Origin of the sequence: Pseudoduganella sp. R-34 (assembly GCF_049904655.1) — a bacterium.
GTDB lineage: Bacteria > Pseudomonadota > Gammaproteobacteria > Burkholderiales > Burkholderiaceae_D > Rugamonas.
In genome coordinates, this window is record NZ_CP184572.1 from 4868199 (window position 1) to 4923724 (window position 55526).

Below are 55526 nucleotides of genomic sequence, written 5' to 3' on the forward strand. Positions count from 1 at the left end.
CCTTCCACCACGTCGAACGGGTGGCGGTTACATTCAGCCAGGCCGGACACCAGGTACACGACGAAGATCGGCAGCAGCGGCAGCCAGTTCCAGGAGAACAGGTTCAGGCCCATGGCAGCCATGGTGCCCTTCTGCTGGCCGGCCACGATCTCGGACAGGTTCAGCGAACCGGAAACCATCAGCACGATCACCAGGGCGAAGCCCATGGCGATTTCGTAGGACACCATCTGTGCCGATGCACGCATCGCGCCCATGAAGGAGTACTTCGAGTTGGCGGACCAGCCGGCGATGATGATGCCGTACACCTCCATCGAGGCGATCGCCATGATCAGCAGCAGGCCGGCGTTCACGTCGGCCAGGGCGGCGCCCGGGGCGAACGGCACCACGGACCAGCAAGCCAGTGCCGGCATGATGGTCATCACAGGACCGATGAAGAACAGGGACTTGTTCGACTTGGTCGGGACGATGATCTCTTTGAAGAGCAGTTTCAGTGCGTCGGCGATCGGCTGCAGCAGGCCGTTCGGGCCCACGCGGTTCGGGCCGATACGGATCTGGATCCAGCCCAGCAGCTTACGCTCCCACAGGGTCAGGTAGGCCACCAGGCCCATCAGAGGCAGGGTCACGCACAGGATCTTGGCCATGGTCCAGACGAACGGCCAGAAGGTGCCGAGGTTGGCCTCGCCCATCACTTTAATCGAATCAATCATTTCTGGCAGAGCCATTACTTGCCCTCCCCTGCTTTAGCAACGGTGATGTCACCGAACATCGCGCCCAGCATCGCGGTCGATGCGTGTGCGGCGGACACGCGCACCACGTTCGCTGGCAGGCCGGCGTCGATGGTCGCTTCCAGGATCGCAAAGCCGGAGCCCTGCTTCACTTCAACCTTGTCGCCGGCCTTCACGCCGATCTGCTGCGCAGCGGCAGTAGACAGGTGCGCTTTCGGAGCGGCAGCATCGGTGGTCGCCAGCAGCGGGCCGGAACGGCGCGCCAGGGCGTCGGCGAAGTAGATCGGCACGTCGGCGAGGCGCTGCAAGCCGGTCGCGGTGAACGGCACGCCGGCAACGGCAGCCTTGCGCGACACGTTCGACAGCTTGGCCGACAGGTCGGACGCGCCTTTTTCGAACAGTTCGTCGCGGATCGATTCCGAGGTCTCGTAGTCGAAGCCGCCCAGGCCGAGGATGTTGCCCAGTACGCGCAGCACTTTCCAGGCCGGACGGGCGTCGCCCATTGGCTTGACGGTGCCGTTGAAGGACTGCAGGCGGCCTTCGGCGTTGACGAAGGAGCCGGAAGTCTCGGCGAACGGCGCCACTGGCAGCAGCACGTCGGCGTACTCCATGCCGTGCTTGAAGGCCGACATCACGACCACCATGTCGGCGGCGTTCAGCGCGGTCTTGGCAGCTTGCGGGTTGGCAGCGTCCAGTTCCGGTTCGGCGTTCAGCAGCACGTAGGCTTTCTTCTGCACGGAGAAGGCTGGAGCAGCGTTCTTCGCGGTGGCGCCAACCAGGTAGCCGCCAACGGTGTTGGCTGCTTCGGTCAGGTAGCCCAGCTTGGCGCCGGTTTGTTCAGCGATCCACTGTGCAGCAGCGTGCAGCTTCGACGCTTCCGGATGCGCCACGGCGGCGTTACCCATGAAGATCGCTTTGCGCTCGCCGCCTACCAGCGATTCAGCGATGGCTTCTGCTTCAGCCGAAGCGACCACGCCTTCGAAGCCGGCAGGAGCGGCAACGCCCTTGGCCTTGGCCACAGCAGCCACCACGCCGGACAGCGCGGCCAGCCAGTCGGTCGGCGCAGCGATGATCTTGTTGGCGGTGGTGATCAGGTTTTCGGTGTCGGCAGCGTGCAGCACGGACAGCTTGCCGCCGGCTTTCACGGCCGCGCGGATGCGGGTCGCGAACAGCGGGTGATCCTTGCGCAGGAAGGAACCGATCACGAACACGCGTTGCAGCGAGCTCAGTTCAGCAATCGGCATGCCCAGCCATGGCTTCACTTCGCCGTCCAGCGCGAAGTCGGACTGGCGCAGGCGGAAGTCGACGTTCTCGGAACCCACGCCGTGCATCAGCTTCTTCAGCAGGGCCAGTTCTTCCACGGTGGAGTGCGCGGTGCCGTAGGCAGCCAGCGAGTCCGCGCCGTGTTCGTGCTTGATGTTCTTCAGGCCGTGCGCCACGTATTCCAGCGCGACTTGCCATTCCACTTCTTTCCACTCGCCGCCCTGCTTCAGCATCGGCTTGGTCAGGCGCTCGGCGCTTTCCAGCGCTTCGTAGGAGTAGCGGTCCTTGTCGGAAATCCAGCACTCGTTGACTGCTTCGTTCTCGAACGGCAGCACGCGCTTCACGGAGCCCTGCTTCACTTGCACGATCAGGTTCGCGCCGGTGGAGTCGTGCGGGGAGACCGATTTGCGGCGCGACAGTTCCCAGGTACGGGCGCTGTAGCGGAATGGACGCGAGGTCAGCGCGCCGACCGGGCACAGGTCGATCATGTTGCCCGACATTTCGGAGCTCACTGCTTCGCCGACGAAGGTGGTGATCTCGGAATGCTCGCCGCGGCCCAGCATGCCCAGTTCCATCACGCCGGCCACTTCCTGGCCAAAGCGCACGCAACGGGTGCAGTGGATGCAGCGCGACATTTCTTCCATCGCCACCAGCGAGCTGCCGGCCTTCGGCGGCACAACGCGCTTCTCTTCTTCGTAGCGGGACTCCATCTTGCCGTAACCTACGGCCAAGTCCTGCAGCTGGCACTCACCGCCCTGGTCGCAGATCGGGCAATCCAGCGGGTGGTTAATCAGCAGGAATTCCATCACCGACTTCTGTGCTTGCACAGCCTTGTCGGAGGCGGATTTCACGACCATGCCAGCCGATACCGGCGTGGCGCATGCTGGCAAAGGCTTAGGCGCCTTCTCAACTTCGACCAGGCACATACGGCAGTTCGCAGCGATCGACAATTTCTTGTGATAGCAGAAGTGCGGGATGTAGGTACCCAGCTTGTTGGCGGCGTCCATCACCATGCTACCCGCAGGGACTTCTACCTTTTTGCCGTCAATTTCGATTTCAACCATGATAATCGCAGCTTAGTAAGCCGAAACAGGCACCAGGCAGTGCTTGTGTTCGACGTGATATTCAAATTCTTCGCGGAACTGCTTGACGAAGGCGCGTACCGGCATGGCGGCAGCATCGCCCAGCGCGCAGATGGTGCGGCCCTGGATGTTGTCGGCGATGGAGTTCAGCATGTCCAGGTCCGAAGGACGGCCCTGGCCGTTCTCGATACGGTGGATCATGCGGTACATCCAGCCGGTGCCTTCACGGCACGGGGTGCACTGGCCGCACGACTCTTCAAAGTAGAAGTAGGACAGGCGTTCCAGGGCCTTCACCATGCAGCGCGTCTCGTCCATCACGATCACGGCGCCCGAACCCAGCATGGAGCCGGCTTTGGCGATCGAATCGTAATCGAGGTCAGTCTGCATCATGATCTCGCCGCGGATCACCGGAGCGGACGAACCGCCAGGGATCACGGCCTTGATCTTCTTGCCGCCGCGCATGCCGCCAGCCAGCTCCATCAGCTTGGCGAACGGAGTGCCCAGCGGGACTTCGTAGTTGCCCGGACGCTCAACGTCGCCCGAGATCGAGAAGATCTTGGTGCCGCCGTTGTTAGGCTTGCCCAGGCCGAGGTAGTTTTCAGCGCCGATGTTCAGGATGAACGGCACGGCCGCGAAAGTCTCGGTGTTGTTGATGGTGGTCGGCTTGCCGTACAGGCCGAACGAGGCCGGGAAAGGCGGCTTGAAACGCGGCTGGCCTTTTTTGCCTTCCAGCGATTCCAGTAGCGCGGTTTCTTCGCCGCAAATGTAGGCGCCGTAGCCATGGTGGGCGTGCAGCTGGAAGCTGAACTCCGAACCCATGATCTTGTCGCCCAGGAAGCCGGCGGCACGCGCCTCTTCCAGCGCTTCTTCAAAGCGCAGGTATTCCTGGAAGATCTCGCCGTGGATGTAGTTGTAGCCCACGGTGATGCCCATCGCGTACGCACCGATGGCCATGCCTTCGATCAGCGAATGCGGGTTGTAGCGGATGATGTCGCGGTCCTTGAACGTGCCCGGTTCGCCTTCGTCGGTGTTGCAGACGAGGTATTTCTGGCCAGGGAACTGGCGCGGCATGAAGGACCATTTCAGGCCGGTCGGGAAACCCGCACCGCCGCGGCCGCGCAGGCCGGAGGTCTTCAGGTCGGCGATGATCTGCTCTGGAGGAATCTTCTCTTCCAGGATGCGGCGCAGCGCCGAGTAGCCGCCGCGCTTGACATAGTCGGCCAGGCGCCAGTTGTCGCCGTTCAGATCCTTCAGGATCAGGGGGTTGATGTGACGGTCGTGCAGGGAAGTCATTTCTTGAGCTCCTCCACGAGGGCGTCCAGTTTGTCGTTGCTCATGTGGGAACACATGCGGTGGTTGTTGACCAGGATGACCGGTGCGTCGCCGCAGGCGCCCATGCACTCCCCTTCCATCAGCGTGAACGCACCGTCTTCGGTGGTGCCGCGGAAGTCGATGCCCAGCTTGGCCTTCAGGTGCTCGGCAGCTTTCACGCCGCCCGACAGTGCGCATGGCAGGTTGGTGCACACGGTGATCTTGTGCTTGCCGACCGGCTTCAGGTTGTACATATTGTAGAAAGTCGCGACTTCCTGCACGGCGATGGCCGGCATGCGGATGTAGTCCGCGATTTCCTTCATGGTTTCTGGCGACAGCCAGCCCAGTTCAACCTGGGCGTGGGCCAGCGCGGCCATCACGGCCGACTGGCGCTGGTCGGCCGGATACTTGGCCAACTCGCGGTCGATTTTTTTATAGCATTCTTGGGATAACAGCATTTCTTGCCCTTAGCGGTCGATTTCACCGAAAACGATGTCCTGGGTACCGATGATGGTCACGGCGTCGGCGATCATGTGGCCGCGCGACATTTCGTCCAGACCCTGCAGGTGGGCGAAGCCCGGTGCGCGGATCTTCATACGGTATGGCTTGTTGGCGCCATCGGAGATCAGGTAGATGCCGAATTCGCCTTTCGGGTGTTCCACCGCGCTGTACGCTTCGCCCGGCGGCACGTGGAAGCCTTCGGTAAACAGCTTGAAGTGGTGGATCAGCGATTCCATATTGGTCTTCATGTCCACGCGGTTAGGCGGAGCGACCTTGCGGTTGCTGGTCATGACAGGACCCGGGTTGGCTTTCAGCCATGCCACGCACTGCTTGATGATCTTGTTCGACTGGCGCATCTCTTCCACGCGCACCAGGTAGCGGTCGTAGCAATCGCCGTTGGTACCGACCGGGATGTCGAAGTCCATCTTGTCATAGACTTCGTACGGCTGCTTCTTGCGCACGTCCCAGGCGATGCCCGAGCCGCGCAGCATGGCGCCGGTGAAGCCCATGGCCATTGCGTCTTCAGGAGACACCACGCCCACGCCGACGGTACGCTGTTTCCAGATACGGTTGTCGGTCAGCAGGGTTTCGTATTCATCGACATAGGTCGGGAAACGCTTGGTGAAGTCTTCGATGAAGTCGAGCAGCGAACCCTGGCGGTTCTCGTTACGCTCTGCCAGCGCTTTCGCGTTGCGGATCAGCGATGCCTTGTACTGCGGCATGGCGTCCGGCAGGTCGCGGTACACGCCGCCCGGACGGTAGTAAGCCGCGTGCATGCGCGCGCCCGACACTGCTTCGTAGCAGTCCATCAGGTCTTCGCGGTCGCGGAATGCGTACAGGAACGGGCCCATGGCGCCCACGTCCAGCGCGTGCGCGCCCAGCCACAGCAGGTGGTTCAGCAGGCGGGTGATTTCGTCGAACATCACGCGGATGTACTGCGCGCGCACCGGCACATCCAGGCCCAGCAGCTTCTCGATCGCCATCACGTAGGCGTGCTCGTTGGACATCATGGACACATAGTCCAGGCGGTCCATGTACGGCACGGATTGCAGGTAGGTCTTCTGCTCGGCCAGCTTCTCGGTGGCGCGGTGCAGCAGGCCGATATGCGGGTCGGCGCGCTGGATCACTTCACCGTCCAGCTCCAGCACCAGGCGCAGCACGCCGTGCGCCGCAGGGTGCTGCGGACCAAAGTTCAGGGTGTAATTCTTAATTTCAGCCATTTCTTACTTCCCGTAGTTTTCTTCGCGGATCACGCGCGGCACGTTTTCGCGCGGCTCGATGGTCACAGGCTGGTAGACAACGCGCTTCTGCTCCTGGTCATAGCGCATTTCAACGTAGCCCGACACTGGGAAGTCCTTGCGGAATGGATGGCCGATGAAACCGTAGTCGGTCAGGATGCGGCGCAGGTCGTTGTGGCCTTCGAAGATGATGCCGAACAGGTCGAACGCTTCGCGCTCGAACCAGTTGGCGGAGCGCCAGATCGAGGTCACGGAAGCCAGGATAGGCATGTCGTCGTCCGAAGCGAACACGCGCACGCGCAGGCGCCAGTTCTTGGTGACGGACAGCAGGTGGGTCACGGCTGCGAAGCGCAGGCCGTCCCAGGTGCCTTCACCGTAGGTCGAGTAGTCAACGCCGCACAAGTCGATCAGGGTATCAAAACGCAAAGCTGCGTCGTCGCGCAGCTCTTGCATTACCTGGTAGTAGTCCCCAGATTTGACTGTAATCGTCACTTCGCCCAGCGCGACGACGATGGAGGCCCGCTCGCCCAGCTTTTGCTCGAGGGCGGAGACCAGTGTTTGCAGATGTGTGTTCATAAGGTCTTACCGCGCGATCGTGTTGGTCTTCTTGATCTTGTTGTGCAGCTGCAGGATGCCGTACAGCAGTGCTTCTGCAGTCGGCGGGCATCCCGGCACGTACACGTCGACCGGCACGATACGGTCGCAACCGCGCACTACGGAGTACGAGTAGTGGTAGTAGCCGCCGCCGTTGGCGCAGGAACCCATGGAGATCACCCAACGCGGGTCAGGCATCTGGTCATAGACCTTGCGCAGCGCAGGGGCCATCTTGTTGCACAGGGTGCCTGCCACGATCATCACGTCGGACTGACGTGGCGACGGACGGAACATGAAACCGAAACGCTCCAGGTCGTAACGGGCAGCACCAGCATGCATCATCTCCACTGCACAGCAAGCCAGACCGAACGTCATCGGGTACATCGAACCCGTACGCGCCCAGTTGATTACCGTATCAAAGGTAGTGGTGATGAAGCCTTCGTTAAATACGCCTTCAATAGACATGGCTTATTCCCAATCAAGGGCACCTTTCTTCCAGATATACCAAAAACCGACCACGAATTCGGCGATGAACACCATCATCGTCACGTAACCCTGCCAGCCCAGTTCACGCATGGAGACGCCCCATGGGAAGAAGAATGCAGTTTCAAGGTCGAACAGAATGAACAGAATTGCGACGAGGTAGTAACGCACGTCGAATTTCATGCGCGCGTCTTCGAAAGCTTCGAAGCCGCACTCGAATGGGGAGAGCTTGGCCGCATCGGGCTTGTTCGGGCCAAGGATATGGCCGAGCACTTGCGGGACTACGCCGACGCCAAGGCCGACGATCAGGAACAACAGGACGGGGAAGTAATTTTCGAGGTTCACGATGGGTAAGCAGCTTAGTTGAATTACGCTCGACCCCAATCACCTACTACTGAGACCAGGATCAAACGACACATCCTCGTAAAAAAACCAGCTAAGCCACTGAATCTACGATTCAAACGACCTGCTGGCTTTTGATCTTTTTTGGTGCCGACGACGAGACTCGAACTCGTACAGCTTGCGCCACTACCCCCTCAAGATAGCGTGTCTACCAATTTCACCACGTCGGCAATAGGCCGCTATTCTACACTGTGATCATCGCTTTGTTAATGCAAATTGCGCATAATCAAGAAGAAAAACGGCAAAAAGTTCAAAGTTGCCAGTTTTACTTCGCTGGCGAAGCAGCTGGAGCGGCCGCAGCAGGCGCCGAAGCAGCTGGCGCGGAAGCAGCCGGCGCCTCGACAGGAGCCGGAGTCGCAGCCACTGGAGCAGCAGGAGCGGCAGGAGCAGCCGAAGGAATCGCCGCAGCACCACCCACCGGCGCAGGAGCCGCCGCCGGGGCCTTGACGTTATCCATCACACCGGCGCCGGCCGAAATATTGCCTTTGCTAGCCAGGACCGACAGGCCGAGGGTGGCGCCGAAGAAAATGGCTGCCGCCAGTGCGGTCGACTTAGACAGGAAGTTGGAGGAGCCAGAAGCACCAAACAAGCTGCCCGAAGCACCAGAGCCGAAGGCGGCACCCATATCGGCGCCCTTGCCATGCTGCAGCAGTACCAGGCCAATGATCGCCACGGCGGAGATGACCTGCACTACGATAACCAGATTGAACAAAGTGTTCATGCTATTCCTTAAATAATAAAATTGCCCCGCTTATGCAGCAGCGATGATGGCAAGAAAATCCACCGCCTTCAGTGCTGCACCGCCAATCAGGCCGCCGTCGATATCAGGCTGGGCCAGCAACTCCTTGGCGTTTTCCGGCTTCATGCTGCCGCCATACAGGATCTGCATGCCGGCGGCAGATGCCGCATCCTTCTTTGCCACCCGGGCGCGCAGCAGCGCATGCACTTCCTGCGCCATTTCCGGAGTGGCGGTCTTGCCGGTGCCGATTGCCCAGACAGGCTCGTACGCCAGCACAATCTTTGCCAGCTGTTCAGCGCCCAGCACCTCCAGCACCGCATCCAGTTGCTCGCCCACCACGTCGGCGGTCTTGCCGGCCTCGCGCTCTTCCAGCGTCTCGCCTACGCAAACCACCGGCACCAGGCCGGCATTCACGGCAGCCAACGCCTTCTGGGCCACCAGGGCACTGCTCTCCTGATGGTAGGAGCGGCGCTCGGAGTGGCCGACGATGGCGAATTTGCTGCCGAAATCCAGCAACATGGCTGCCGAGATTTCACCTGTGTAGGCGCCCGAAGCGTGGGCGGACACATCCTGGGAACCCCAGGCAATCGCGCTGCCCGTGAGTTCAGCCTGACATTGTGCCAGATACGGGGCTGGGACGCAGACCGCGGTATCGGCCTTTGCATCACCCAGGCCAGCCTTGATGCCTGCCAACAGGGTAGTGTTGGCGGCACGGCTGCCGTTCATTTTCCAGTTACCGATGACGAGTTTGCGGCGCATAGTAGCTTAATTTTTAATAACCCGTTATTGTAGCGTGCGCCCCAAAGTCGGGTCAAACGCTAGACTTCGCGCCCCATGAAAAATAATATTCTTGACATCTTTTTCGGGTTCGCGCTGGCGTTACCCACCGCTCTCATCATCGGCAGCGTGCCAACGTTATTCAACAATCAACCTCATGGCGGTTTGACGGCGATGACGTTCTGGATCTTTGTCATCGGCTTTCCTTCCTTGTCCTGGCGCTGCGTCGAGATCCGCAGGCTGCGCAAGCGCGAGCTCGACAACATGTTAATCACCCTCATGTCCCTGCTGCCGCTGGCGGCGATTGCCGCGATCCACGGCCTGGCCGCAGATCGCGGCGGGCTTGTCGGCACTTTTGATGCCATGTTCAGGCAGGTGCTTGGGGCCATGACTGTTGCCTGCGGCTGGCTTGGCGCTACGCTTGCCTTCGCGACCAGAAGCAAGGCGGTCGCGCCATGAAAAAGCTCCTGGCTATTATCTGGGGCATCGTGCTGGGCTTCATCCAGGTCACGCTCCTGCTCATCCTGTTCAGGCTCGTATCCAGCAACGACGAGATCAGCGCGCTGATCTTCCTGCTCGGGTGGCCAGCCCTGGCCTGGCGCAACTTGCGTAAGCCACCGGCAGAGACGAAATCGCGCCCTTCCCTGCTGAAACGCTCGGTGTGGGCCCTGGTCGCGCTGCCGATCATCGTCGCGGTCCCACTGTTTGCCTTTCTCGGAAGCCTCAAGGGCCAGGGCTCGGAGATTGTGGTCCTCGTGTTCATCGCCCTACTGCTCGTCGTCACTGCGGTGAGCTGGGGCGCTGCAATGATCACCTATATTGTCGGCCACTACCGCAAGAAACCTTAAAGCACCTGCAGCATGATCTTGCCCACATGGCTGCTGCTCTCCATCAGCGCGTGGGCCTTGGCTGCCTGCTCCAGCGGGAAGCTCTCGTAGATCACGGGCTTGATGTCTCCCGCCTCGATCAGCGGCCATACCTTTTCGCGCAGTTGGCGCGCGATGGCCCCCTTGAACGCGACCGAGCGCGGACGCAGGGTCGAACCCGTGATGGTCAGGCGGCGCTTCAGCACCTGCCCCATGTCCAGCGTACCCTTGGCGCCGCCCAGCAGCGCGATGATGGCGATGCGGCCATCGTCGGCCAGGCAACTGATTTCGCGTGGCAGGTAATCGCCGCCCACCATGTCGAGGATCACGTCGACGCCGGTATCGCCGGTCAGTTCCCGCACCACGGCTGCGAAGTCTTCGGTGCGGTAGTTGATGCCGCGCGCCGCGCCCAAGGCCTCGCAGGCCCGCGCTTTCTCGTCGCTGCCCGCCGTGGCAAACACGCGATGGCCGAGTGCGCGGGCGAGCTGGATCGCCGTCACGCCGATGCCCGAGGTGCCGCCCTGCACCAGCAAGGTCTCGCCCTTGCCCAGCCCTGCGCGGTCGAATACATTGCTCCAGACGGTGAAGAAAGTCTCCGGCAACGAGGCCGCCTCCAGCGGCGACAGGCCGTGCGGCACGGGCAGCACCTGCTGCACCGGCGCCGTCACGTACTCGGCATAGCCGCCCCCCTGCACCAGCGCACATACCATGTCGCCGATCCTGAAGCCGCTGGCTGCCAGGTCGCCATCGACGATCTCGCCCGCCACCTCCAGGCCCGGGATATCGGTGGCGCCCGGCGGCGGCGCGTAGCTGCCCATGCGCTGAAACACGTCCGGCCGGTTGATGCCGGCCGCGTGCACGCGGATGCGCAACTCGCCCTCCTTCGCCACCGGCAGCGGACGCTCGCACAGGCGCAGCACATCGGCGCCACCCGGTTTCTGGATTTCAATCGCACGCATCATGGCATCACCTCTCCTGGAAAGAGGCGATTGTAGCGCTTACAGCCCGAAGCGAGCGCCCATGCCGAGCAAGGTGGCCAGGCCCAGTCCCGCGAACATGGCGGCGGCAATGCCGTGCACCAGCTTGAGCGGGATTTTCGCGGCCAGCTTGTCGCCCGCAAAGACGGCAGGCACGTCGGCGATCAGCATGCCGAGGGTGGTGCCGGCCACCACCATCAGCGGGGCCGGATAGTGGGCGGCCATCGCCACGGTGGCGACCTGGGTCTTGTCGCCCATCTCGGCCAGGAAGAAGGTCACCAGGGTGGCGCCGAAGACGCCGAAGCGGCTGGCGATCGTGGTTTCGTCGTCCTCGATCCTGTCCGGCACCAGGGTCCAGGCAGCCATGCCGAGGAAGGACAGGCCCAGCACCCAGCGCAACACTTCCGGCGTGAGCAAGGAGGTGATCCAGGCGCCCAGTGCACCGGCCAGGCCGTGGTTGAAGATGGTGGCGACGAGGATGCCGGCGATGATCGGCAGCGGTTTCTTGAAGCGGGCGGCAAGCAGGAAGGCCAGCAGCTGGGTCTTGTCGCCGATTTCGGCCAGGGCGATGACGCCGGTTGAGACGAGGAGCGATTCCATATTGTGTTTCCAGGCCGGGCACGGACGAATGACCACAACTCGCCCCCGGCCTACATCGGCGGCGCTGTGGTCAAAGGTCTTGCCAAGTGTGGGACCGCATATGCCATGGCCTGTGGGCCAAGTGTGTTGGCATATGCCTCCTCCTTGGGTGGAGGAGAGGCTACTCCCCAATGACGGGCGGGATTTTACCTCAAAACCGGTAAACCAGGGTCAGACCCAAGGGTCTGACCCTGTACGGGCTTCGGGCCTGGGGTTGCGGTTGTGCGATGCCCGAACCAACACCGTTGGCCGCGCCGCAGGCGGCTTTTCAGCCGCCGCCAGTCCGCGACGACCTTGGCAACGGCGTATTCCGTTTCCACGCCGACGACAACGCCTGCCCTTCCTCAATCTGCTCCTGCGTCATGCCCCTCGCCACGGCCGCCCGCTGCTCCGCCGCATTGGCCGAACCGCCCGCCGCTGCCAGGTTCCACAGCATATAAGCAATCACATTATCCTGCGGCATCCCGCCAATGTGATACCGGTACATCAGCCCAAGAACCTGCTGCGCATCCGCATGCCCCTGCTCCGCCGCCTTGCGGAACCAGGTCACCGCTTCCTTATGGTCCTGCAACACCGCATTGCCCGTGTAATACATGGCCCCCACCACATACTGCGCATCGGCCTTGCCCTTGAGCGCGGCCTTGCGGTGCCAGGTCAGCGCCAGCTTGTAGTCCTGCGGCACGCCACGGCCCATGTAGTACATCAAGCCAAGCAAATGCTCGGCTTCCGTATTGCCCGCCTTGGCCAACGGCAGGATCTCCTTGTAGGCCAGCGCATAATTCTTGTTGTTATACGCCGTGGCCCCTTCCGCGAACCCGGCATGCGCACTGGCCTGCAGCCCTAGTGCGATGCCGAGCGCGATTAACACGCCTCGTAGTTTTTTCATGGTGCTTTAGATTTATCTCTTTTTATGCACTGCAGAATGTCTCTTACTTCCAGCTCACCTTGCCCAGCCCATCCACGCTGACGTTGCGGGTGGTGGGCTTGCCGTACACGGTCACGGAACCCAGTCCGCTCAGATTCAGGTTGGCGTTGTTGGACGCATTGATGGTTGCATTACCCAGGCCGCTCAAATCCAGGCTCACGTCTTCCGCCTTGAATTGCTGCGCATTCAAGCCGCCCAGGCCGCCCAGCGTCGCCTTCAGGTTCTTGCTGCGGCCACCGATGGTGATGTAGCCCGCGCCCTGCAGGTCGAGGTCGACATTCTCGTTCTCCGTCACCCACACATGCATGCTGCCCACGCCGCCCAGGTTGGCCTTCAGCTTCTTGTAGTCGCAAACCACCTTCATGCTGCCCGCCCCATCCAGGGTCAGGTCGATATTGTCGCCACTGAAGCCGCTGACTTCCGTGCTGCCCACGCCCTCCGATACCAGTTCACGCAACTGCGGCAGCACCAGCTCCACCTTCACCGCCGAGGACTTCAGCTTGACGCCGCGGCTCTCGGTATCGAGATAAAGCGTATCGCCGGTCTGTACTGCCGTTACCTTGTTGACGTAACGCTTGTCGGTGGTGATGTTGAGCGCCGGGGTGTCGCCGCGGCGCAGCTTGAGGTCGATTACGCCGTCGAGCTTGACGCGCACCACGCGCGCATCGATGGCCCGCGTCTCCGTCGTCGTATCGTCGGCCCGGGCCAGCCCCAGGAACATACACAGCGCGGTCAACAGCAAGCCAAACTGGAATGGTTTCTTCATTTTCTATCCTTGGTAAGTCATCAGCGCGCTATCACAGGTTGGCTGCCGCGAGGACAAAAGGCAGTTCGGGGATCGCACTGGTGGCAACGATGGTTGCCATATTAATACCACCAAGGACCAAAAGGGCGGCCAGGAAGATGGCTTCCATGTTTTTGGCGATTTTCATTTTGCGCTCCCCATCATGACTGTTTTTCGATGGTTTCATCATATCGGCGGGCTCGCCCAGCGTCCCGCCATATGCGACGAAATGCAAAAAACAGGGAACAGGCGGATAATCCGCCTGCCATTTCGACATTCCAGAGGGAAATAAGATGATGAAAAAAATCCTGGTCCTGGCCGCCCCTGCCCTGGCCGCTGCCCTGCTCTCCTCCCTTGCATCGGCAGCGCCCGACCTGACCGCCGCCCACAAGCTCTACCAGGCAAACTGCGCCCAATGCCACGGCAAGGACCTGGAAGGCGCCGCCGGCCCCAACCTGGCCGACGCTACCTGGCTGCACGGCCAGCCGACCAGGGCCAACCTGCTGCGCGTGATCGGCAAAGGCGTCGTCGACAAAGGCATGCCGGCCTGGGACCAGCAACTGAACGGCGTCCAGCTCAATCAGTTGGCCGAATACCTGCTGCCGGCCAACGCTGCCGCCCGCAAGGCCGTCGCCGGAAAAGTCGCTGCTCCCCCCGCAGCCCCGGCTGCCGCGGCAAACACCAGCCTGGCCGCGCTCAAACTGCCCAAGGGCTTCCAGATTGCGGTCTATGCCGACAATGTACAGGGCGCACGCGAACTGGCCGTGACCGATAGCGGCCTGGTCTTCGTTGGTTCGAACAAGGCCGGCAAGGTCTACGCCCTGATCGATGCCAACAAGGACGGCGTGGCCGAGAAAGTGGTCACCGTTGCTGAAGGGCTGGACCATCCCAACGGTGTCGCGTTGCTGAACGGTGCGCTGTATGTCGGTGAGATCTCGCGCATCATCAGGTTCGACGACATCGAGAAAAACTACGTCGGCAAGCCGGCCTACAAAGTCATCAAGAATGACCTGCCGAAGGAGACCTGGCACGGCGCCAAATACATCAAGGCTGGCCCGGACGGCAAGCTGTACGTCCCGATCGGCGCACCCTGCAATATCTGCGACAAGGAAGACGAGGCCTATTCGAAGATCTGGCGCATGAACCCGGACGGCAGCAACTGGGAGCTGTACGCGCGCGGCGTGCGCAACACGGTCGGCTTCACCTGGCACCCGGTCACGAAGGAATTGTGGTTTACCGATAACGGCCGCGACGAAATGGGCGAGAACATGCCGTCCTGCGAATTGAATGTGGCCCCGAAAGCCGGCATGCATTTCGGCTTCCCTTACTGCCACGGCGGCGTGCTGCCCGATCCGCAGTTCGGCAAAGGCAAAAGCTGCGACGCCTACGTTCCGCCAGTAGCGGCACTGGGCCCGCACGTGGCGCCGCTTGGCCTGGCCTTCTATACCGGCACCCAGTTCCCCGAGCAGTACCGCAACCAGTTGCTGATTGCGGAGCACGGCTCATGGAACCGGGCCAACAAGATCGGCTACCAGGTGCGCCTGGTCACCCTGCATGGCAATAAGCTGGTCAGCGATACCGCCTTCATCGACGGCTTCCTGCAAGACGAAGCAGTGAGCGGCCGTCCGGTCGATATCGCGGTGATGCCGGATGGTTCGATACTGGTTTCCGACGACCATGCGCACAAGGTGTATCGCGTTACCTACCAACGCTGATGGGGCATATGCGCAAGGTATCGCCACAGATGGTTTCATCAAAATATTGAACTTCCGTCGGCCACTGCCAAGGCTATATTGAAAAGTGCCAGACAACAATTGAGGCCTGGCACCCTTGGTCCACGAATGGAGGCAGTCATGAAGCGATACTTCGCTGCCGCTGGGCTACTTGTCCTCGCTGCAAGCGCAGCAGCACAAAGCAGCACCGGCGCTGACCAATCGGTGGTTGTGCCCGCGCAGAAGCAAATGCATATGGAGCGCAAGCTCATCTCACCGCAAGAGTTCTACCAATACCAGGGCGCCTATGCCCTGTCCAACGGCCAGACCCTGACCCTGTCGCGTACTGCAATGCATATCTACGCGCAAGTTGGCCAACAGCCGCGGCGGCAAATCCTGTGGCAAGGCGACGGCAAGTTCACTGCCGCCGACGGCAGCATGGATATGAACATCGTCTGGATCGACGACGATACCGCCACCGGCGAACTGAACTTTTCGTCTAGCGTAGCCGACCAGAAGCCGGCCCACGCCCCCCTCTCAATAGCCTCGCGTTAACCGCAGGCGAAAGCCTGCGCGCCGCGGCCACGAACCAATGCGACGCAGGGATAGCAATCCGCCTAACCGGGCGCTATATTGAAAGAGCCAGGCAATTTTAGAGTCCTGGCCACACACCAAAAAAATGGAGGCAATCATGAAGCGGTTAGTGGCTACCGGCTGCCTGTTCGCGCTCGCCCTTTCGGCGTACGCACAGAGCACCGAACAAAAAGTTTTGATCCCCGCCTCGAAAGAGGTTAATCGTACCTACATGTCGCCCGACGAATTCGGCAAATACAAGGGCGCATACGATCTTTCCAACGGCAAGACGCTCTACCTGATTCGCAAGGCTAACCGCATGTATGCGCGCGTCGACGAACAGGGCGAACACGAAATCACCCGCTCCGGCAACGGGCAATTCCTGGCGCTCGATGGCAAGATGTGGATGGAGCTGGTGTGGGACAACGGCAATTCCGTCAGCGGCAGCTTGAACTATGTCGACGAATCGCCTTCGGTGGCAGGCATTGAACCCAAGATCATCAGCATCCGGTTTGCATCGCGCTGACGCCATGGGAGGCTATCGTGAAACGCCTATTGCTCGCGTGCGGCCTGGGCTTCTTCGCATTTAGCATTCCAGCCCAGAGCCAGACTTCGGTCGAAACAGTTGTGGTGCCTGCCCAGAAGGACGTGAAGCCGCTTACTTTGTGGCCCGACGAAATCCTTGAATATATTGGCGACTACCAGCTCGCCAACGGCAAGACCTTGTACCTCACCAGGCAAGGCGCCAGGTTGTACGGCCAGATTGGCTCGCTACCGAAGCACGAAATGATCGCCACGGGCTTGCGCAAGTTCAGCGCAGTGGACGGCCAGCTTTCCGTCCACATCAAATACACCTGGGACGGCCAGATCACCGGCAATGTCGCTTATGTCGATAGCAGCCGCGGCGCCGGCCTCTTGCCGGTGCTGGTGGAATTCGCCTCGCGGTAAAAAAGGAGGCGCCATGAAAAGAACGATTGCAATGCTGGGGCTTGCCGTGTGCTGTACACAAGTCCCCGCGCAGCAACAAGCCGATGCCGGCCGAGTCATCATCCCGGCCGCCAAACCCCAGCCATATTTTGTATGGCCGGACGACCTGCATGCGTACAAGGGCGAATACTATCTGTCAAACGGCAAGAAGATGTATATCAACCGCATAGGCAAGCACTTGTACGCCCAGGTGGGCAAGCAAACCGAAAGGGAAATCATAGCGACGGGCGAGAACATGTTCGAATCGGTCGACAATTCCATGACCCTCAACATCGTCATCTCGCGCCAGGGCTATGTCAGTGGCAGCATCGCTTATCAAGATGAGGACCTGCCAGATAAACCGCTGGCCTATGCCTCCCTCATGACGCGCTAGCCGCGGGCACGTCCGGGCCGCCAGCAGGAACTGCGCTGGCGGCCTCTTTTTACTGGCGCAATGCGGTCTCGTCTGCGCCGGGCTGGCGCACCAGCAGGCTGTGGACCGCGCCGTCCGCACCACGCCGGAATTCCAGGCTCGCCAGCGATCCCTCCATGAAGAAGCTGTCCGGCGCGTGTGCGAAGATCGGCGCCGCATCGCGCCCTTCCCTCTGCATGACCAGCTTGTCGCCATCGCGGCGCACCACACGCTTGATCCTGTCGGGGCTGACGTAAGTGCCGACGAAGGCGTCCAGCGCGTGCGGCGCCAGCGTGATTGCCTTGAAATCGGTGAAGGGCCGGCCAATCGCGATACCTGCCGCCTTGTGGGCAATCACTGGCGTGTTCACCGCGCCACCGTTGCCGTTGGTAAGCACTGCCACGAACACCTTGTCGTCAGGCAGCCGCAGCGCCTGCGCGGTAAAGCCCGGGATCGAGCCGCCATGGTGGATCATCCTGTGGCCCGCAAGCGCGCCGATATTCCAGCCGTAGCCATAGTTGCAGGGCGCCTCCTTCGGCAAGCGGCAGGAAGTGAAGGCCTGGCGCCAGGTGGCCGGCTTGAGCAGCTTGCCGCTGCTGACAGCGGCATCCCAGCGCGCCATGTCGTCCACGGTGCTCACCAATGCCCCCGCCGAATAGGCCAGGGTCACGTCGATATCCTTCACCGGCACGATCTGCGTTCCGTTGAGGCGGTGGCCCTTGATGTGGCGCTTGCCGCTGCGCTCGAACCCTTCATGCGCCGTATCTTGCATTCCAAGCGGATCAAAAATGTTTTTCGCAACGAAGTCGTGATACTTCATGCCGGACAGCTTTTCGATAATGAGGCCCAGCAGGAAATAGCCTGAATTGCTGTAGCTGTAGCGATCTCCCGGCGCAAAGTCGAGCGGCTCCCTGGCGAACACATCGAACACCTGCCTGAGAGTCACGCCTTCATCGGGCAAATCGCGGAAGCCTTTCAGCGCGGTGTAGTTCGGAATGCCGGACGTTTGCTGCAGCAGGTGTTCAATCGTGATGGTACTGCCCTTGTCCGGGAAGTCCGGCAGGTACTTGCGCACGTCATCCTTTACTGACAGCTTGCCCTGCTCCTCCAGCATCAGGATGCCGACTGCCGTGAACTGCTTGGTGATGGAGCCGATGCGCAGTTGCATGTCCGGCTGCATCGGCGTGTCTTCAGCCACATTGGCCAGGCCGTAAGCCTTGCGGAAAACCGGCTTGCCGTCGCGCGTGACGATGACCGTGGCGCCCGGCCAGCCAGGCTTGAACATTGGCGCCAGCGCGGCATCAAGACGCTGCTCGAGCGGCGTTGCGGCCATCGCGCAAGTGGCTTGCAGAAGGGAGAGTGATGCAAAGAGAATTGCGGGTAGTTTCGTCACGGCCTGGCCTCCTCAAAAAACTGGATGCTAATGCCGGCCTGTCCCGCACAGTTGGCCGAGCCGACGAATGGTCGATTCCGGGGGATGAACGGTCGCTTCCTGAGCGCGAATCTCAGGCACCCTTGCGTTTCAGCGCCTTATGCTCCCAAGCCTGCTTCACCAGGCGCTTGACTACCGCTGCATCGGCCTTCGCCAGTTCGACCCGCACGCCCAGCACCTTGCTTCCCCACAGCAGCTTCTCGGCGAAAGAGGAATACAGCTCCAGCACCTCATCACGCTTCTCATCGGGAATGAAAATATGGACAAAATCCTCCCCCGGTGGAACGGTGACGAAGATCTTACCTTTCACGCGGAACGAGCCAAAGTTGTGGTGCGGCTCGTCGCTGACATCAGGCAGCGACATGGCGAAAGTACGAACCGTTGAAAATTTCACTTCGCCGCCGGCTTCATGATTTGCGAGTGGACCTGGTTCACCATCATCAGGCCCGCCGAACCGAAGTGCAAGTGATATTCCGCCACCATCTCGCCTTTGATGATTACAGGATCGGTGGCCACCAGCGCCCTGGCCTCGTCGATGCTCTCAACCGCGAAAATAAAGATGCCCCGGGCGCCGTCGACGCCATCCAGCGGGCCGGCATAAGCCAGCTTGCGCTCATTGGCCAGGCGCTGGATATTTGCCATATGGCCGGCGAACATCTCAGTTCGCTCCTGCCCCGCCGGCACCTTGTTTGGGCCCGAGCGCAGCACCACGAACACATACTTGCGCATGCCGTTCTCATTCCCGCCCAATGACTTCGCCAGCTCGGCATCGTATGCAGGCGTCGCCTGCGGATGCGCCTGCGCCGAACTCGCGAACACGGCCAGCAGGATCGTCGCGAGATTCACTTTAATTGCCCTGCCTATACTTCCAGCGTATCCCATCATATCCCTCCATCCGATTTCCGCAAATAATACTCCAGCCGCCAAGCCCACAGCCGCATGCCCAGCCAGGTCAGCGATTTACTCTTCGATCGCCTCAATGCCTTGCTCCTTGAGTTTCTCAAGGTGGTCGAGCATTTCACGAAGACGCTCTGGTGGATGGCCCGTCCACTCCGCCACTTCACCGACGATGCGCAGCGGTTCTCGAGAACGATATGACTTGGTAGGGTTGCCGGGGAAGCGCTTGTTTGTCAGGTTTGGGTCATCTTCTATCGGACCTGTCGGCTCCACGATGTAGATCCTGCCCCGCCCCTCGCCGACGGCCAATTCCGCGCCCCAGGTTGCCGCTTCCAGGGTCGCAGTGAGATAGACGAAATTGGCCTGCCGCCTGGTTCCATAATTGGAGGAAAAGCCGCGCTCAATGAGGTCGCCAACCTTCAGGTCGGCCTTGGTACCATGATAAAAAGGTCCCTCGATCACAATAACACCTTCAGTTTCCGGCCACCGCTGATTGCAAAGCCCTCGCGCTCATAAAATGCGAGCGTCCTGTCGAACTGGGGCAACGGTGGCGTCGTCACCTCCAGCCGCTTCCAACCGCGCGAACGGCCGAAAGCCTTTGCCTTGGAAAGCAATTGCAAACCCAATGCCTTGGAGCGAAAGGCCGGGCGAACATAGAACTCGGGGATCGTGCCAAAGGCCCCCTCAGCATGCAGCGCGTAGCTTTCGTAAAGCGCCACGAATCCGGCTGGGCGATCGCCATCAAAGGCGACGAAGACAAAGTACTTCTCTTGTGAGAGGAAGGCCCCCAGCCGCTCGATCGTAACCGCCAGATCGAAATTGAACGCCTGCTCGCCAATGGCCGCCATGATTTCAGCAAGCAGCTCACCGACCATTTCGGCAATCTGAGGAACGTCTTGAACGGTAGCGGTACGGGTAATCATCATATGGCTCCAGTTATCGACATATTAGTCTTCAAGGCGAGATGCGAGCTGCCTGATTGGTATCCCCCAAAGCGCGCTGGATCGAAAGCTGCGGTAACTTTGGAACGGGGGTCCACGCGCCTGACTAACATTAGCGATCCTCCTCTGATCACAGCTCGTATCGTTCCATGAGCGCTTCGTGGTGGTTGACATCCGAGCCAGCGGCTTCGGCAAGGCCTGTCCAGCACATGGGATGTTCGAAGCCGGCGGTCAGTTCGCGCAGCGTTTCGTCGATGACGGCAGCAGCGGTATTAACGGGAGCGGCAACGAGGAAATACACGCCAGGATGCTCGATTTCGGCTTCAGTGTCGAAGACCGTGTAGTCCTTCTCGCTATGCACGACCCATTTCCAGCCCCGCGCCGAAAACGCCTCGGTGAGGACATTCAATGCGGACTCGCCTGGATGCACGCCATCGACCAGGTAGCTGGTACCGAAGCTACTTTGCTTAATGACTTTAACGACCTTGTAGAGTTGCACGAACTGGCTGTCCTCTTCTTCGCCTTCCGGCCGCTCCTCCAATGGCTGCGGATGGAATACGACCAGCTGGCCAAAGGTCTGCCGCCGCCTGGAACCCGATAGCGAGACAATGCGCGCCGTGACGGGCCCGGTCCGGTGAGCGTAACGTTCAATCACTTCGCCGTCGTCTTCGTACTGCACCCGCACGACGCCCCACTTCTCCTCGATCGGGCCCTCGCCGGCCTCGAACTCCATGCCAAGTGCCGCGCCCAACGCACGCACCCGATCCCATCGACCCAATACGCTAGCGGCGACGATCGCTTCCCAATATGTGTTGCCGGTGGCGCCATCTGCCTCGATCGACTGTTCGAACAGCGCAAGCGCCTGCTCGTAGTCCCCCATGTGCATGCACGCATATGACCACAGGGCTCGCGCCTGACCGTTGCCAGGCTCCATCTCCAGCACCAGCCTGGCGTTGCTGCCGACCTCACTCCAGCGCTCGCCCTTGAACGCAAAACGGGCAAGGCACAAATGGGCCCTGATCGGATCGGATTCGCGCAACATGCCGGCCAGTGCCTGCACGCCGGCTTCGTCGCGAACCTCGACCAGCACCGATTCCAGTTCTTCCACAACGGCATCAGAGCGAGGATTCGCTCGCAGGAAGGACCACAGGTACGCGCGGGCAGCCTCCATTCCGCCGCAGGCACGCATGGCGCACGATGTGAGCACGGCCAGGCCGGCGTCCGACGGCAGGCTGGCGGCACCCGCCAGCAGCAGCTCGAGGTCCTGCTCGGCATCCCGGGATTCGCTCTGCCGGATGTAATCAGCCAACTCGCTCGCCGGAACTGGCAACTCGCGTACAGCAGGCATGGCGGCCACCATTGACTCCAGTTCAGCAAATGCCTCTGGAGCGCCCAATGGCTGCTTCAGTTTCCCAAGATGGGGGCGCGCCAGCTCGAGCATTTGCATTGCCGGCCAGCGCGAACCGCGGGCGGCCGCCAGCCGCACGTGCGGTGCCAGTGCATCCAGCGTGAGGCGATGCGAGCCGGATGCGCTGTAGCGGCGCACGGCGGCCGCAGTACGCCGGCCAACCAGGTAGTCATTGCGCTCCGGGGCTTTCTGCAGCAGGACTTCGAGGCCAACCGACAGGTCCAGGCATTCGCCAAACTCCCGCCCCTTTTCTTCCGGCGGCAGCATCGCCCATGCATCTTCCGATCGCCCGAGCAGCGCAAGCAGCCGGAAACGCATGCAGGAACGGGCGTAGTGCTTGGGCGGGTTATCGCTGTCAAACCCTTGCTCCTCGATGTAGTCCAGGGTCGCCAGCGCCGTTTCGTACTGGCCAGCGGCGAACTGCGCCTGCGCCAGCGGCTCGAACCAGTCGACGCTTTGATCGGCGCCGGTCTCCTGCAGCTGAGGCAACTGTCGTTCTGCAAACGCCAAGGCCTCCTCCGGCTTTGCGGCATCCACCAGCGCGTTCATCATCTCGCTGCTGATGCAACGGAAACACCCCCAGCTGCTGTCGATGCGCGCCAGGGTATCCTTGCACACCGCGATGCGGTCATTTGCATAGCCGGCGCCGTCCACGTTCGCATAGCAGCAGGCGATGTCCTGCGTGGTGCAGACGCTTTGCGGGCAGTCGACGGTTTCCGGCCGGTGCGCGAATTCGAATAGCGACACCGTGTCTTTCAGGGCTGCCTCGCCTTCCCTTCGCGTGCAGACGCGTGGATTGATCGTCCAGTGGCGAAAGTACACTTCGAGCCATGGCAGGCGCGCTGCCCGTGCGGCCGCCAGCGCTTCCGGCAGCGCAGCTTGCGCGAGTTCGAGCCTTCCCTCGCTCGCGTTGCTCGGGATCTCGTTAATGAGCTCCGCCAGACGGTAGTTGCCGGCCTCCTCGAGGTCGCGCTGCGTGTCGAAAACCCACTTCCAGATATCCATTTGATTCCTTGCTATTCAGTTGTTGCTTGAGACCGGGTCAATACCTGTACAAGCTGGCTGATGTCATGCAAGGCGCCGGTCAGGCCTTCCGTTGCAGGGAGCTTGCTCGTATCGCCGGCCATCATGACGATCTTCATCGAGCGCAGCAGCTTCAGCGCATGCAGGCAGCCGGCCGTTTCACCCTGTTCGCGATACGCGTTCAGCAGGCTGGTAATGGCCGGGTTTTCGAGGTTGATGTACAGCCGGGCCTTGATCTCGCCGTCAATATTGCTGGTGAACTGGCGTACCAGTTGCAGCGCCGATTGGGCGATGCGCTGGTCTAACTCGTCCGACTCCAGCCTTTCCTTCAATTCGGCATCCCGGTCTGGGACAACAACCAGCGGCAGGTGCGCGGGCATGAAGCGTGCAGGCACCAGCAGTTCGCCGTTGCCCAGGTGCCGTTTCAGCCACTCGGTGTGGTGGTCCGGCAGCTCGGCCTCGGCAAACAGCTGCCGGTTGCCTTTTTCGGTGCCGATTTCAACCAGCTTACCGCCACACTGCTGCGCCCAGCGGCGCAGGAAGCTGTGTACGGCGTAGCGATCGCCTTTCACCACCGGGATATGCATGGCCCGGCACACCATGTCTTCGAAACCGCCGCTGTCGCCCAGGCTGACGTGGATCGGGCCATGCCCCTGCAGCTCCGACAAGGACAGGTCGCCACGCGACGTTGGAATACGCACTGCGTCCAACAGCAAGGTGAACAGATCATCATTGCACAGTGCCGCCGCCATCAGTGCCTCATTGTGACGGGTCAGTATGCGGCGCCATGCCGCCGGCTGTCCGGCCGCGATTTCGGCCAGCCCCTTCACCAGCGAATCGAGAAGGTCTGCCTGGGCGAATCCGTAATGGGCGTCGCGCTGCAGGTCTTCGCGGCTCGCAGTTGGCGTAAGGTCCTGCGACTCGATGACACCGCCAACAAAGCCCGCCCAGCGCGGCAGCAGGTCGCGGGCATCATCGTCAAGCAGCATGCCGCGCACGAATACCTTCAGGTTGCGGTTGTCGCTGCTGCTGTAAGTCGCGCCGTCCTGGATCCAGAGAATGCCGCGCACATCGCTGGCGGAGGTCTTCACCGGGATCGTGCAAATGGGTTCGAATTGCTGCTCGAACCGGGCCGCAAAGGCCAGGCTGCGCTTGCGCTGCTGCAGCGGGTGCTCCACTACATTGCCCTCCGCCTGGCGCCATGGCGGTGTCATTTCGTTGATGCGGACATCGCCGCAATAGACTGGCTCCGGGAGCAAGGCGCAGTAATGCCCCAGCAAGCGTTCCAGGCTGGATGCGCTGGCCAGGTAACGGTGCGCCGGGCGCAGCTTCAGCTCAATGCAGGTTCCGACAAGGCCATCGTTCGGTACCGGTTCGACCGTGTAGGATTCTCCATTCTGCGACTGGTAGCGCCAGGTCTGGCCGGGCTCCTGGTAAGAAGTGGTCGTGACCGTGACCTGCTCAGCCACGACGAAAGCAGACAGGAATCCGAGGCCGAACATGCCGATCAGGGCATCGCTTTGCGTGCGCAAGGTGCGCGTGTAGCCCGCGCCGACGGTGGCGAGAAATGCGTGGATTTCATGTTCCGACAAGCCGGAACCGTTGTCGGTGATTCGCAGCACCCCATTGAGCTTGTCGCCGTCGAGCTTCAGCTTCCCGGTCTCCTGCCAATCCGGGCATTCGATGCGTCGGCGCGTAATGGAGTCGTGGGCATTCTGGATCAGCTCCCGCACCGCCACCAGGGGCGTGGAATAGAGATGCTTGCCGAGGACCGACAGCAAGCCGGCAAGGTCCACGTTAGTTGCGTGTTGTTCTTTGATCATAGAAGAAAAAAAGGGCCGCCTATGCCAGCCCTTCAATCGTTGAAACGTTGGCGCCTCGCAGAGGCCAGATCGTGAACATCATAGCTTGCGCAATGCAAGTAAAAACTCTCCAAATATCACGTGAGTATTGTCGTTCAACGCTGCGATTGCGGAATCGGACGCCATTTATTGAAAGCATCCAGGCCTGCCTCGAGTTCGGCCGAATACCGTTCCACCGAAGGCCGGCAGTTGAGTTTTGCTGCGGCGTCCAGCTTCATTGCGTGACTCTCGTCGTGCAGCCATACACTGAGAATGACTCTTTCACGCGCTTGGCCTGTGCCTAAGATGCCTTCGTCGTCAAGCTCCTTGATGGCAGCGAAGGCAGCCGCGAAGAAACGCTCACGCGACGCCTCGATCTCGCTTTCGTCACCGTCTGAGTATGGATCGGGCTCCAGAGCGCGAAGTTCATTCGTGAGCGGCATCATGTCGAGGCCCTCATCGAAGAATGGCGAGTCGCCGATGCTCCAACGCAGTGACTGGCGGTGCAGCTCAAAATTCGAGCCATAGTGTTCAGCGTAGTTGTCCGCGGCCGACTCGAGCCCCTGCTCAGAGCAAGCAACCGCGCCACAATAGGAAGCCGTGTCGGTGGTGTACAGCCCGAACGCATAGAAGTCGTCGTCGGGATAGCGGTCGCCGAACGACTGCCACGCGGACAGCAGTTCGCGCTTCAAGGTATTTTGCTGTTGCGCTGCCTTGTCGGTAGTCATAGAGGCTTATGTGAGCTGCTCGTGTAATACTTGAACCGCCTTCATACATTCCTTCAATTCCCCTCCTATGCATTTTTTCCAGAGCAAAGCTGCGGCCGAAAGCTTCCGCTCCTGCAGCAAATCCAGGATGTTTTCTTGTTCATCCTCACCGAGTTTCTGGAATTGACGGACCTCAATCGCTCGCGGCTCGCCATGCCGGCCGGAAGGGTCACGACTCATGAGGCAGGAGTGCAGGTCATGGATCGGAAGCGCATTTTCGCCGGATTCCTGAAGACCGACGAACATCGTCAATCCAGACGGCTCTTCAAGCTCGAGTTCGTATGTCGGCCAGTCGATCAGGTTGGCTACACTGTAGATCATGTCTACCTGGGTCTCGCGGACGACATCCATCAAGTCGTCCACGTCGACGCCCTTGTCCAGGAGTCGCCTGACGGCATCGCCGCCAAGCACTGGCAACTTCGAGGGACTTGATTCGTCAATGACCAGGCTCCAGAGCCCGCGTTGCAGCAATTCAGATAGCAAGGTACGGGCGTCGTTCCCGGAGAGATCGTCGGCGATGGATTCAGCCTGCGCTTGTGAGACCCCGATGCGTTGAAGTTCTTCCGAAACTGCTCGATTCATTGTTCAAATGCCTGAATTGTGGGGAGCTTCGCAGCGTGGAGCATTGCGCAGCCAAACTTGAATCGCCGGTCGAGTTGACGATCTTGCAAATTCTATCACGATGCTGCGCACTCCATTTCCGGGCGTGACAGGCAATGGTTTAGCACGTTCGTTCTCGTTTTGATCCAGATCAAGGAAAGATCGCACTCCACTCCCTAAAGTGAAGCGCAATATCCGATCCCGGCCCAAAACGATGGAACCGCCCATGCCAGTTAGCTCCCACGCCCCACGCACAGCCTATGAACAGCTGGACCAGCAGGTGCATGCCAGCCTGGCCAACGCCAGCTCCTCCTTGTCGATCGCATCCGCCTTGCTGGCGGCAACGGATTGGGCACTGCACCTTGCCGTCTCGCCCGGCAAGTGCGCCGAACTGGGACAGCTTGCCCTGCGCCAGTCCTGCGCCTTGGCGCGCTACACACTGGAAAGCGCGCGCGGTCACGCGCCAGCGCCGTTGGCAAGCGAACGGCGCTTCGCTGCGCCCGAGTGGCAGCAATGGCCGTTCAATACCTGGCACCAGGCCTTCCTGCAAACCGAACAATGGTGGAAGGCTGCCAGCAGCGATGTCTGGGGCGTATCGGAGCATCATCAGTCGCAAGTCGGCTTTGCAGCCCGCAACCTGCTCGATGTGTATTCGCCCGCCAACCAGTTCTGGACCAATCCGGAAGTACTGCGCGCCACCATCGAACAGGGCGGCTGCAACCTGGCGCGTGGCGCCTGCCTGGCGCTGCGCGACTGGCAGCAGGCATTGGCGCAGCGCCAAACTGCGCCCTCCGGCCCGCACCAGCAGGTAGGGCGGGACCTCGCGAGCACGCCGGGCAAGGTGGTACTGCGTAACGACCTGATCGAATTGCTGCAATACGCGCCCGCCGGCGAACAGGTATATGCCGAGCCGGTGCTGCTGGTGCCGGCCTGGATCATGAAGTATTACATCCTTGACCTGACGGCCCAATCCTCGCTGGTGCGCTACCTGGTCGAACGCGGCCACACGGTGTTCTGCATTTCCTGGCGCAACCCGGGTCCCGCACAAAGCGAACTGGATATGGACGACTACCTTGAGCAAGGCTGGTTCGCGGCGCTCGGCAAAGTCGGCGACATCATGCCGGGCCAGCGCGTGCATGCGGGCGGCTACTGCCTGGGCGGCACGCTGCTCGCCATTGCCGCTGCTGCCATGGCGCGTGAGCAAGACCACCGGCTGGCTTCCCTGACCTTGCTGACCGCCCAGACCGACTTCACGGAGCCGGGCGAATTGGGCCTGTTCATCGACGACAGCCAGCTTGGCGTGCTGGAAGCGCAAATGCAGCAACGCGGCGTGCTGCGTGCGGAACAAATGGCGGGCGCTTTCCAGCTGCTGCGCGCCAATGACTTGCTGTGGTCGCGCATGGTGCGCCGCTACCTGCTCGGCGAGGAAGAATTCCCCAACGACCTGATGGCCTGGAACGCGGACGCCACCCGCATGCCGGCGCGCATGCATTCGCAATACCTGCGCCGCCTGTTCCTCGACAACGACCTGGCCGCCGGCCGCTATTCCGTACAGGGCAAGCCGGTTGCGCTGGGCGACGTCGTGCTGCCGGCATTCATGGTGGCCACCCAGTCCGACCACGTGGCGCCCTGGCGTTCGGTCTACAAATTCCACGCGCTGAGCCGCGGTGAGATCACCTTCGTGCTGTGCAGCGGCGGGCATAACACCGGCATCGTGAGCCCACCCGGTTCGCCGCATCGCCAATACCAGATCCATACCCACGCAGCCAATGCGCACCACCTGTCGCCGGACGAATGGCTGGCCGTGGCGCGCCAGGAGCAAGGCTCGTGGTGGCCCGCCTGGCAAAGCTGGCTGGCCGCGCGCTCGGGGCCGCGCGTGGCGCCGCCGGCGCTGGCTCCGGCTGGCGCTGATGCGCCCGGCAACTACGTGATGGAGAAGTAAGATGCGACTTTCACTGGACGGAAAAAAAGGACTGGTGGTCGGCATCGCCAACCGCGACAGCATTGCCTGGGGCTGCGCACGCGCATTGCACGAGGCCGGGGCCACGCTGGCGATCACCTGGTTTAACGACAAGGCACGGCCGCACGTCGAACCGCTGGCGCAGGAACTGGATGCGCCGCTCCGGCTGCCGCTCGACGTGGAACAGCCGCAGCAGATGGAAGCCCTGTTCGAAGCCATCGATTCCCAATGGGGCAAGCTCGACTTCGTCCTGCATTCAATCGCCTATGCGCCAGGCGCCGACCTGCAGGGACGCGTGGTGGACAGCTCGGCTGCCGGCTTTGCGCGCGCCATGGACATCTCCTGCCATTCATTCCTGCGCCTGGCGCGCCTGGCCGAACCGCTGATGAAAGACGGCGGCAGCCTGCTGACCATGAGCTACCTGGGGGCGGAGGAAGTGGTCGCCAGCTATGGCGTGATGGGCCCCGTCAAGGCTGCGCTGGAGTCGAGCGTACGCTACCTCGCCTCAGAGCTGGGCCCGCACGGCATCCGTGTCAACGCCGTCTCGCCCGGCCCGTTGGCTACACGTGCCGCTTCCGGCATCCCGGGCTTTGACGCCTTGCTGGCGAACGCGGAGCGCCGCGCGCCGCTACATCACAAGGTCACGGTGGACGACGTCGGTGCGCTATGCGCCTTCCTGGTCAGCGACGCCGCGCGCGCCATCACCGGCGACACGCTGTACGTCGACGCCGGCTACCACATCCTGGACTGAAGCTGCGATGCCACGACTTCCCTTCCGCTCCCTGCCGCTACTGCTGGCAGCCTCGCTCGGCGCCTGCACCAGCCTAGCGCCCGGCTACCAGCAGCCGGCGCTGCCGGTTCCTGCACAGTATCCATCGTTCGCACCAGCCGGCGGCGCGGCGCTGGAAAGCGACTGGCGCAACTTCTTCCGCGACCCGCAACTGCAGGCGCTGATCGCGCAAGCGCTGCAGGACAACCGCGACTTGCGCATCGCCGTCAGCCGCGTGGCGCAGGCGCGTGCCGCCTATGGCGTTGAAGCCTCCGCCCAACTGCCGGCAATGGCGGCCCAAGCCGGCGCCGATCGCTCGCGCGTGCCGGCCGACTTGAACCTCACACGCCGGCCGCTGCATGCCAGCCAATACCAGGCCGGCGTTGGCCTGGCGAGCTGGGAGCTCGATTTCTGGGGCCGCGTGCGCAACCTCAGCGAAGCAGCGCTGCAAGCCTACCTGGCGACCGACGCTGCGCGCAACGCCGCGCGCGCCAGCCTGGTCGGTCAGGTCGCCCTGGCCTACCTGGACCTGCGCGACACCGCGCAGCGCATAGCGCTGGCCGAGCGCACGTTGGCCAGCCGCCAGCAGACCTTCGACATGGTGGCACGCCGCGCGACATTGGGTTCTTCCTCGCAGCTGCAGCTGGCCCAGGTCGAAACCCTGCTGATCCAGGCACGCTCCCTGGTCTTGCAACTGCAACAGGAACGCAACACGCAGCAGCATGCGCTGGACCTGCTGGTCGGCGCCCCGGTCAAGCTGCCCGACGGCGGCGGCGAAATCTCCCTGGCCGCACCGGCCGCCGGCCTGCCATCCGACCTGCTGGCGCAGCGGCCCGACATCATCGCTGCCGAACACCGGCTGCGCGGCGCCAATGCCAGCATCGGCGCCGCCCGCGCCGCCTACTTTCCGCGCATTGCGCTGACCGGATCGCTGGGCAGCGCCAGCGCCGAACTCGACGGCCTGTTCGAGGGCGGCAGCCGCGCCTGGAATTTCGCTCCCGGCATCACCCTGCCCCTGTTCGACGGCAACCGCCGGCGCGACCAACTGAACCTGGCCGAAGCGCGCCGCGACGAAGCACTGGCCGCGTACGACAAGGCCGTGCAAGGCGCCTTCCGCGACGTGGCCGATGCGCTGTCGGCGCTGCACTGGCTGGCCGGCCAGCTGGAAGTGGCCGATGCCGCGGTGCTGGTGCAGCAGCGGCGCGCGCGCCTGTCCCAGCTGCGCTACGACAGCGGCGCCAGCTCCTACCTCGACGTGCTTGACGCGCAGCGCGACCTGCTGACGGTCGAACAGCAGCAGGTGCGCGCCCACCATGCGCTGCAGGCGGCCCGCGTCGCCCTTTACCTTGCCCTGGGCGGCGCTGCCGGCGAATCTTCCGCACCGTCATCCGAACATCCAGGTCTTTCATCATGATCAAGTTCAAGAAAAAACAACTGCTGCTGGCTGCGCTGCTGGCCGCCCTGTCCATTGGCGGCGCCTATGCCTGGGTCCAGGCCCGCCAGCGCGGCTACGGCGACCAGGTCCTGAGCGGCAACGGCCGCATCGAAGCCACCGAGATCGACGTCGCCGCCAAGCTGCCGGGCCGCTTGCAGGACATCCTGGTCGACGAGGGCGACTTCGTGCGCACCGGCCAGGTGCTGGCCCATATGCAGGTCAAGTCGCTGGAGGCCCAGCGCGACGAGGTGCTGGCGCAGCAACAGCATGCGCGTGCCAACGTCGCCAGCGCCGAGGCTGCCGTCGCCATGCGTCTTGGCGACCAGGCTGCCGCCCAGGCGGTGGTGGCACAGCGCGAAAGCGAGCTGCAGGCCGCGCGCCGCCGCCTGGCCCGCTCCGAGACGCTGGCCGGCGAAGGCGCCGCCTCGGAGCAGGAGCTGGACGACGACCGCGCCCGCGTCGGCACCATCAGCGCCGGCCTGCGCGCAGCCCAGGCGCAGGCGGCAGCAGGTGGCAGCGCGGTGGCAGCGGCCCGCATGCAGCTGCAAGGCGCGCATGCCGCGGTCACGGCGCTGCAGGCGACCCTGGCCCGCATCCAGGTCGATATCGACGACGGCGCCCTGCTGGCAGCGCGCGACGGCCGCGTGCAATACCGCATCGCCCAGCCGGGCGAAGTACTGCCCGGCGGCGGCAAGGTCCTCAACCTGGTCGACCTGGGCGACGTCTACATGACCTTCTTCGTGCCGGAAGTGGCGGCTGGCCGCCTGGCGCTTGGCAGCGAGGTGCATGTGGTGCTGGACGCCGCGCCGCAATACGTTATCCCGGCACGGGTCTCCTACGTTTCCAGCACCGCCCAGTTCACGCCAAAAACCGTGGAAACCGCCAACGAGCGGCAAAAGCTGATGTTCCGCGTCAAGGCGCGCATTGACCCCGCCCTCCTGCAAAAGCATTTGCCGCTGGTGAAGACCGGCCTGCCCGGCACGGCGTGGATCAAGCTTGACCGCCAGGCGGAGTGGCCGGCGGCGCTGGCCCTGCGGGTGCCACAGTGAACGGTACGGCGCCGGTCGCCGAACTATCCGGCGTCAGCCTGCGCTATGGCGAGGTCACCGCACTGAGCGACATCACCCTGGCCTTGCCGGCAGCTTGCATGGTGGGCCTGATCGGTCCGGACGGCGTCGGCAAATCGAGCCTGCTCTCGTTGGTGGCCGGCGCGCGCGCAGTGCAGCTGGGCGGCGTGCGGGTGCTTGGCAGCGATATGCGCGACAAGACGCAGCGCGGCCTTTTATGTCCGCGCATCGCCTACATGCCGCAAGGCCTGGGAAAAAACCTGTATCCGACGCTGTCGGTGGAAGAAAACCTGCAGTTCTTTGGCGGCCTGTTCGGCCATGGCGCCGCCGAGCAGCGGCGCCGCATCGCCCACCTGACCGCCAGCACCGGACTGGCGCCCTTCCTCGACCGCCCGGCAGGCAAGCTGTCGGGCGGCATGAAGCAGAAGCTGGGCCTTTGCTGTGCGCTGATCCACGATCCCGACCTGCTGATCCTCGATGAACCGACCACCGGCGTCGATCCGCTGTCGCGCGCCCAGTTCTGGGACCTGATCGCGGGCATCCGTGCGCAACGGCCGCAAATGAGCGTGATCGTGGCCACCGCCTACATGGATGAAGCCAATCGCTTCGACTGGCTGGTGGCGATGGACGGCGGCCAGGTCCTGGCGACTGGCGCGCCGCAGGAACTGCAGCAACGCACCGGCAGCGCCTCGCTGGAGGAAGCGTTTATCGCCCTGCTGCCGGAAGCCCGGCGCAGCCAGCACCGGCCGGTGCGGATTCCGCCGCTGGAACAAGGCGGCAGCCAGGCCGTCGCCATCGAGGCCAGCGGCCTGACCATGCGCTTTGGCGACTTCGTGGCGGTGGACAATGTGGACTTCCGCATTTGCCGCGGCGAGATCTTCGGCTTCCTCGGCTCCAACGGCTGCGGCAAATCGACCACCATGAAGATGCTGACCGGCCTGCTGCCCGCCAGCGCCGGCAGCGCAAAGCTGTTCGGCCAGGTGGTCGACCCGCGCGACCTGGCCACCCGGCGCCGGGTCGGCTATATGTCGCAGGCATTTTCGCTGTATGGCGAACTGACGGTGCTGCAAAACCTGGTGCTGCATGCACGCCTGTTCAGCGTGCCAGAGCCGGAGATTGCCGGCCGAGTGCAGGAATTGGCGCAGCGCTTCGGCTTGGGGGATGTGCTGGACACCCTGCCCGAGCAACTGCCGCTTGGCATCCGCCAGCGCCTGTCGCTGGCCGTGGCCATGGTGCACCGCCCGGAATTGCTGATCCTCGACGAGCCCACTTCAGGCGTCGATCCGGTGGCGCGCGATATGTTCTGGCAGTTGATGATCGACCTGGCGCGCCGCGACCAGGTCACGATCTTCATCTCCACCCACTTCATGAATGAAGCCGAGCGCTGCGACCGCATCTCGCTGATGCATGCCGGGCGCGTTCTGGTCAGCGCGGCGCCTGCCGAACTGGTTCGCCAACGCCGCGCCGCCACGCTGGAACAGGCCTTCATCGCCTACCTGGAAGATGCCGCCGGGACCAGGAACGCAGCCGACGCCGACGATCCCGGCGCCGGCGTGCCGGGCTCGGTGCCTGCGGCGACGCCGTCCGTTGCAGCCCGTCCCTGGCAACAAAGCCTGCGCCGCGCCCTCAGCTACACGCGCCGCGAGACGCTGGAGCTGCGGCGCGACCCGGTGCGCGCCACGCTCGCCCTGCTGGGCACCCTGATCCTGATGTGCATCATCGGCTACGGCATCAACCTCGATGTCGACCACCTGAACTTCGCCGTGCTGGACCGCGACCAGAGCGCCCTGAGCCAGAGCTACGCGCAAAACCTGGCCGGCTCACGCTACTTCATTGAACGTCCGGCGCTGGCCGACTATGCTGAACTGGACCGCCGCATGCGCAGCGGCGAACTGGCGCTGGCAATCGAACTTTCACCCGGCTTTGGCCGCTCCCTGCAGCGCGGCGCCCCGGTCGCGGTCGGGGCGTGGGTCGACGGCGCCATGCCGCTGCGGGCGGAAACCACGCGCGGCTACGTGCAGGCTGCCCACCTGGGCTGGCTGCAGGACATGGCCACGCGGCGGCTGGGCGCCCGCCTCGCCGCTCCCGGCGCCATCGAAACGCGCTACCGCTACAACCCCGACGTACGCAGCCTGCCCGCCATGATCCCCGCCGTGATCCCGCTGCTGCTGCTGATGATCCCGGCCATGCTGGCGGCGCTGTCCGTGGTGCGCGAGAAAGAGCTGGGGTCCATCCTCAACCTGTACGTCACGCCGGTCAGCCGCGCCGAATTCCTGATCGGGAAACAGCTGCCCTATATCGCGCTCGGCATGCTCAACTTCGTGCTGCTCACGCTGGTGGCCCAGTCCGTGTTCGGCGTGCCGCTCAAAGGCAGCTTCGCCGCCTTGAGCGTGGCCGCGCTGTTCTACGTCGTCTGCGCCACCGGTTTTGGCCTGCTGGTCTCGACCTTCACGCGCAGCCAGATCGCAGCCCTGTTCTTCACCATGATCGGCACCCTGATCCCTTGCGTGCAGTTTGCAGGCCTGATCAACCCCGTGTCGGCGCTGGAAGGCATCGGCGCGCTGATCGGCCGCGTGTATCCGGCCACGCATTTCCTGGCCATCAGCCGCGGCGTGTTCAACAAGGCACTGGGCCTGGGCGACCTGCAGCAAGCCTTTGCCATGCTGGCACTGGCGCTGCCGCTGATCCTGCTGTCGGCGATTGCCCTGCTCAGGAAACAGGAGGCCTGAGCATGCGCGCCCGTCTTTCAAACATCTACCGGCTCGGCATCAAGGAACTCTGGAGCCTGTTGCGCGACCCGATCATGCTGGTGCTGATCGCCTACACCTTCTCGGTATCGATCTACGTCGCCGCCACCGCCATGCCGGAAAGCCTGCACCATGTGGCACTGGCCGTGGTGGACCAGGATGCCTCGCCGCTGTCGGCCCGCATCGTCTCGGCCTTCTACCCGCCGCAGTTCGTCACGCCGGTGCTGCTCACGCCACAGCAGGCCGACGCCGGCATGGACCGCGGCGACTACACTTTCGTGCTCACCATTCCGCCCGGCTACCAGCGCGACCTGCTGGCCGGCCAGTCGCCGGCGCTGCAGCTGAACGTCGATGCCACCCGCATGAGCCAGGCCTTCACCGGCAACGCCAGCATCAGCCGCATGGTGTCGGCCGAAGTGAGCGACTTCCTGCGCCGCGGCCGTCCCGATCCCGGCCTGCCGGTCGGGCTGGACCTGCGCCTGCGCTTCAACCCCAACCTGGAACAAGCCTGGTTCGGCGCACTGATGGAGATCATCAACAACGTCACCATGCTGTCGATCATCCTGAGCGGCGCGGCGCTGATCCGCGAACGCGAACATGGCACCGTCGAACATTTGCTGGTGATGCCGGTATCGCCGGCCCAGATCATGCTGGCCAAGGTGTGGTCCATGGGGCTGGTGGTGCTGCTCGCGGCGCTGGGCGCCCTGCTGTTCGTGGTGCAGGGCGCACTGCGCGTGCCGGTGCAGGGTTCGATCGCTCTGTTCACGCTGGTGGCCGCGCTGCACCTGTTCGCCACCACGGCGATGGGCATCTTCATGGCCACGCTGGCGCGCAGCATGCCGCAGTTCGGCATGCTGCTGGTACTGGTGCTGCTGCCCCTGCAGCTGTTGTCGGGCGGCGTGACGCCGCGCGAAAGCATGCCGGCGCTGGTGCAGCACCTGATGCTGGCGGCGCCCACCACCCATTTCGTGGCTGCCGGCCAGGCCATCCTGTACCGCAACGCCGGCATCGACGTGGTCTGGCCGCAACTGCTGGCCATCGCCGCCATCGGCGCCACGCTGTTTGCCATCTCCTTGCGGCGCTTCCGCGCTACCATTGCGCAGATGGCCTGAACCTTTTCGAAGACCTGGGAATCCACCATGCTACAAGACGATTTAAGCACCATCCGCAACCGCGTTTTCGACGACATTGCCGTGGGCGACACCGGAACGCTGGTGCGCACGCTCACGAGCGCCGACATCCAGCTCTTTGCCGTGCTGTCGGGCGACGCCAACCCGCAGCACCTGGACGAGGATTTCGCCGCCAACACGCGCTTTCACAGCGTGATCGCACACGGCATGTTCGGCGGCGCCCTGATCTCGGCCGTGCTGGGCACCCGCCTGCCGGGCCCTGGCACCATCTACCTCGGGCAGACCCTGAAATTTACCGCTCCGGTGCGCGTTGGCGACACGCTAACCACCAGCGTCACCGTCACCGCCCGCGACGAAGCGCGCAAGCGCCTCAAGCTGGCCTGCCAGTGCATCAACCAGGATGGCGTGGCCGTAATCACGGGGGAAGCCGATGTGATCGCGCCCACTGAAGCAATCGCCCGTCCCCGCGCCACGCTGCCGGAGGTGCGCCTCATGCCCGGCGGCGGCGAAATCCAGGCCCTGCTGGCGCATGCACGCGGCTTCGGCCCGCTGGCTACCGCGGTGGTCCATCCCTGCGACGAGTCCAGCCTGGGCGCGGCGCTCGACGCGAAGGCCGCCGGCCTGATCACGCCGATCCTGGTGGCGCCGCAAGCAAAACTGCAGGCCGTGGCCAGGCAGGCCGGCCTGGACCTGGGCGGCTGCCGCATCGAGGATGTGCCGCACAGCCATGCGGCCGCTGCACGCGCAGTCGAACTTGCCGTGCAGGGAGAAGCGGCGCTGCTGATGAAAGGCAGCCTGCACACCGATGAACTGATGGGCGCCGTGGTCGGCTGCCCGGCCCTGCGCACCAAGCGCCGCATCAGCCACTGCTTCCTGATGCAGACTCCGGCCTATCCTCGTCCCTTTATCGTGACCGACGCCGCCATCAATATCGCGCCGACGCTGGAAGAAAAAGCCGACATCATCCGCAATGCCATCGACCTGGCGCACGCCATCGGCGTCGCCACGCCGCGCGTGGCCATCCTGGCCGCAGTGGAGACCGTCAACCCCCATATGCCGGCCACCCTCGACGCCGCGATCCTGTGCAAGATGGCCGACCGCGGCCAGATCAGCGGCGCCCTGCTGGACGGCCCCCTGGCCTTCGACAATGCCGTATCGCCGGCAGCGGCGCGCATCAAGGGCATCGTGTCGAAAGTAGCCGGGCAAGCCGACGTGCTGGTCGCTCCCGACCTGGAAAGCGGCAATATGCTGGCCAAGCAGCTGGAATACCTGGGCGGCGCCAACAGCGCCGGCGTGGTGCTCGGCGCGCGCCTGCCGATCGTGCTGACCAGCCGCGCCGACAGCCGCGAAAGCCGGCTCGCTTCCTGTGCCGTGGCCCTGCTGCTGGCCCGCCAGTATGAGGCGACCCCGCCATGACACCACGCATCCTGGTACTGAACTGCGGATCGTCGAGCATCAAGTTCGCCCTCTTTGACGCCGGGGAAACCGGATTGGACGCGAAGGCACTATGGCATGGCAAAGTCGACGGCGTGACCGGTCCCCGGCCAACGCTGGACCTGCCAGGCGCCACGTCCCGTGCGCTGCCGGCCGGCGGCGAACAACCCTACCACGCAGCACTGGACGCCATCCTGGCGCAGCTGGCGCAACGCCTGCAGGGCGCTGGTGAAACGCTGACAGCCATTGCACACCGGGTGGTGCACGGAGGCCTCAAGTACAGCGCGCCGGTGTTGCTGGACGCGCCGGTACTGGCCGACCTGCGCAGCTACATCCCGCTGGCGCCGCTGCACCAGCCCTTTGCGCTGGAAGCGATCGAGACCCTGCTCGCCAGCCACCCCAGCCTGCCGCAAGTCGCCTGCTTCGATACCGCCTTCCACCATACCCTGCCGGTGGTCGAACAAATGCTGCCCCTGCCCTACGCGGCGTGGGAGCGCGGCTTGCGGCGCTACGGCTTCCATGGCCTGTCCTACGAATACCTGTCGCTCGCGCTGGCAGCGCGGCACGGCGGCGCAGCGCAGGGCCGCACCATCGCCGCCCACCTGGGCAGCGGCGCCAGCCTGTGCGCGATGCAGGGCCTGGCCAGCGTCGCCACCACCATGGGCTTTTCCGCCCTGGACGGCTTGATGATGGGCACGCGCTGCGGCGCACTGGACCCCGGCGCCTTGCTCTACCTGATGGATATCGAAGGCCTGAGCACGCACGAAGTCGGCCATTTGCTGTACCACGAGTCAGGCCTGCTGGGCGTATCGGGCATCGCCGCCGACCCACGCCTGCTGCTGGAGCAAGAGGCGGAGTCTCCGCGTGCACGCGACGCGCTGGCCTTGTACGTGCGCCGCATCGTGCGCGAAATCGGCGCCCTGTGCGCGGTACTGGGTGGCCTGGACATGCTGGTCTTCACAGCGGGCATTGGCGAGCACAATGCCGAGATCCGCCGCCGCATTTGCGCCGCGCTGGGCTTCCTCGGCGTGCAGGTCGATGACGCGGCCAACCGTAGCAACGCCCCTCTGATCAGCTGCGGCGCCGGACCACTGGTGGCTGTCGAACCTACCGACGAAGAATGGATCGCAGCGCGCCACGCCCGCGCCATCCTCGGGCTTAATCGCGCTGGTACAGGGCCTCGATAGTGCTCGCTCCGAGCGAGTGCGCCCTGACCATATAACCGGTCAGTGCGCCCGATGCGTCCTCGGGAAGGTCGAGTTTTTGCGACAGCGCATGCACCGTGAACCGATAGTGATGCACGCCGTACCCCGATGGCGGGCATGCGCCGCCGAACCCCTTCGCGCCGTAGTCGTTGCGCATCTGCTGGCTGCCCGCAGGAGCCAGCGCGCCCGCCGGCAGCGAAGTCACATCCTTCGGAATATTGACAAGCTGCCAGTGCCACCAGCCGCTGCCAGTCGGCGCATCGGCATCATGGACCAGGATGGCGAAAGCCGCCGTGCCTTGCGGCGCTCCGGACCAGGATAGTTGCGGGGACTGGTTTCCACCGCTACAGCCGAAGCCCTGGAATTCCTGGGCCTTGGCCATGAACTTGCCGTCGGCGATGTCGGTGCTGGCCAGGGTCAGCGATCCCGCCAGCGCGGAGTTGGATACCAGCAGTGCTGCAAAAATAAGGTGTCGCATATGTGCTCCCGTGTTGAAGAACGCACATGGTAAGCAGCAACCGAAAAGCGGTTTAGTCCGAAACCAGCCAGAGTTTCGCCTTAATCAGTCATTCGTGGGAAGACGACGCAGTAACGCTCGGTCTTCGTCGCGCATCCTTGTTTTGCGTAGTTCGGACGGCGTGATGCCGAAGAACTGCTTGAACTTGTCGGTAAAGCGCGACTGGGACTGGTAACCGCACCTTTCCGCAACCCGTCCGATTGGCTCAAATGTTGTTTGCACCAGGTGCAGGCCATGGCCCAGCCTTGCCCGATCCTTGATCGCCTGCAAAGTAGTGCCTTCCGCTGCCAGCTTGCGACGCAGGGTGGACTCGCTGAGCGCGAGACGGGATGCAAGAACGTCGGCACCCATCTCAATGCCGAATTCCACGCAAATCATGCTGTGCAGGCGATGGCTAAGGCTGGGCGGTTCCATGACAGCGCTGACCTGGACATGGCCCAGGTGGTAAATCAGCTGAAGAATCTCACGCCGGCGCGCAGCCCATATCGCCTGCGGCGCGAAGGCGGCCCATTCAACGAACTGCTGCAAGGTCTTTTCAAATACCGGGCCTATCTCGCCCTGCACAAACGGCACGGTCCTGGCGGCCTTCGGCGGCAGGCAATCGAAATCATCGTGTTCGAACTCCACGATCAGCGCCAGGTATTCCCCATCCCCGGGGATATTGCGCATATTGATGCTGGGGTGGTTCGACAGCACGATAAAGCTGCCGCGCGGACAAACAATCTCGCCCTTGCTGCCCAAGCGCTTGCTGCCGTCGAGCACGCAGATCAGCATCGGCCTGATGATCGGCACATTGACGATCTTCTGCTCCTTGACCGACGAATACACCGAGAACGGCAGAACCCGCCCTGCCCCTTGCAGCGTCCTCGCTGCATGGATTAGCGCTTGCTGGTTCCATTCATGGCTGAGGCGCTGACGGCCTTTCATTCGCGCCGTTGATCCTGTTCTCGCTGCGCCAGAAGATAGCTTCTTTGGACTGGCGTCTTCAGCGCAAGTTGATGCTCGTCCAGGAATGCAGCGAGGCGCTGCTCGTTTGCCACACTCCCAATGAACCTTGAGCGCGCACTGTCAACGGCGACAGGTTCCCGGCATGCCGAACATACAAGGTAGGACTTGGACAGGAATGGAATCGTCTTGATCGTAAAGAACGACACCCACTCCGTCTCTTTCCAATGCTCCCACATACGCGTGCGCTGGCAGCGATAGCAATGACAGGTAAGCGCCTGGCCGACCTCTTTTCGTTCCTTGACCCAGCCAAACATGATGAACACTACTTCTTCCTTTGTAATTCTGCGAAGGCGGAAGAATGCCATTGCCGATGACGGCCAAATCTATTCAATAGTCACCATCCAACAAATTACCCAACGAAACCAAGACCTGGCCTACTTGATCAGGTACCTGGTCTGGCTGGCAATCAGCGTGGCGCCGCAGGCAGTGGTATCGCCGTCGCGGGCAGTTGGCTTGCCGTCGGTGATGTAGGTTTCGCTGCCGCTGTTGATGGTGGTTTCGCTTGGATGCAACGGGCAACTCACCGTATCGCCCAGCCGCGCCACGCCCTTGCCGTCGACGACAAAGTTGGAGCTGCCGGTCTTGACCTCCCCGCCATGCGACGTCTTATCTCCAATGCGAATCACTGGACGACTCATCCTGCTACCCTTCCTGATAATCTATTTTTTTCCAACGAGCTTGACGCAGTATTGCGCAGCCTTGCGCGCCTCCGCTGAAGGCAACGCAGCGATGGACTCATCGAATTGCTGACGGACGGGCACCTTGGTGCCCAAGCTCATGAAAATGGCCAGCTCCCCGCCAAACTCCGGATCAAAGTAAGTCGAACAGGACGATTGGTCCATGAAGGCACCGCAAGCCGAAGCCGCAGCAATCTCCTCCATCGCCTTTGGGTCGATGCGCTTGGAGGGAATCGGCTTGCCGATCCATTTATCCTTGCCCCAGACAGTGTCGAAGCGCTGACGCAGGGTTTCCCCGACCTTGTTGACATCCTCTTCCGCAGGCACGCCGTTTGGCCTGGTCACGCAACGCAGCCCGCCAGGGGAATACCCCTCGCCCGCGAATGCTTGTGCAACCCCGCAGCCGAGCAAAATCGCCAGGCCAGCCTGCGCCAGTACCGTCTTGTGCACTATTTTTTTCCGACAAGCTTGACGCAGTATTGGGCGGCTTTTCGTGCTTCGACCGATGGCAATGCCGCGATAGCTTCATCAAACTGTTTGCGGATCGGTGCTTTGCTGCCCAAGGCGGTAAACACTGTAAGGTTCCCGCCGAATTCGGGATCAAAGAAGTTCGAGCATGCAGAACGGTCCAACATGGCAGCGCAACCTGCGATGCTTGCAATCTCTTCCATCGCCTTCGGGTCAATACGCTTGGTTGGAAGCGTCTGATACACCCAATCCTTGCCCCAGATGGCGCTGAAACGCTGGTCCAGGCTTGCGCTGACCTTTTTCACCTCTTCGCCAGGCTCGCCGCCGCGTGTACAGCTCAAGCCAAACGGCGAATAGTTCTCTCCTGCAAATGCTGGCGCAAACTGGAACGCGGCCAACAGCGTCAAGCCGGCCTTCAGAACTATTTTCATATTTCGCATCTCTTACTCCAAATACCAAATTCCCGTTACCTTGAACCGGACCTTGTAACTGCCGCTCACAGGCGAAACCATCGTGATGTAATCCGTACGATAGCATGGGTCAATTTCATTAAAGTCGCTGACGAAACCTCCCGCATGCTTGATCTCGATATGCCCGGAGATTACTTTGCCAGCGCTGGTAACCTGCTTCTCAATTGGGGCATATATGACTATCGAGCCGTACGGCGCGGTTTTAAGATTGATTCCCGGCGTCGTTTCTAACAGATTCTTGAAGCCATTCTTTGCAAGAACCGGCCCAAAGTCCTTGGCATGCTCGCAACTTGGGTACTTGAAGTACCCTGCGGCCACCAGAGCTCTTTTCACATACATCAAGCAGTAGTGGATGGATTTAGGATGCTTATGTTTCATGGCATGAGCAATTGCAATCTCAATCCTGCTCGATGCTGCCGGTTTGGTGACGGTCGCTTCCGGATGCTTTGATTCAGCGCTACGATCTTCTTTCACGACCGGCTTGGTTGCAGCCGGCGACGCCGCGGCCGGAGGGGTAGCGGGCTTATTGGAAGCCGCTGCTTGCGCACCGCCCGTTGCACCGGCAGAGCCGGCCGGCTTCGTCGGTGCAGATGCCGCCGCTGCTGGCGCTGCCGGTTGTGCTGGCTTGGCATGCTGCTGCGCCGGCTTGCCTTTAGTATCAGGTACTTTCAGCATCTGGTGAGGATGCAGCAGGTATGGTTTGTCGATGTTGTTCATCTTGGCCAGGACCTGGTAGGTCGTGCCGTAAAGGCGCGCGATGGACGAAAGCGTCTGGCCCTTTTTCACCTCGTGCATGCCTGGAGTCTTGGGCGCTGCAGCCTTGTCCTCGTGCAAGTGAGTCTTCACCGGTACGCGCTCTTTCGGCGCGACGATCGTCCAGCTGGAGTTCAGTTTGTCGATCGCAAGCTGGCCGAGTTCCTTGAACTCGTCGGTCGTTTTCTGGATGAAGACGGTCAGCGGCCCGAAGTCAGGCGACGCAAGGAAGGTCGGCAGCAAGCCATGCTCGTTGGACTTCATGATCTTCGACTTGCCGTTCTGCTCCACCCGAATGGTCGCATCGGCAATCGGACTGCCGGCTGCGTCGACAATGCTCAGCGCATGGCCGACGTCGAGCGCCTTTTCGTAGAGATCGGCCAGCTTGGCAAATTTTCCGGTAGCCAGGCCTTCTCCGCCATAATTGCCGCTCGGGCCATCATGGTGGTATTTGTAGCACCAGACATCAGGCTTCTTCCGCTTCTTGGCCAGCGCCTCGTTGTCAAGGAAATGCTCCAACAAGGCCTTGACGTTGGCATTCGTGTCGAATCGATTGCTATTATCCAGGCCATAGAAGTTGCCGGTTTTGTTGACGAACTGGCCCAGGCTGCTGGCCGAGGTAGTGCCGGCAGCGGCATCTGGATTGAAGCCCGATTCGATTTTAGCCGTCGCCAGCAGCAAAGCCGTGCGGCGCACGTTCAGGCCTTTGGCCTTGGCAGCGGCGATCAGCTTGTCAATCACCTGCTTTTGCACGGCAAGCGATGCATCGCCCCAGATGCGGGAATTACCGGCCAGCCTGCCCGGGCTGTGGTCGACCGGCTCCTTGTAATGCGAGTACGACTTCACTTGCTCGTCTTTGTACGCCGCGCCCTTCTTCTGGGTGTAAAAGACGTTGTAATCAATGGCCATTCAACGCACTCTCGATATAAACGTCGAACAGGCTGCCCTGCCCTATCTTCTTCACTTTCTTGTCGAAGGCGGTTTTCACCGCTTCGCCCACCGCGGGGTTCTTTTTCTTGTCGCGATTGGAGCCGATCAGGTTGCCGTCCCAGCTATACACGTCGGCCCATTCGCATTGCGCGCAATTGCCGCCGTTCGACATCGAAACCACGATGACTTTCTCTTTGGCGGGCGTTTCGGCACAGACGACATCACCGACCTTGTCAGCGATGATTGGATAGGAATCGCCAGTCTGCAACGGCTCCGCCTTGAATGACTGGCCGCCGAGCTCACGCCCGCTGGCGCCGTCGCTAATGCTCAGGCGCTGGCTGGTGCAGGACAAGCCAGGATAGCCCACTTCCTTGTAGCAGCTTGCTTTCAGCTCGATCTTGCGGTCAACGCACTGCAGCGCCGCGACGCGCTGGCGCAACGCCGGCTTGGATTCGGCCAGCGCGGCCTGTACCAGGCAGGCGGACAACAACAAACCCAGGATCAAATTGTTTTTCATTATGAGGCCTCACGAACAGGTGGAATTGAATTTGGTGCGTCTTCTTCCGGACGCAAATCGGCTGGCGGCGCGTCCAGCTCAATCAGGTCAAGGTCGGACAGCGACAACGCATCGAGGTCGTCGTCAATGCCGAAGCAGCCGGACGTGGCGCGCTCCATCACTTTGGCCATGTCGCGCACGCGCTTGGCGGCGGCTTCTTCGAAGATCGACGACACGTCGCGCGGCAGTTCGCCATCGCCGCGCCAGTCGCGCGTGACCATGGCCACCAGCCTCGCGGCTGAATGGTTGACCTTGCGTTCGACCAGGTCGACCAAGCCTTCCTGCGCCGCCTGCACCATGCGCTCCGTGCCGAGTCCAATAACCGCATCCTTCATATTGTCGCTGCGCTTCAGGATGTGCACGATGGTCGAAGGCGGCATGCCGATCTTCTGGCCCAGCAGCGCCAGCGCTTCGGCGCGGATATCGATTTCGCCGTCAGGCATGAACAGCTTTTTCGCATGTTCCACCGAAATCTGCGTCTTCGACGCCAGCACGCCAACACCAACCGGCGTCTTTACCTTCTCGGTCAACGCATCATCTACTTCCTCGTCCATCTCAGGGTCGTGCTTGACGTCTTCCAGGAATTCCCACTTACCGTTATTGCGGTCGATCTCGACCTGCAGTTCCTCCATGTCCTCGGTGAACACGCGCGCCGTCTTGCCTTCCTCATCCAGCTTGCCGGACTGCAGCACGGAGCCATCCTTCGCCAGGATCTTGTAGGCGTAGCCGGCCGCCGCCCCCGCCGCCAGGTACAGCGCATCGCGCAGCACCACCTGCTGGCTGAACTTGCCGACGTTCATCTTGCCCCAGAATTCGGTCACCGGCGCCGACTTCACCGAGCCCTGGTTCACCACCTTGGCTGCGCCCAGTTCAAGAGTGCCGGCGATTTCGTGGGTTTCCTTGGCGCCCTTGATCAGGATCTCGCCGCTTTCGGTCAGGACGATGCTGCCGCCCTTGGTCTTCAGCACGATATCGCCGGTCTTGGCCTCGAAGACCATGCCTTTTTGCGACACGGTTTCGACCTTCCCGTCCTGCACGTGCAGGTAATGGTTGCCGTGGCTGATGGCGGTCACCATGCTGCCGCGCTCGACGTGCTGCTGGATGCCCTTGGCCGAGCTGAACGACATCTGTTCGCCGGACGTCATGTCGACATTGCCCGCGGCGTAGCAGCCCAGGTCTTCACCGGCTGCATGCACGATGCTCTTCGGCGTACTGGCGGCCACGCCGTCCGGCGCGGAAATGAAGACCAGCGGCTTGGTCAGCGACCAGGCGTTTTCGTTCAGCGCCTTCTGGTTCTTCAGGCCACGGTGCGAGTTTTTCTGCTCGCCGCGCTGCTCGGTCGCCATCTCGGCCGCCTGGCTGCGCATGGTTGCGCTGTCCAGCACGGCGCGCAAGGTGTCGGCGCCCTCGGTATTGTCCTGCTGGGTAGTACCGCTATCCTGCACCGGCTGGCCCCAGGCCGTGACCAGCACGCCCTTGGCGGCGCGCACTGCGCCCCAGCCATCGGTACGCAGCTCGAAGCCTTCACCGCGGTGGTCCTTGCGGCCGGAGGTGTCGAGCACGCGCGTCAGGTAGCCCAGGTTAAGCTGGCTGCGGTGATGGTCGGAGGACAGCACGGCCTGGATCTGGCCAGCCGTATCGTCCATCAGCAGGTGGTTGTTGCGGCCGCCGGCGCCGCCGGCGCCCTTCAGCTCCCGGCTGCGGATGCCGGACAGCGCATGCTGGTGCGGCAGTTCCCAGGGCGACATGTTCTCGCCGTTATAGACGCGGCCCGTGATGATGGGACGGTCCGGATTCGAGTCCAGCCACTGTACGATGACTTCCTGTCCGATGCGCGGCAAGGAAATGCCGCCAAAATTGCCGCCCGCCCAGCTCGAGGCAACCCGCACCCAGGCCGAACTCTGCTCGTCATGCGTGCCAACGCGGTCCCAATGGAACTGCACGCGCACGCGGCCATGTTCGTCGGTATGGACTTCCTGCCCGGAAGGGCCGACCACGATGGCGGTCTGCGGGCCATGGATCCTGGCCTGTTCGCTGTTAAAACCGCGCCCCGGACGCCAGTGCACCGTCTTGCGTATGCAGGTCAGCTGGTTGCTGTATTCGGAAATCCCTTCGGACTGCTGAAGATAGTTGTTAGTGGCGGAATGGTGCACGCTGATCACCACGAATTCGAGCTTGTCGTCCGAAGCGCCGTGCGCATGCGCGGAAAAATGCTCGGAAAGGCGGAACCAGCGGCCCGGCATCAGGTAGCGGCTGTTGCCCTTGGCCTCGATATGCTTGCCGCGGCTTTCAATTTCCTCCATCCGCAGCAAGGCCAGCGCTTCCGCATCCTTGCGGTTCCGCACGCCGTACGCGCCGGCATACTCATAGCTCTCCATCGACAGCACATCGCCCTGCTGGTTCAGCGTGGGCAGGTCGACATGGCTTGGTACCGGTTGTTTGAAGTCGAACGCCGACAGCGCCACCTTGCTGGAAACGATGCTGCGCACCGGCGACCAGTCGCCGATGCCGTCTTCTTCGGCCGCGCCTCCGTGGCGCTGGAAACGCACGCCAGGATTGCCGCCGTCAATCGGTGCGGCCTGGCTGGAATCGTCCGACAGCACCAGCGTGTGGCCGCGTTCACTATGTTCGTACCAATAATGCCAGCCCGCCGCTTCCCAGCGCCGGTGCAGGTAGTTGTAATCGGTCTCATCGAACTGGCAGGCCATGGTCATGGCCTCGTCAGCGCCCTGCACGCGGCAGCTCCAATCGGGATGCGTGCCGTAGTCGGCAAAGACCTCTTCCGACTGCTGGCGCAGGGTCTTGCCGTGGAAAAGGTAATTGTCGCGCCGCAGCTTCAGGTAGGCCAGCCAGGGCCGCAGGACCATCGAATAGAAGGCGATGGCGCCATCGGTCTTCACCAGGCGGAATTCGAATACGTAGCCGTTGAAGTAGCGCATGCTGCCATCGCCGCGCACCAGCGAAATGGTGACGAGCTTGCCTTGCACGTCCTTCAGCGCAATGCTGGCATCTTCGGCCAGCACCTCCACGGTATATTCGAAATCGCGCGACAGGCCCTCGTCCGCTTCCAGCCGGTTTGCCAGCAGCAGGGAATGCGGGCCGTCGTTATTGGGGAACGACAGGCGCAGGATACGATTGTTTTGCCGTCCAAACGGCAGCTCGGATAAGATTTGCGACAGGCTACGCATGCGGAATTTCCTCGGACTGCACTCGGCAATCCCTCACTAGTTACAAATAATGCAAGTTTCCGCGTGGAATTATAGCAGCGCTCGACCTGCGCACGATTGAATCTTTGTAATATTTTTTGACAACTTCCAAGTTTCCACAGCGGACTAGTCCAGCCGAAAGTCGGCAGGTGATGCTTGATAGAAGCTGTCAACCTTCGCCATCCATCTGCGGGCAAGCTCCGGCGGAGCATAAGCATCATAGGCATCGGCGATCGCATAAAGTTCAGCCGGATCGTCGCGCAGCATACGCACCAATACCAGGATCAGCGCGAGCCTCCATCCAGATACGTAGACGTACCTGTACGCCGGTTGCTTCCGGCGCAAGGCATCGAACACAAAATCAGCGCCTCAAGCTTGGTGAAGTGGACGAAAGAGCCTGGAGTAACTGTCAGCAAACCAGCTCGGGCATCAAAGTCGAGAGAGAATTCAAATATGCCATGCGCGAAAGGCCTTCGGAACCGGTGCCCCGTTTTCGTGTATTTGTAGCCGAGCTCCGTCATACGTGGCACAAGCAGGTCCAGCACGCCCTTTGAAGGTGGTGTCGATGCGATAATAAAATTTGCCCTGTCAGACCGCAGGATCATAACTTGCCATATGCAAGCAAAGTCTCACCAAAGGTAACAAAAAAGCCGCCGGGCTTTCGCACCGGCGGCTTTTCTTGTCAGCTTGGCTGATTACTGTGCAGCGGCAGCAGCTTCTTCAGCGGCAGCTTTCATCGACAGTTTCAGGCGGCCACGCTCGTCGGTCTCGAGGACCTTCACGCGCACTTGCTGGCCTTCTTTCAGGTAGTCGGCCACGGCGTTCACACGCTCGTTGGCGATCTGCGAGATGTGCAGCAGGCCGTCCTTGCCAGGCATGACCTGGACGATGGCGCCGAAGTCCAGCAGCTTCAGCACGGTACCGTCGTAGCACTTGCCCACTTCCACGGAAGCGGTCAGTTCTTCGATACGGCGCTTGGCTTCCTGGCCGGCAGCTGCGTCGACCGAAGCGATGGTGACGATGCCGTCGTCGCTGATGTCGATCTGGGTGCCGGTTTCTTCGGTCAGCGCGCGGATCACGGCGCCGCCCTTGCCGATCACGTCACGGATCTTCTCTGGGTTGATCTTGATGGTGATCAGGCGCGGAGCGAAGTCGGACAGTTCGGTCTTCACAGTCGGCATGGCCTTCTGCATTTCGCCCAGGATGTGCTGGCGGCCTTCTTTGGCCTGTGCCAGTGCAACCTGCATGATTTCCTTGGTGATGCCCTGGATCTTGATGTCCATCTGCAGCGCGGTAATGCCGTTGGCAGTACCAGCTACCTTGAAGTCCATGTCGCCCAGGTGGTCTTCATCGCCCAGGATGTCGGACAGCACGGCGAAGCGGCCGCCTTCCTTGATCAGGCCCATGGCGATACCAGCCACGTGTGCTTTCATCGGCACGCCGGCGTCCATCAGTGCCAGGCAGCCGCCGCAGACGGAAGCCATCGAGGAGGAACCATTGGATTCGGTGATTTCCGACACCAGGCGCACGGAGTACGAGAAGTCTTCCGGTGCCGGCAAAGCAGCAACCAGTGCACGCTTGGCCAAGCGGCCGTGGCCGATTTCGCGGCGCTTAGGCGTGCCAACACGGCCGGTTTCGCCGGTGGCGAACGGAGGCATGTTGTAGTGCAGCATGAAGTCGTCGGTGTACTCGCCCATCAGCGCATCGATCTTCTGCGAATCGCGGGCGGTGCCCAGGGTCGCTACGACCAGTGCCTGGGTTTCGCCGCGGGTGAACAGGGCGGAACCGTGAGTGCGCGGCAGGACCGAGGTGCGGATCGAGATCGGACGCACGGTCTTGGTGTCGCGGCCGTCGATACGTGGCTCGCCTTGCAGGATCTGGGAACGAACAACCTTCGCTTCCATTTCGAACAGGATGTTGCCGACTTCGACCGAGTCAGGAGCGTCAGCACCGTGTGCGGCAGCTTCGGCAGCCAGATCGGCCATCACTTCGGCCGACATGGCGCGCAGTTTGTCGGTACGGGCTTGCTTGTCCTTGGTCTGGTAAGCGGCGTTGATCTTCGCTTCAGCGAAGTGGGCAACGCGGCCGATCAGGGCTTCGTTCTTGGCAGGTGGAGTCCACACTTGCTCAGGCTTGCCGCCGTCGCGCACCAGTTCATGGATTGCGTCGATCACGGCCTTCATCTGCTCGTGGCCGTAGACAACGGCGCCCAGCATGATTTCTTCGGACAGCTGCTGCGCTTCCGATTCCACCATCAGCACGGCGGATTCGGTACCGGCGACCACCAGGTCCATCTGGGAGTCTTTGAGCTGGGAAGCGGTCGGGTTCAGGATGTACTGGCCGTTTTTGTAGCCGACGCGCGCAGCGCCGATCGGGCCGTTGAATGGCACGCCGGAGACGCACAGGGCGGCGGACGCGCCAATCATGGAAGCGATGTCCGGATCGATCTCAGGATTCACGGACAGCACGTGTACGATCACCTGGACTTCGTTCATGTAGCCCTCTGGGAACAGAGGACGGATCGGACGGTCGATCAGGCGGGAAGTCAGGGTTTCTTTTTCAGAAGGACGGCCTTCGCGCTTGAAGAAGCCACCAGGGATCTTGCCCGCTGCGTAGGTCTTTTCCAGGTAGTCGACGGTCAGTGGGAAGAAGTCCTGGCCTGGTTTTGCGTCTTTACGCGCCACCACGGTTGCCAGTACGACGGTGTCATCCATCGATACCATTACCGCGCCGGATGCCTGGCGAGCGATTTCGCCGGTTTCCAGCGTCACGGTGTGTTGGCCGTACTGGAAGGTCTTCGTTACTTTGTTAAACATGGGTTTATCCCTCTTTCTCTTTAGCCGACAGATTTTCAGGAGCTGTCGTAGCACCTCACCACGGACGGCCAGGAGGCCGCCATACTGCTTTACTGCAATAAAACTAAGGGTTTAAAAAACCAAAATGCCTGCGACAGCGAACTGGCGCAGGCATTTCTCGTTTAAACCTGGTAACGCAAGAATTACTTACGCAGGCCGAGTTTAGCGATCAGGTCGCGGTAACGGTTTGCGTCTTTGTTCTTCAGGTAGGACAGCAGGGACTTACGACGGTTAACCATCTTGATCAGGCCACGACGGGAGTGGTGATCCTTGGTGTGCTCTTTGAAGTGGGTGTTCAGTTCGTTGATGCGAGCGGTCAGCAGAGCAACTTGCACTTCTGGGGAGCCGGTGTCGTTTTGGCCACGAGCGTTGTCGGCGATGATGGCCGACTTGTTGATGTTTTCAACGGTCATTTTCTTACCTTTCACATGCGATGCACGGAGTCTTGGGAACCCTGCACATCGTGAATTACGTTTAATATAAAAATCCGGCCGGATGGCCAGACACGGGAGTATAACCGGAATAAGGGTCGAAAGCTACCGCCACACACGATCAGCCATGAAAACACCTCTTCGCGTTGCATTCTTGTCATTATTATTAAGCGCCTGCGCCGTCGCCCCACCCACTTGGCAACGCGGCAACGACAGCTTCAAGCCGATACAGCTCGGCGTGACCACCCAGGCCGACCTGCTGCGCCTGTACGGCCCGCCAGACGAGCGTACCTACCTGCAGCTGCGCGACCTGAATGTCTGGAGCTACCGCTACAAGGAATCGGGCGTATGGGATTCGATGATGCACATCATGATGGACCGCCAGGGCGTGGTGCGCGAAACCATGAGCGGCCCCGACCTCGAAAAAGAAGAGCGCGGCTTCTTCCGTTAATCAGAACCAAAGCTGTTCGGGGAAGATGCCAAGTGCAGCCGCGACGCGTTCACGGGTAGCTTTGCGTGGCCGCGCAGAGGATTCCTGCTGTGCGAATGCAGGCTGTGAAATGCCGAGCCGCTCAGCCATCTCCTGCTGCGTCACCCCGAGATGCTCGCGCCAGGCGCGAATTGGACTCCAGCCATTCAGGACAATCATGCCGACGACTTCGTGCGGCATTGCCCCCTCTTCTTCGTCCTTGCGCGAACGCAAGTAAGCTTCGTAAGGGATCACTGCGAACGCAGGGCGACCATCCGGGCCGTTTATGATCTGCACGTTAGTAGGTTTGTTCATCGCGCTTCTTCACTTCTTCAATGCTGACCACTCGCAGCCTGCCGTCAAAATCGAACAATATGCGGTAGCGCCCTGCCCGCAATCGAAATCCATACTTATGCGTTTTCAGGGCAATCACATTCGCGCCCCACGGCAGCGTCGCCAAAGCCCCGACTTCGCGCCAAATAAACACTTGGTCAGTCTTACCCAACTTTGAAAGCTGGCGTTTCGCCCTGGCTTGCCAGACTATCGCAATTGGGGTTGAGATCATTATAGGCTTTCGTTCAAAAAAACCTTATATCGTTGAACAAAAGCTTATATTGCAGACGACATTCCCTATTGCGCCGACTCAAGCCCCTCCTCCGTTTGGTCGTGCCAGATACCGTATTTGTCGCCCTGCCACAAAATGAGATGAAACAAGTAGGCATTCGCGAGCATGATCAGGCCGCCAACTAGGCCTGCAGGGCTATAAAGGCCAACCAGACAGCCAAGGTAGCCGCTGAGATGGCTTGCAATGAGGGCGCGCCGCGCCGCCTGCCGTGCTGGCTGCTCCAGCATCAGGTTGAACCAAAAGAAGCACTTCAAATGGACTGGCAGTTTGCGCCAGTGGTCCGAGCTCTTGTCGATCATGAATTTCTCCTGTCTTAAGGTCGAAACATCAACTTCGAACACGGCGGCAAGACATTTCAATGATTCCAGGCTGGCGTTTTGCCCGTTTTCGATCCGCTGAATCGTGCGCACGTTGAGCCCGGACATCTGGGCCAATTGTTCCTGCGACAGGTTTCGGCTGATTCGGATTTGTTTCAGGATCATGGTCTACCTCGTCGTTCGTGAGCCTTGAATTTGACGGAATTCGGCCCAGTCGACCACGACAAAAGCCCGACATTCGCCCAAAAACAAACGGGCCACCCTTAGGCGGCCCGTTCAAGGATGGCGTTTCGCGCGATCTTAGTCCTTGATCTCCAGCGCGCGGTTCAGGCTGAGGGCGGCGAGCGAGCCGGCGGCGCCGGACAGCAGGTACAGGCTGACATAGGCCAGGCCGAAGTGCGCCGACAGGCCCAGCGCGACCAGCGGAGCGAAGGCGGCGCCGACCAGCCACGCCAGGTCCGACGTCAGCGCTGCGCCGCTATAGCGGAAGCGGGACTCGAAATTGGCGGTCACGGCGCCGGCTGCCTGGCCATACGACAGGCCCAACAGCGCGAAGCCCAGCAGCATGAAGACGGTCTGTCCTGCGTCGCCGCCTTGCATCAGCAGCGGTACAAAGCCGCTGAACACGCCGATCAGCACCGCAAGCGAACCCAGGGTGCGGCGGCGGCCGATGCGGTCGGCAATCCAGCCCGAGGCGACGATGCAGGCTGCGGCGATGAACGCTCCTCCAATCTGGATCACCAGGAACTCGCTGACCGAGCGCTCTGAATACAGCGTAATCCAGGACAGCGGGAATACGGTCACCAGGTGGAACAGCGCGTAGCTGGCCAGCGCTGCCAGGGCGCCAATCACCACGTTGCGGCCTTGCGTTTTGAACAACTCGCCAATATCGGTCGGCTGCAACTCACGCTCTTCCAGCAGGCGCGCGTATTCATTGGTGGATACCAGGCGCAGGCGGGCAAACAGCGCCACCACGTTGATCGCGAAAGCGACGTAGAACGGATAGCGCCACCCCCAGTCGAGGAAGTCTTCCGACGACAGGCTCGACAACAGGAAGGAGAACAGGCCCGCCGCGATGATGAAGCCGGTCGGCGCGCCGAGCTGGCCCAGCATCGCGTACCAGCCGCGCTTCTCTTTCGGTGCATTCAGGGCCAGCAGCGACGGCAGGCCGTCCCAGGAGCCGCCCAGGGCAATGCCCTGCCCGAAACGCAGCATGGCCAGCAGGGCCAGCGCGCCCAGGCCGCTTTGCCCGTAGGTCGGCAGGAAGGCCATGCCCGCTGTCGAGGCGCCCAGCAGGAATAGCGCCGCCGTCAGCTTGGTTTCGCGCCCGAACCGCAGCTGGATCGCCATGAAGGTCGCCGTCCCCAGCGGCCTTGCCAAAAATGCAAATGAGAAGATCACGAAGGAATACAGCATCCCGTCCAGCTTGGAGGCGAACGGGAAAAACACCGCCGGGAAGACCAGGACGGAGGCAATGGCATAAACAAAAAAGTCGAAATATTCGGAAGCCCGGCCAATCACCACGCCCACGGCAATTTCGCCGGGTGCAATGTGCTGGTCGCTCGAATCGGATGGCCGCATCGGAATACCGTGGGCTGGTGCGGACATACTTTGCATGGTTCAGTCTCCTGTTTCTCACCGGCTGAGAGATATCACCGGTGTTTATTACTGTTATCTAACCTGCTGGTAGGACAATATGTCCAATTTCGCGCCTTGTCCAGACCCCTCAAAATAGAAAGATTCTTGACTTAGGACATTGTTTCTTGCGCATGCCTATATTACTTCTCCTCCTCGCAGCCGTCTGCCTTACAGGCTGCAATACTGTCGTTATGAACCCCGCCGGTGACGTTGCCTCGCAACAGGCTCACCTGGTGACCATCTCGACCCTGCTCATGTTGCTGATCATCGTACCGGTGATCGCGCTGACTGTGCTGTTCGCTTGGCGTTACCGAAAAGGCAACACCAACGCCAAATATACCCCGGACTGGGACCACTCGACCCAGCTCGAACTGGTGATCTGGGGCGCCCCGCTGATGATCATCATCGTCCTCGGCCTGCTGACCTGGATCAGCACCCACCTGCTGGATCCTTACCGTCCACTGAGCCGCATCGACGAAAAGCGTCCGCTGGCAGCCGACCACAAGCCGCTGGTGGTGCAAGTGGTGGCCATGGACTGGAAATGGCTGTTCATCTACCCGGAACAGGGCATCGCCACCGTCAACGAACTGGTGACCCCGATCGACACCCCGATCCGCTTCAAGATCACCGCGTCGACTGTGATGAACTCGTTCTACATCCCGGCGCTGGCCGGCCAGATCTACGCCATGCCGGGCATGGACACCACCCTGAATGCGGTGCTGAACAAGCCGGGCACCTATGAAGGCTTCTCCGCCAACTACAGCGGCGCGGGCTTCTCGCACATGCGCTTCAAGTACCACGGCGTGTCGACCGCCGACTTCGACGCCTGGGTCGCCAAGACCAAGGCTGGTGGCGGCAACCTGAACCGCGCCGACTACCTGGCCCTCGAAAAGCCAAGCGAGCGCGAACCTGTGCGCCGTTATGGCGCGGTTGAAGACGCGCTCTACACCGCGATCATCAACCGCTGCGTCGAACCTGGTTCGACCTGCGCCAGCCAGACCATGGCTGACGATGCCGCCCGTGTACGCGCCGTGGCCGCCAAGAAGGAAATGGAAGCGCGCATCTGCACGCCAAGCGATACCTACGCTGAAGCCAAGCAGGTCGCCCTCGTATCTACTCCTCGCAAGAACTGAATATGGAAAACCAAACCACCCTCCACCCGCTGCTGGGCCGGCTGAGCTTGGACGCGATCCCGTACCATGAGCCGATCCTGGTCGCCACCTTCACCATGGTGGTCCTGGGCGGCCTGGCCGTCATGGGCGCCATGACCAAATACCGCCTGTGGGGCCCGCTGTGGCGCGACTGGGTCACCAGCATCGACCACAAGAAAATCGGCATCATGTACATGATCCTGGGCCTGGTCATGCTGCTGCGCGGCTTCGCCGACGCGCTGATGATGCGCCTGCAGCAGGCCATCGCTTTCGGCGACCAGATGGGCTACCTGCCTCCGCACCACTACGACCAGATCTTCACCGCCCACGGCGTGATCATGATCTTCTTCGTGGCGATGCCTTTCGTGACCGGCTTGATGAACTACGTGGTGCCGCTGCAGATCGGCGCGCGCGACGTGGCCTTCCCGTTCCTGAACAACTTCTCCTTCTGGATGACCGCATTCGGCGGCGGCCTGACCATGGTCTCGCTGTTCGTCGGCGAATACGCGAAAACCGGCTGGCTGGCTTACCCGCCGCTGTCCGGCATCCTGGCCAGCCCTGACGTCGGGGTGGATTACTACATCTGGTCCCTGCAGGTGGCGGGGGTCGGGACATTGCTCTCAGGGGTCAACCTGATCGCGACCATCGTCAAGATGCGCGCGCCAGGCATGAAGCTGATGAAGATGCCTGTCTTCACCTGGACTTCGCTGTGCACCAACGTGCTGATCGTGGTGACCTTCCCTGTACTGACCGCCGTGCTGGCCATGCTGTCGCTGGACCGCACCTTCGGTACCCACTTCTTCACCAGCGATTTCGGCGGCGATTCCATGCTGTACGTGAACCTGATCTGGATCTGGGGCCACCCTGAGGTGTACATCCTGGTGCTGCCGGTGTTCGGCGTGTTCTCGGAAATCGTGTCGACCTTCTCCGGCAAGCGCCTGTTCGGCTACGCCTCGATGGTGTACGCGACCGTGGTGATCACCATCCTGTCCTACCTGGTATGGCTGCACCACTTCTTCACCATGGGCTCCGGCGCCAGCGTGAACTCCTTCTTCGGCATCACGACGATGATCATTTCGATCCCGACCGGCGCCAAGATCTTCAACTGGCTGTTCACCATGTACCGCGGCCGCATCCGCTTCGAACTGCCGATGATGTGGACCATCGCCTTCATGATCACCTTCGTGATCGGTGGCATGACCGGCGTGCTGCTGGCTGTTCCTCCTGCGGACTTCGTGCTGCACAACTCGCTGTTCCTGATCGCCCACTTCCACAACGTGATCATCGGCGGCGTAGTGTTCGGCGTGTTCGCTGCGATTAACTACTGGTTCCCGAAGGCCTTCGGCTACAAGCTGGACGTGTTCTGGGGCAAAGTCTCCTTCTGGTGCTGGGTGGTCGGCTTCTACCTCGCCTTCATGCCGCTGTACGTGCTGGGCCTGATGGGCGTGACCCGCCGCATGAGCCACTTCGAAGATCCTTCGCTGCAGATCTGGTTCCAGGTGGCTGCCGTGGGCGCCGTCCTGATCGCCGGCGGTATCGGCTCCATGCTGATCCAGTTCTACGTGTCGTTCCGCCGCCGCGCTGCCCTGCGCGACGTGACCGGCGATCCGTGGGATGGCCGTACCCTGGAGTGGTCGACCTCGTCCCCTCCACCGGACTACAACTTCGCGTTCACCCCGCGCGTGTATGACAACGACACCTGGACCGACATGAAGCGCAAGAACTACCTGCGCCCGGTGAAAGACTTCGTGGCGATCCACATGCCGAAGAACACCGCTGCCGGCTTCGTCATCGCCGGCCTGAGCGCCGCGACCGGCTTCGCCCTGGTCT

General features: G+C 61.9%; 58 protein-coding genes, 1 tRNA gene and 1 riboswitch (2 of these 60 cut by a window edge). Of the genes, 18 read left to right on the forward strand and 41 right to left on the reverse strand.

Annotated features, from left to right (window positions below; genetic code table 11):
- The 11 genes from nuoH to tpiA all read right to left on the reverse strand — a co-directional run.
- Positions 1 to 722 carry the 5' portion of an NADH-quinone oxidoreductase subunit NuoH gene (nuoH, locus tag ACN9MW_RS22255; protein ID WP_426162760.1) on the reverse strand. It extends 361 nt beyond the left edge of the window, so the window shows 722 of its 1083 coding nt (coding positions 1-722); it begins with the start codon at positions 720 to 722; its stop codon lies beyond the left edge, outside the window.
- Positions 722 to 3052, reverse strand: a complete 2331-nt coding sequence (gene nuoG, locus ACN9MW_RS22260) for an NADH-quinone oxidoreductase subunit NuoG (protein WP_426162762.1) — start codon at positions 3050 to 3052, stop codon at positions 722 to 724. Before nuoG ends, nuoH begins: the two co-directional genes overlap by 1 nt.
- A 12-nt stretch (positions 3053 to 3064) precedes the next feature.
- On the reverse strand, positions 3065 to 4363 hold the full coding sequence (gene nuoF, locus ACN9MW_RS22265; RefSeq protein WP_426162764.1) for an NADH-quinone oxidoreductase subunit NuoF: 1299 nt from the start codon (positions 4361 to 4363) through the stop codon (positions 3065 to 3067).
- A complete protein-coding gene (nuoE, locus tag ACN9MW_RS22270; protein ID WP_057259375.1) occupies positions 4360 to 4839 on the reverse strand; it encodes an NADH-quinone oxidoreductase subunit NuoE in 480 nt (159 codons plus the stop codon). The genes nuoF and nuoE overlap by 4 nt, the downstream gene beginning before the upstream one ends.
- A gap of 9 nt (positions 4840 to 4848) precedes the next feature.
- Complete coding sequence (locus ACN9MW_RS22275; RefSeq protein WP_426162767.1) at positions 4849 to 6102, reverse strand: NADH-quinone oxidoreductase subunit D; 1254 nt, start codon at positions 6100 to 6102, stop codon at positions 4849 to 4851.
- Between the two features lie 3 nt (positions 6103 to 6105).
- A complete protein-coding gene (locus ACN9MW_RS22280) occupies positions 6106 to 6696 on the reverse strand; it encodes an NADH-quinone oxidoreductase subunit C (protein ID WP_426162770.1) in 591 nt (196 codons plus the stop codon).
- Positions 6697 to 6702: 6 nt separating this feature from the next.
- Entirely contained in the window at positions 6703 to 7179 is a 477-nt protein-coding gene (locus ACN9MW_RS22285) for a NuoB/complex I 20 kDa subunit family protein (RefSeq protein ID WP_028104278.1), read from the reverse strand.
- A 3-nt stretch (positions 7180 to 7182) separates the two neighbouring features.
- The gene (locus ACN9MW_RS22290) at positions 7183 to 7542 is read right to left on the reverse strand and encodes an NADH-quinone oxidoreductase subunit A (RefSeq protein ID WP_426162773.1); all 360 of its coding nucleotides are present in this window, start codon (positions 7540 to 7542) and stop codon (positions 7183 to 7185) included.
- A gap of 142 nt (positions 7543 to 7684) precedes the next feature.
- A tRNA-Leu gene (locus tag ACN9MW_RS22295) sits at positions 7685 to 7769 on the reverse strand.
- A 95-nt stretch (positions 7770 to 7864) separates the two neighbouring features.
- Positions 7865 to 8320, reverse strand: a complete 456-nt coding sequence (secG, locus tag ACN9MW_RS22300; RefSeq protein ID WP_426162776.1) for a preprotein translocase subunit SecG — start codon at positions 8318 to 8320, stop codon at positions 7865 to 7867.
- 30 nt (positions 8321 to 8350) lie between these two features.
- On the reverse strand, positions 8351 to 9097 hold the full coding sequence (gene tpiA, locus ACN9MW_RS22305; protein ID WP_426162779.1) for a triose-phosphate isomerase: 747 nt from the start codon (positions 9095 to 9097) through the stop codon (positions 8351 to 8353).
- A 75-nt stretch (positions 9098 to 9172) separates the two neighbouring features.
- Here tpiA and ACN9MW_RS22310 point away from each other — a divergent pair, with 75 nt between their 5' ends.
- Both ACN9MW_RS22310 and ACN9MW_RS22315 read left to right on the forward strand, forming a co-directional pair.
- A complete protein-coding gene (locus ACN9MW_RS22310) occupies positions 9173 to 9574 on the forward strand; it encodes a hypothetical protein (RefSeq protein WP_426162781.1) in 402 nt (133 codons plus the stop codon).
- Positions 9571 to 9963 (forward strand): hypothetical protein, encoded by a 393-nt coding sequence (locus ACN9MW_RS22315; RefSeq protein WP_426162783.1) that lies wholly within the window; start codon positions 9571 to 9573, stop codon positions 9961 to 9963. Before ACN9MW_RS22310 ends, ACN9MW_RS22315 begins: the two co-directional genes overlap by 4 nt.
- On the opposite strand, the gene ACN9MW_RS22320 is transcribed toward ACN9MW_RS22315, so the two are convergent.
- The 5 genes from ACN9MW_RS22320 to ACN9MW_RS22340 form a co-directional block, all read right to left on the reverse strand.
- Entirely contained in the window at positions 9960 to 10940 is a 981-nt protein-coding gene (locus tag ACN9MW_RS22320; RefSeq protein ID WP_426172269.1) for an NAD(P)H-quinone oxidoreductase, read from the reverse strand. The two genes, ACN9MW_RS22315 and ACN9MW_RS22320, sit on opposite strands and share 4 nt — an antisense overlap.
- 39 nt (positions 10941 to 10979) lie before the next feature.
- A complete protein-coding gene (locus tag ACN9MW_RS22325; protein WP_426162785.1) occupies positions 10980 to 11558 on the reverse strand; it encodes a TMEM165/GDT1 family protein in 579 nt (192 codons plus the stop codon).
- Between the two features lie 5 nt (positions 11559 to 11563).
- A riboswitch (yybP-ykoY riboswitch) is annotated at positions 11564 to 11739 on the reverse strand.
- Positions 11740 to 11865: 126 nt separating this feature from the next.
- Complete coding sequence (locus ACN9MW_RS22330) at positions 11866 to 12483, reverse strand: tetratricopeptide repeat protein (RefSeq protein WP_426162788.1); 618 nt, start codon at positions 12481 to 12483, stop codon at positions 11866 to 11868.
- Between the two features lie 43 nt (positions 12484 to 12526).
- A complete protein-coding gene (locus ACN9MW_RS22335) occupies positions 12527 to 13288 on the reverse strand; it encodes a GIN domain-containing protein (RefSeq protein WP_426162791.1) in 762 nt (253 codons plus the stop codon).
- A gap of 31 nt (positions 13289 to 13319) precedes the next feature.
- On the reverse strand, positions 13320 to 13583 hold the full coding sequence (locus ACN9MW_RS22340) for a hypothetical protein (protein WP_426162793.1): 264 nt from the start codon (positions 13581 to 13583) through the stop codon (positions 13320 to 13322).
- Between the two features lie 16 nt (positions 13584 to 13599).
- Here ACN9MW_RS22340 and ACN9MW_RS22345 point away from each other — a divergent pair, with 16 nt between their 5' ends.
- The 5 genes from ACN9MW_RS22345 to ACN9MW_RS22365 all read left to right on the forward strand — a co-directional run bounded on the left by ACN9MW_RS22345 (position 13600) and on the right by ACN9MW_RS22365 (position 16951).
- Positions 13600 to 15021: a DUF7133 domain-containing protein gene (locus ACN9MW_RS22345; protein WP_426162795.1), complete on the forward strand. Its 1422-nt coding sequence runs from the start codon at positions 13600 to 13602 to the stop codon at positions 15019 to 15021.
- A 138-nt stretch (positions 15022 to 15159) separates the two neighbouring features.
- Positions 15160 to 15573 carry a hypothetical protein gene (locus ACN9MW_RS22350; protein ID WP_426162797.1) on the forward strand — a complete coding sequence of 138 codons (414 nt, stop codon included), beginning with the start codon at positions 15160 to 15162 and terminating at the stop codon, positions 15571 to 15573.
- A gap of 136 nt (positions 15574 to 15709) precedes the next feature.
- A complete protein-coding gene (locus tag ACN9MW_RS22355) occupies positions 15710 to 16117 on the forward strand; it encodes a hypothetical protein (RefSeq protein WP_426162799.1) in 408 nt (135 codons plus the stop codon).
- A gap of 17 nt (positions 16118 to 16134) precedes the next feature.
- The gene (locus ACN9MW_RS22360) at positions 16135 to 16539 is read left to right on the forward strand and encodes a hypothetical protein (protein WP_426162802.1); all 405 of its coding nucleotides are present in this window, start codon (positions 16135 to 16137) and stop codon (positions 16537 to 16539) included.
- A 13-nt stretch (positions 16540 to 16552) separates the two neighbouring features.
- A complete protein-coding gene (locus tag ACN9MW_RS22365; protein WP_426162804.1) occupies positions 16553 to 16951 on the forward strand; it encodes a hypothetical protein in 399 nt (132 codons plus the stop codon).
- A 49-nt stretch (positions 16952 to 17000) separates the two neighbouring features.
- Here ACN9MW_RS22365 and ACN9MW_RS22370 read toward each other — a convergent pair whose 3' ends face one another.
- From ACN9MW_RS22370 to ACN9MW_RS22410, 9 genes are all read right to left on the reverse strand, one after another.
- Positions 17001 to 18362 (reverse strand): serine hydrolase, encoded by a 1362-nt coding sequence (locus ACN9MW_RS22370; protein WP_426162806.1) that lies wholly within the window; start codon positions 18360 to 18362, stop codon positions 17001 to 17003.
- Between the two features lie 112 nt (positions 18363 to 18474).
- Positions 18475 to 18795, reverse strand: a complete 321-nt coding sequence (locus ACN9MW_RS22375) for an MmcQ/YjbR family DNA-binding protein (RefSeq protein ID WP_426162808.1) — start codon at positions 18793 to 18795, stop codon at positions 18475 to 18477.
- A complete protein-coding gene (locus ACN9MW_RS22380; protein ID WP_426162810.1) occupies positions 18792 to 19247 on the reverse strand; it encodes a YciI family protein in 456 nt (151 codons plus the stop codon). Before ACN9MW_RS22380 ends, ACN9MW_RS22375 begins: the two co-directional genes overlap by 4 nt.
- Before the next feature lie 114 nt (positions 19248 to 19361).
- Positions 19362 to 19760 carry an NAD(+)--rifampin ADP-ribosyltransferase gene (gene arr, locus ACN9MW_RS22385; RefSeq protein ID WP_426162812.1) on the reverse strand — a complete coding sequence of 133 codons (399 nt, stop codon included), beginning with the start codon at positions 19758 to 19760 and terminating at the stop codon, positions 19362 to 19364.
- Entirely contained in the window at positions 19757 to 20224 is a 468-nt protein-coding gene (locus ACN9MW_RS22390; RefSeq protein WP_426162814.1) for a GNAT family N-acetyltransferase, read from the reverse strand. Before ACN9MW_RS22390 ends, arr begins: the two co-directional genes overlap by 4 nt.
- A 145-nt stretch (positions 20225 to 20369) precedes the next feature.
- Positions 20370 to 22652 (reverse strand): hypothetical protein, encoded by a 2283-nt coding sequence (locus ACN9MW_RS22395; protein ID WP_426162816.1) that lies wholly within the window; start codon positions 22650 to 22652, stop codon positions 20370 to 20372.
- A gap of 11 nt (positions 22653 to 22663) precedes the next feature.
- Positions 22664 to 24493 (reverse strand): ATP-binding protein, encoded by a 1830-nt coding sequence (locus ACN9MW_RS22400; RefSeq protein WP_426162818.1) that lies wholly within the window; start codon positions 24491 to 24493, stop codon positions 22664 to 22666.
- A gap of 134 nt (positions 24494 to 24627) precedes the next feature.
- The gene (locus tag ACN9MW_RS22405) at positions 24628 to 25239 is read right to left on the reverse strand and encodes a DUF4303 domain-containing protein (protein WP_426162821.1); all 612 of its coding nucleotides are present in this window, start codon (positions 25237 to 25239) and stop codon (positions 24628 to 24630) included.
- A gap of 6 nt (positions 25240 to 25245) precedes the next feature.
- Positions 25246 to 25860: a hypothetical protein gene (locus ACN9MW_RS22410; protein ID WP_426162823.1), complete on the reverse strand. Its 615-nt coding sequence runs from the start codon at positions 25858 to 25860 to the stop codon at positions 25246 to 25248.
- A 244-nt stretch (positions 25861 to 26104) separates the two neighbouring features.
- On the opposite strand from ACN9MW_RS22410, the gene ACN9MW_RS22415 reads away from it, so the two are divergent.
- From ACN9MW_RS22415 to ACN9MW_RS22450, 8 genes are read left to right on the forward strand one after another with little or no spacing between them, the layout of a single operon-like run.
- Positions 26105 to 27820, forward strand: a complete 1716-nt coding sequence (locus ACN9MW_RS22415; RefSeq protein ID WP_426162826.1) for a PHA/PHB synthase family protein — start codon at positions 26105 to 26107, stop codon at positions 27818 to 27820.
- A 1-nt stretch (position 27821) separates the two neighbouring features.
- Positions 27822 to 28589, forward strand: coding sequence for an enoyl-ACP reductase FabI (gene fabI, locus ACN9MW_RS22420; RefSeq protein ID WP_426162828.1), 768 nt, complete (start codon positions 27822 to 27824; stop codon positions 28587 to 28589).
- Positions 28590 to 28596: 7 nt separating this feature from the next.
- Positions 28597 to 30021: an efflux transporter outer membrane subunit gene (locus ACN9MW_RS22425; RefSeq protein WP_426162830.1), complete on the forward strand. Its 1425-nt coding sequence runs from the start codon at positions 28597 to 28599 to the stop codon at positions 30019 to 30021.
- Positions 30018 to 31091 (forward strand): HlyD family secretion protein, encoded by a 1074-nt coding sequence (locus tag ACN9MW_RS22430; protein ID WP_426162832.1) that lies wholly within the window; start codon positions 30018 to 30020, stop codon positions 31089 to 31091. Before ACN9MW_RS22425 ends, ACN9MW_RS22430 begins: the two co-directional genes overlap by 4 nt.
- Positions 31088 to 33838 (forward strand): ribosome-associated ATPase/putative transporter RbbA, encoded by a 2751-nt coding sequence (rbbA, locus tag ACN9MW_RS22435; protein WP_426162834.1) that lies wholly within the window; start codon positions 31088 to 31090, stop codon positions 33836 to 33838. Before ACN9MW_RS22430 ends, rbbA begins: the two co-directional genes overlap by 4 nt.
- 2 nt (positions 33839 to 33840) lie before the next feature.
- Positions 33841 to 34968, forward strand: a complete 1128-nt coding sequence (locus ACN9MW_RS22440; protein WP_426162836.1) for an ABC transporter permease — start codon at positions 33841 to 33843, stop codon at positions 34966 to 34968.
- A 27-nt stretch (positions 34969 to 34995) separates the two neighbouring features.
- Positions 34996 to 36402, forward strand: a complete 1407-nt coding sequence (locus ACN9MW_RS22445; RefSeq protein ID WP_426162838.1) for a bifunctional enoyl-CoA hydratase/phosphate acetyltransferase — start codon at positions 34996 to 34998, stop codon at positions 36400 to 36402.
- On the forward strand, positions 36399 to 37607 hold the full coding sequence (locus ACN9MW_RS22450; protein WP_426162840.1) for an acetate/propionate family kinase: 1209 nt from the start codon (positions 36399 to 36401) through the stop codon (positions 37605 to 37607). The genes ACN9MW_RS22445 and ACN9MW_RS22450 overlap by 4 nt, the downstream gene beginning before the upstream one ends.
- On the opposite strand, the gene ACN9MW_RS22455 is transcribed toward ACN9MW_RS22450, so the two are convergent.
- The 12 genes from ACN9MW_RS22455 to rpsO form a co-directional block, all read right to left on the reverse strand.
- Positions 37579 to 38103, reverse strand: coding sequence for a YbhB/YbcL family Raf kinase inhibitor-like protein (locus tag ACN9MW_RS22455; RefSeq protein ID WP_426162842.1), 525 nt, complete (start codon positions 38101 to 38103; stop codon positions 37579 to 37581). The two genes, ACN9MW_RS22450 and ACN9MW_RS22455, sit on opposite strands and share 29 nt — an antisense overlap.
- An 84-nt stretch (positions 38104 to 38187) precedes the next feature.
- Positions 38188 to 39069 carry a helix-turn-helix transcriptional regulator gene (locus ACN9MW_RS22460; RefSeq protein WP_426162844.1) on the reverse strand — a complete coding sequence of 294 codons (882 nt, stop codon included), beginning with the start codon at positions 39067 to 39069 and terminating at the stop codon, positions 38188 to 38190.
- A complete protein-coding gene (locus ACN9MW_RS22465; RefSeq protein ID WP_426162846.1) occupies positions 39066 to 39413 on the reverse strand; it encodes a hypothetical protein in 348 nt (115 codons plus the stop codon). Before ACN9MW_RS22465 ends, ACN9MW_RS22460 begins: the two co-directional genes overlap by 4 nt.
- 111 nt (positions 39414 to 39524) lie before the next feature.
- The gene (locus ACN9MW_RS22470) at positions 39525 to 39788 is read right to left on the reverse strand and encodes a PAAR domain-containing protein (RefSeq protein ID WP_426162848.1); all 264 of its coding nucleotides are present in this window, start codon (positions 39786 to 39788) and stop codon (positions 39525 to 39527) included.
- Between the two features lie 21 nt (positions 39789 to 39809).
- Positions 39810 to 40277 carry a hypothetical protein gene (locus tag ACN9MW_RS22475; protein WP_426162850.1) on the reverse strand — a complete coding sequence of 156 codons (468 nt, stop codon included), beginning with the start codon at positions 40275 to 40277 and terminating at the stop codon, positions 39810 to 39812.
- Positions 40277 to 40735, reverse strand: a complete 459-nt coding sequence (locus ACN9MW_RS22480; protein ID WP_426162852.1) for a hypothetical protein — start codon at positions 40733 to 40735, stop codon at positions 40277 to 40279. Before ACN9MW_RS22480 ends, ACN9MW_RS22475 begins: the two co-directional genes overlap by 1 nt.
- Positions 40736 to 40738: 3 nt before the next feature.
- The gene (locus ACN9MW_RS22485) at positions 40739 to 42427 is read right to left on the reverse strand and encodes a LysM peptidoglycan-binding domain-containing protein (protein ID WP_426162854.1); all 1689 of its coding nucleotides are present in this window, start codon (positions 42425 to 42427) and stop codon (positions 40739 to 40741) included.
- Positions 42417 to 42965, reverse strand: coding sequence for a hypothetical protein (locus ACN9MW_RS22490; RefSeq protein WP_426162856.1), 549 nt, complete (start codon positions 42963 to 42965; stop codon positions 42417 to 42419). Before ACN9MW_RS22490 ends, ACN9MW_RS22485 begins: the two co-directional genes overlap by 11 nt.
- Complete coding sequence (locus ACN9MW_RS22495) at positions 42965 to 46192, reverse strand: type VI secretion system Vgr family protein (RefSeq protein WP_426162858.1); 3228 nt, start codon at positions 46190 to 46192, stop codon at positions 42965 to 42967. Before ACN9MW_RS22495 ends, ACN9MW_RS22490 begins: the two co-directional genes overlap by 1 nt.
- A gap of 144 nt (positions 46193 to 46336) precedes the next feature.
- A complete protein-coding gene (locus ACN9MW_RS22500) occupies positions 46337 to 46477 on the reverse strand; it encodes a hypothetical protein (RefSeq protein ID WP_426162860.1) in 141 nt (46 codons plus the stop codon).
- Positions 46478 to 46905: 428 nt separating this feature from the next.
- Positions 46906 to 49026, reverse strand: a complete 2121-nt coding sequence (pnp, locus tag ACN9MW_RS22505; RefSeq protein ID WP_426162862.1) for a polyribonucleotide nucleotidyltransferase — start codon at positions 49024 to 49026, stop codon at positions 46906 to 46908.
- 182 nt (positions 49027 to 49208) lie between these two features.
- Entirely contained in the window at positions 49209 to 49478 is a 270-nt protein-coding gene (gene rpsO, locus ACN9MW_RS22510; protein WP_130311226.1) for a 30S ribosomal protein S15, read from the reverse strand.
- A 145-nt stretch (positions 49479 to 49623) separates the two neighbouring features.
- Between rpsO and ACN9MW_RS22515 the strand changes: the two genes are divergently transcribed.
- Entirely contained in the window at positions 49624 to 49947 is a 324-nt protein-coding gene (locus ACN9MW_RS22515; protein WP_426162864.1) for a hypothetical protein, read from the forward strand.
- Here ACN9MW_RS22515 and ACN9MW_RS22520 read toward each other — a convergent pair whose 3' ends face one another.
- The 4 genes from ACN9MW_RS22520 to ACN9MW_RS22535 all read right to left on the reverse strand — a co-directional run bounded on the left by ACN9MW_RS22520 (position 49948) and on the right by ACN9MW_RS22535 (position 52515).
- Positions 49948 to 50280, reverse strand: coding sequence for a helix-turn-helix domain-containing protein (locus tag ACN9MW_RS22520; RefSeq protein ID WP_426162866.1), 333 nt, complete (start codon positions 50278 to 50280; stop codon positions 49948 to 49950). It lies immediately after the preceding gene.
- A complete protein-coding gene (locus tag ACN9MW_RS22525; protein WP_426162868.1) occupies positions 50264 to 50530 on the reverse strand; it encodes a type II toxin-antitoxin system RelE family toxin in 267 nt (88 codons plus the stop codon). Before ACN9MW_RS22525 ends, ACN9MW_RS22520 begins: the two co-directional genes overlap by 17 nt.
- A 65-nt stretch (positions 50531 to 50595) precedes the next feature.
- Positions 50596 to 51072 carry a helix-turn-helix domain-containing protein gene (locus ACN9MW_RS22530; RefSeq protein WP_426162870.1) on the reverse strand — a complete coding sequence of 159 codons (477 nt, stop codon included), beginning with the start codon at positions 51070 to 51072 and terminating at the stop codon, positions 50596 to 50598.
- Between the two features lie 135 nt (positions 51073 to 51207).
- Entirely contained in the window at positions 51208 to 52515 is a 1308-nt protein-coding gene (locus ACN9MW_RS22535; protein WP_426172270.1) for an MFS transporter, read from the reverse strand.
- A gap of 221 nt (positions 52516 to 52736) precedes the next feature.
- Between ACN9MW_RS22535 and cyoA the strand changes: the two genes are divergently transcribed.
- The gene (gene cyoA / locus ACN9MW_RS22540) at positions 52737 to 53678 is read left to right on the forward strand and encodes a ubiquinol oxidase subunit II (protein ID WP_426162872.1); all 942 of its coding nucleotides are present in this window, start codon (positions 52737 to 52739) and stop codon (positions 53676 to 53678) included.
- Positions 53679 to 53680: 2 nt separating this feature from the next.
- Positions 53681 to 55526 carry the 5' portion of a cytochrome o ubiquinol oxidase subunit I gene (cyoB, locus tag ACN9MW_RS22545; RefSeq protein ID WP_426162874.1) on the forward strand. Its footprint extends 158 nt past the window's final position, so 1846 of the gene's 2004 nt are visible here — the first part of the coding sequence; its start codon is at positions 53681 to 53683; its stop codon lies beyond the right edge, outside the window.

Bases quoted from the DNA above. Each gene is read 5' to 3' on its own strand.
- ACN9MW_RS22440 (WP_426162836.1), top strand. From the start codon at position 33,841: ATGCGCGCCCGTCTTTCAAACATCTACCGGCTCGGCATCAAGGAACTC.
- ACN9MW_RS22275 (WP_426162767.1), bottom strand. From the start codon at position 6,102: ATGGCTGAAATTAAGAATTACACCCTGAACTTTGGTCCGCAGCACCCT.
- ACN9MW_RS22495 (WP_426162858.1), bottom strand. From the start codon at position 46,192: ATGCGTAGCCTGTCGCAAATCTTATCCGAGCTGCCGTTTGGACGGCAA.
- ACN9MW_RS22330 (WP_426162788.1), bottom strand. From the start codon at position 12,483: ATGAAAAAACTACGAGGCGTGTTAATCGCGCTCGGCATCGCACTAGGG.
- ACN9MW_RS22530 (WP_426162870.1), bottom strand. From the start codon at position 51,072: ATGATCCTGAAACAAATCCGAATCAGCCGAAACCTGTCGCAGGAACAA.
- nuoG (WP_426162762.1), bottom strand. From the start codon at position 3,052: ATGGTTGAAATCGAAATTGACGGCAAAAAGGTAGAAGTCCCTGCGGGT.
- ACN9MW_RS22480 (WP_426162852.1), bottom strand. From the start codon at position 40,735: ATGCGAAATATGAAAATAGTTCTGAAGGCCGGCTTGACGCTGTTGGCC.
- nuoE (WP_057259375.1), bottom strand. From the start codon at position 4,839: ATGCTGTTATCCCAAGAATGCTATAAAAAAATCGACCGCGAGTTGGCC.
- ACN9MW_RS22535 (WP_426172270.1), bottom strand. From the start codon at position 52,515: ATGTCCGCACCAGCCCACGGTATTCCGATGCGGCCATCCGATTCGAGC.
- ACN9MW_RS22490 (WP_426162856.1), bottom strand. From the start codon at position 42,965: ATGAAAAACAATTTGATCCTGGGTTTGTTGTTGTCCGCCTGCCTGGTA.
- secG (WP_426162776.1), bottom strand. From the start codon at position 8,320: ATGAACACTTTGTTCAATCTGGTTATCGTAGTGCAGGTCATCTCCGCC.
- ACN9MW_RS22520 (WP_426162866.1), bottom strand. From the start codon at position 50,280: ATGAACAAACCTACTAACGTGCAGATCATAAACGGCCCGGATGGTCGC.
- ACN9MW_RS22400 (WP_426162818.1), bottom strand. From the start codon at position 24,493: ATGATCAAAGAACAACACGCAACTAACGTGGACCTTGCCGGCTTGCTG.
- cyoA (WP_426162872.1), top strand. From the start codon at position 52,737: ATGAACCCCGCCGGTGACGTTGCCTCGCAACAGGCTCACCTGGTGACC.
- ACN9MW_RS22460 (WP_426162844.1), bottom strand. From the start codon at position 39,069: ATGAAAGGCCGTCAGCGCCTCAGCCATGAATGGAACCAGCAAGCGCTA.
- ACN9MW_RS22395 (WP_426162816.1), bottom strand. From the start codon at position 22,652: ATGGATATCTGGAAGTGGGTTTTCGACACGCAGCGCGACCTCGAGGAG.
- ACN9MW_RS22450 (WP_426162840.1), top strand. From the start codon at position 36,399: ATGACACCACGCATCCTGGTACTGAACTGCGGATCGTCGAGCATCAAG.
- ACN9MW_RS22325 (WP_426162785.1), bottom strand. From the start codon at position 11,558: ATGGAATCGCTCCTCGTCTCAACCGGCGTCATCGCCCTGGCCGAAATC.
- tpiA (WP_426162779.1), bottom strand. From the start codon at position 9,097: ATGCGCCGCAAACTCGTCATCGGTAACTGGAAAATGAACGGCAGCCGT.
- ACN9MW_RS22515 (WP_426162864.1), top strand. From the start codon at position 49,624: ATGAAAACACCTCTTCGCGTTGCATTCTTGTCATTATTATTAAGCGCC.
- fabI (WP_426162828.1), top strand. From the start codon at position 27,822: ATGCGACTTTCACTGGACGGAAAAAAAGGACTGGTGGTCGGCATCGCC.
- ACN9MW_RS22285 (WP_028104278.1), bottom strand. From the start codon at position 7,179: ATGTCTATTGAAGGCGTATTTAACGAAGGCTTCATCACCACTACCTTT.
- ACN9MW_RS22280 (WP_426162770.1), bottom strand. From the start codon at position 6,696: ATGAACACACATCTGCAAACACTGGTCTCCGCCCTCGAGCAAAAGCTG.
- ACN9MW_RS22425 (WP_426162830.1), top strand. From the start codon at position 28,597: ATGCCACGACTTCCCTTCCGCTCCCTGCCGCTACTGCTGGCAGCCTCG.
- ACN9MW_RS22320 (WP_426172269.1), bottom strand. From the start codon at position 10,940: ATGCGTGCGATTGAAATCCAGAAACCGGGTGGCGCCGATGTGCTGCGC.
- ACN9MW_RS22315 (WP_426162783.1), top strand. From the start codon at position 9,571: ATGAAAAAGCTCCTGGCTATTATCTGGGGCATCGTGCTGGGCTTCATC.
- ACN9MW_RS22485 (WP_426162854.1), bottom strand. From the start codon at position 42,427: ATGGCCATTGATTACAACGTCTTTTACACCCAGAAGAAGGGCGCGGCG.
- nuoF (WP_426162764.1), bottom strand. From the start codon at position 4,363: ATGACTTCCCTGCACGACCGTCACATCAACCCCCTGATCCTGAAGGAT.
- ACN9MW_RS22365 (WP_426162804.1), top strand. From the start codon at position 16,553: ATGAAAAGAACGATTGCAATGCTGGGGCTTGCCGTGTGCTGTACACAA.
- ACN9MW_RS22430 (WP_426162832.1), top strand. From the start codon at position 30,018: ATGATCAAGTTCAAGAAAAAACAACTGCTGCTGGCTGCGCTGCTGGCC.
- ACN9MW_RS22350 (WP_426162797.1), top strand. From the start codon at position 15,160: ATGAAGCGATACTTCGCTGCCGCTGGGCTACTTGTCCTCGCTGCAAGC.
- ACN9MW_RS22405 (WP_426162821.1), bottom strand. From the start codon at position 25,239: ATGACTACCGACAAGGCAGCGCAACAGCAAAATACCTTGAAGCGCGAA.
- rpsO (WP_130311226.1), bottom strand. From the start codon at position 49,478: ATGACCGTTGAAAACATCAACAAGTCGGCCATCATCGCCGACAACGCT.
- ACN9MW_RS22390 (WP_426162814.1), bottom strand. From the start codon at position 20,224: ATGATGATTACCCGTACCGCTACCGTTCAAGACGTTCCTCAGATTGCC.
- ACN9MW_RS22500 (WP_426162860.1), bottom strand. From the start codon at position 46,477: ATGCTGCGCGACGATCCGGCTGAACTTTATGCGATCGCCGATGCCTAT.
- ACN9MW_RS22340 (WP_426162793.1), bottom strand. From the start codon at position 13,583: ATGTCGAAATGGCAGGCGGATTATCCGCCTGTTCCCTGTTTTTTGCAT.
- ACN9MW_RS22415 (WP_426162826.1), top strand. From the start codon at position 26,105: ATGCCAGTTAGCTCCCACGCCCCACGCACAGCCTATGAACAGCTGGAC.
- ACN9MW_RS22310 (WP_426162781.1), top strand. From the start codon at position 9,173: ATGAAAAATAATATTCTTGACATCTTTTTCGGGTTCGCGCTGGCGTTA.
- ACN9MW_RS22470 (WP_426162848.1), bottom strand. From the start codon at position 39,788: ATGAGTCGTCCAGTGATTCGCATTGGAGATAAGACGTCGCATGGCGGG.
- ACN9MW_RS22355 (WP_426162799.1), top strand. From the start codon at position 15,710: ATGAAGCGGTTAGTGGCTACCGGCTGCCTGTTCGCGCTCGCCCTTTCG.
- ACN9MW_RS22525 (WP_426162868.1), bottom strand. From the start codon at position 50,530: ATGATCTCAACCCCAATTGCGATAGTCTGGCAAGCCAGGGCGAAACGC.
- ACN9MW_RS22445 (WP_426162838.1), top strand. From the start codon at position 34,996: ATGCTACAAGACGATTTAAGCACCATCCGCAACCGCGTTTTCGACGAC.
- ACN9MW_RS22335 (WP_426162791.1), bottom strand. From the start codon at position 13,288: ATGAAGAAACCATTCCAGTTTGGCTTGCTGTTGACCGCGCTGTGTATG.
- ACN9MW_RS22345 (WP_426162795.1), top strand. From the start codon at position 13,600: ATGATGAAAAAAATCCTGGTCCTGGCCGCCCCTGCCCTGGCCGCTGCC.
- ACN9MW_RS22410 (WP_426162823.1), bottom strand. From the start codon at position 25,860: ATGAATCGAGCAGTTTCGGAAGAACTTCAACGCATCGGGGTCTCACAA.
- pnp (WP_426162862.1), bottom strand. From the start codon at position 49,026: ATGTTTAACAAAGTAACGAAGACCTTCCAGTACGGCCAACACACCGTG.
- ACN9MW_RS22455 (WP_426162842.1), bottom strand. From the start codon at position 38,103: ATGCGACACCTTATTTTTGCAGCACTGCTGGTATCCAACTCCGCGCTG.